Source organism: Kitasatospora sp. NPDC022785 (assembly GCF_055561295.1).
The window spans coordinates 1-57,261 of sequence record NZ_JBVHHB010000021.1; the positions used below are offsets into that span (position 1 = coordinate 1).

45 protein-coding genes, 1 tRNA gene, 1 pseudogene and 1 riboswitch (1 of these 48 only partly in view) are annotated in these 57,261 nt (G+C 73.7%); of the genes and pseudogenes, 12 read left to right on the top strand and 35 right to left on the bottom strand.

Features of this window, described 5'->3' with window-relative positions; translation table 11 throughout:
- Positions 1-90 precede the first annotated feature (90 nt).
- Positions 91-2,649, top strand: coding sequence for an ABC transporter permease (locus ACZ3YO_RS27770; protein ID WP_465574336.1), 2,559 nt, complete (start codon positions 91-93; stop codon positions 2,647-2,649).
- Between the two features lie 243 nt (positions 2,650-2,892).
- Here the strand turns inward: ACZ3YO_RS27770 and ACZ3YO_RS27775 are convergent, their stop codons facing one another.
- From ACZ3YO_RS27775 to ACZ3YO_RS27805, 7 genes are all read right to left on the bottom strand, one after another.
- A complete protein-coding gene (locus ACZ3YO_RS27775; RefSeq protein ID WP_396325324.1) occupies positions 2,893-4,263 on the bottom strand; it encodes an NAD(P)/FAD-dependent oxidoreductase in 1,371 nt (456 codons plus the stop codon).
- Between the two features lie 428 nt (positions 4,264-4,691).
- Positions 4,692-5,633, bottom strand: coding sequence for a Ppx/GppA phosphatase family protein (locus ACZ3YO_RS27780; protein WP_465574340.1), 942 nt, complete (start codon positions 5,631-5,633; stop codon positions 4,692-4,694).
- The gene (locus ACZ3YO_RS27785) at positions 5,630-6,280 is read right to left on the bottom strand and encodes a DUF501 domain-containing protein (RefSeq protein ID WP_396325326.1); all 651 of its coding nucleotides are present in this window, start codon (positions 6,278-6,280) and stop codon (positions 5,630-5,632) included. The genes ACZ3YO_RS27780 and ACZ3YO_RS27785 overlap by 4 nt, the downstream gene beginning before the upstream one ends.
- On the bottom strand, positions 6,270-6,755 hold the full coding sequence (locus ACZ3YO_RS27790; RefSeq protein WP_465574345.1) for an FtsB family cell division protein: 486 nt from the start codon (positions 6,753-6,755) through the stop codon (positions 6,270-6,272). The genes ACZ3YO_RS27785 and ACZ3YO_RS27790 overlap by 11 nt, the downstream gene beginning before the upstream one ends.
- Before the next feature lie 143 nt (positions 6,756-6,898).
- A complete protein-coding gene (eno, locus tag ACZ3YO_RS27795) occupies positions 6,899-8,185 on the bottom strand; it encodes a phosphopyruvate hydratase (RefSeq protein ID WP_396325328.1) in 1,287 nt (428 codons plus the stop codon).
- Positions 8,186-8,432: 247 nt separating this feature from the next.
- Positions 8,433-9,338 (bottom strand): LysM peptidoglycan-binding domain-containing protein, encoded by a 906-nt coding sequence (locus ACZ3YO_RS27800; RefSeq protein WP_465574349.1) that lies wholly within the window; start codon positions 9,336-9,338, stop codon positions 8,433-8,435.
- Between the two features lie 5 nt (positions 9,339-9,343).
- A riboswitch (cyclic di-AMP (ydaO/yuaA leader) is annotated at positions 9,344-9,511 on the bottom strand.
- A gap of 274 nt (positions 9,512-9,785) precedes the next feature.
- Complete coding sequence (locus ACZ3YO_RS27805; protein WP_465574394.1) at positions 9,786-11,063, bottom strand: cytochrome P450 family protein; 1,278 nt, start codon at positions 11,061-11,063, stop codon at positions 9,786-9,788.
- 294 nt (positions 11,064-11,357) lie between these two features.
- Here ACZ3YO_RS27805 and ACZ3YO_RS27810 point away from each other — a divergent pair, with 294 nt between their 5' ends.
- Positions 11,358-11,783 carry an SDR family NAD(P)-dependent oxidoreductase gene (locus ACZ3YO_RS27810; protein ID WP_465548081.1) on the top strand — a complete coding sequence of 142 codons (426 nt, stop codon included), beginning with the start codon at positions 11,358-11,360 and terminating at the stop codon, positions 11,781-11,783.
- 104 nt (positions 11,784-11,887) lie between these two features.
- On the opposite strand, the gene ACZ3YO_RS27815 is transcribed toward ACZ3YO_RS27810, so the two are convergent.
- The 3 genes from ACZ3YO_RS27815 to ACZ3YO_RS27825 all read right to left on the bottom strand — a co-directional run bounded on the left by ACZ3YO_RS27815 (position 11,888) and on the right by ACZ3YO_RS27825 (position 14,488).
- Positions 11,888-12,922: a nucleoside triphosphate pyrophosphohydrolase gene (locus tag ACZ3YO_RS27815; protein WP_465574404.1), complete on the bottom strand. Its 1,035-nt coding sequence runs from the start codon at positions 12,920-12,922 to the stop codon at positions 11,888-11,890.
- Positions 12,923-13,181: 259 nt separating this feature from the next.
- Entirely contained in the window at positions 13,182-13,778 is a 597-nt protein-coding gene (locus ACZ3YO_RS27820) for a SurA N-terminal domain-containing protein (RefSeq protein WP_465574407.1), read from the bottom strand.
- Positions 13,779-14,161: 383 nt separating this feature from the next.
- Positions 14,162-14,488 (bottom strand): hypothetical protein, encoded by a 327-nt coding sequence (locus tag ACZ3YO_RS27825; protein ID WP_465574764.1) that lies wholly within the window; start codon positions 14,486-14,488, stop codon positions 14,162-14,164.
- On the opposite strand from ACZ3YO_RS27825, the pseudogene ACZ3YO_RS27830 reads away from it, so the two are divergent.
- Positions 14,379-14,612 (top strand): annotated as a pseudogene (locus tag ACZ3YO_RS27830) (phosphatase PAP2 family protein); the annotation flags it as partial. The gene ACZ3YO_RS27825 and the pseudogene ACZ3YO_RS27830 sit on opposite strands and share 110 nt — an antisense overlap.
- 159 nt (positions 14,613-14,771) lie before the next feature.
- Here the strand turns inward: ACZ3YO_RS27830 and ACZ3YO_RS27835 are convergent.
- The 5 genes from ACZ3YO_RS27835 to ACZ3YO_RS27855 all read right to left on the bottom strand — a co-directional run bounded on the left by ACZ3YO_RS27835 (position 14,772) and on the right by ACZ3YO_RS27855 (position 22,011).
- Complete coding sequence (locus ACZ3YO_RS27835) at positions 14,772-15,497, bottom strand: response regulator (RefSeq protein WP_465574409.1); 726 nt, start codon at positions 15,495-15,497, stop codon at positions 14,772-14,774.
- Positions 15,498-15,504: 7 nt separating this feature from the next.
- A complete protein-coding gene (locus tag ACZ3YO_RS27840) occupies positions 15,505-16,935 on the bottom strand; it encodes a sensor histidine kinase (RefSeq protein ID WP_465574412.1) in 1,431 nt (476 codons plus the stop codon).
- A 100-nt stretch (positions 16,936-17,035) separates the two neighbouring features.
- A complete protein-coding gene (locus ACZ3YO_RS27845; RefSeq protein ID WP_465574415.1) occupies positions 17,036-18,721 on the bottom strand; it encodes a protein kinase domain-containing protein in 1,686 nt (561 codons plus the stop codon).
- Entirely contained in the window at positions 18,718-19,575 is an 858-nt protein-coding gene (locus ACZ3YO_RS27850; RefSeq protein WP_465574418.1) for a hypothetical protein, read from the bottom strand. Before ACZ3YO_RS27850 ends, ACZ3YO_RS27845 begins: the two co-directional genes overlap by 4 nt.
- Before the next feature lie 147 nt (positions 19,576-19,722).
- On the bottom strand, positions 19,723-22,011 hold the full coding sequence (locus tag ACZ3YO_RS27855; protein ID WP_465574421.1) for an N-6 DNA methylase: 2,289 nt from the start codon (positions 22,009-22,011) through the stop codon (positions 19,723-19,725).
- A 224-nt stretch (positions 22,012-22,235) separates the two neighbouring features.
- Here ACZ3YO_RS27855 and ACZ3YO_RS27860 point away from each other — a divergent pair, with 224 nt between their 5' ends.
- Positions 22,236-22,877 carry a DUF4352 domain-containing protein gene (locus tag ACZ3YO_RS27860; RefSeq protein ID WP_465574424.1) on the top strand — a complete coding sequence of 214 codons (642 nt, stop codon included), beginning with the start codon at positions 22,236-22,238 and terminating at the stop codon, positions 22,875-22,877.
- Positions 22,878-22,998: 121 nt separating this feature from the next.
- On the opposite strand, the gene mfd is transcribed toward ACZ3YO_RS27860, so the two are convergent.
- Positions 22,999-26,631: a transcription-repair coupling factor gene (gene mfd / locus ACZ3YO_RS27865; protein ID WP_465574427.1), complete on the bottom strand. Its 3,633-nt coding sequence runs from the start codon at positions 26,629-26,631 to the stop codon at positions 22,999-23,001.
- 707 nt (positions 26,632-27,338) lie between these two features.
- Here mfd and ACZ3YO_RS27870 point away from each other — a divergent pair.
- Complete coding sequence (locus tag ACZ3YO_RS27870) at positions 27,339-28,652, top strand: nucleotide sugar dehydrogenase (RefSeq protein WP_465574430.1); 1,314 nt, start codon at positions 27,339-27,341, stop codon at positions 28,650-28,652.
- A 79-nt stretch (positions 28,653-28,731) separates the two neighbouring features.
- Here ACZ3YO_RS27870 and ACZ3YO_RS27875 read toward each other — a convergent pair whose 3' ends face one another.
- Complete coding sequence (locus tag ACZ3YO_RS27875) at positions 28,732-29,133, bottom strand: beta/gamma crystallin domain-containing protein (protein WP_465574433.1); 402 nt, start codon at positions 29,131-29,133, stop codon at positions 28,732-28,734.
- 387 nt (positions 29,134-29,520) lie between these two features.
- Here ACZ3YO_RS27875 and ACZ3YO_RS27880 point away from each other — a divergent pair, with 387 nt between their 5' ends.
- Positions 29,521-30,189, top strand: a complete 669-nt coding sequence (locus ACZ3YO_RS27880) for a hypothetical protein (RefSeq protein WP_465574436.1) — start codon at positions 29,521-29,523, stop codon at positions 30,187-30,189.
- Positions 30,190-30,254: 65 nt separating this feature from the next.
- Here ACZ3YO_RS27880 and ACZ3YO_RS27885 read toward each other — a convergent pair whose 3' ends face one another.
- From ACZ3YO_RS27885 to ACZ3YO_RS27915, 7 genes are all read right to left on the bottom strand, one after another.
- A complete protein-coding gene (locus tag ACZ3YO_RS27885) occupies positions 30,255-31,688 on the bottom strand; it encodes a hypothetical protein (protein ID WP_465574439.1) in 1,434 nt (477 codons plus the stop codon).
- Between the two features lie 265 nt (positions 31,689-31,953).
- Positions 31,954-34,629 (bottom strand): SUKH-4 family immunity protein, encoded by a 2,676-nt coding sequence (locus tag ACZ3YO_RS27890; RefSeq protein ID WP_465574445.1) that lies wholly within the window; start codon positions 34,627-34,629, stop codon positions 31,954-31,956.
- A gap of 105 nt (positions 34,630-34,734) precedes the next feature.
- Positions 34,735-35,736, bottom strand: a complete 1,002-nt coding sequence (locus tag ACZ3YO_RS27895; RefSeq protein WP_465574450.1) for an HNH endonuclease — start codon at positions 35,734-35,736, stop codon at positions 34,735-34,737.
- A gap of 185 nt (positions 35,737-35,921) precedes the next feature.
- On the bottom strand, positions 35,922-37,037 hold the full coding sequence (locus ACZ3YO_RS27900; RefSeq protein ID WP_465574452.1) for a DegT/DnrJ/EryC1/StrS family aminotransferase: 1,116 nt from the start codon (positions 37,035-37,037) through the stop codon (positions 35,922-35,924).
- A 57-nt stretch (positions 37,038-37,094) separates the two neighbouring features.
- Positions 37,095-38,246 (bottom strand): DegT/DnrJ/EryC1/StrS family aminotransferase, encoded by a 1,152-nt coding sequence (locus ACZ3YO_RS27905; RefSeq protein WP_465574455.1) that lies wholly within the window; start codon positions 38,244-38,246, stop codon positions 37,095-37,097.
- 91 nt (positions 38,247-38,337) lie between these two features.
- Positions 38,338-39,318, bottom strand: a complete 981-nt coding sequence (locus ACZ3YO_RS27910) for an NAD-dependent epimerase/dehydratase family protein (RefSeq protein WP_465574458.1) — start codon at positions 39,316-39,318, stop codon at positions 38,338-38,340.
- Positions 39,315-40,505 carry a Gfo/Idh/MocA family protein gene (locus tag ACZ3YO_RS27915; protein WP_465574461.1) on the bottom strand — a complete coding sequence of 397 codons (1,191 nt, stop codon included), beginning with the start codon at positions 40,503-40,505 and terminating at the stop codon, positions 39,315-39,317. Before ACZ3YO_RS27915 ends, ACZ3YO_RS27910 begins: the two co-directional genes overlap by 4 nt.
- Positions 40,506-40,866: 361 nt before the next feature.
- Between ACZ3YO_RS27915 and ACZ3YO_RS27920 the strand changes: the two genes are divergently transcribed.
- Both ACZ3YO_RS27920 and ACZ3YO_RS27925 read left to right on the top strand, forming a co-directional pair.
- Positions 40,867-41,322 carry a YwqJ-related putative deaminase gene (locus ACZ3YO_RS27920; protein ID WP_465574464.1) on the top strand — a complete coding sequence of 152 codons (456 nt, stop codon included), beginning with the start codon at positions 40,867-40,869 and terminating at the stop codon, positions 41,320-41,322.
- Positions 41,323-41,386: 64 nt separating this feature from the next.
- The gene (locus ACZ3YO_RS27925; protein ID WP_465574739.1) at positions 41,387-41,932 is read left to right on the top strand and encodes an SUKH-3 domain-containing protein; all 546 of its coding nucleotides are present in this window, start codon (positions 41,387-41,389) and stop codon (positions 41,930-41,932) included.
- Between the two features lie 88 nt (positions 41,933-42,020).
- Here ACZ3YO_RS27925 and ACZ3YO_RS27930 read toward each other — a convergent pair whose 3' ends face one another.
- The gene (locus tag ACZ3YO_RS27930; RefSeq protein WP_465574466.1) at positions 42,021-43,289 is read right to left on the bottom strand and encodes a sensor histidine kinase; all 1,269 of its coding nucleotides are present in this window, start codon (positions 43,287-43,289) and stop codon (positions 42,021-42,023) included.
- Positions 43,290-43,548: 259 nt separating this feature from the next.
- Between ACZ3YO_RS27930 and ppc the strand changes: the two genes are divergently transcribed.
- Positions 43,549-46,413 (top strand): phosphoenolpyruvate carboxylase, encoded by a 2,865-nt coding sequence (ppc, locus tag ACZ3YO_RS27935; protein ID WP_465574468.1) that lies wholly within the window; start codon positions 43,549-43,551, stop codon positions 46,411-46,413.
- Positions 46,414-46,599: 186 nt separating this feature from the next.
- On the opposite strand, the gene ACZ3YO_RS27940 is transcribed toward ppc, so the two are convergent.
- From ACZ3YO_RS27940 to ACZ3YO_RS27970, 7 genes are all read right to left on the bottom strand, one after another.
- Positions 46,600-46,926: a hypothetical protein gene (locus ACZ3YO_RS27940; RefSeq protein WP_465548109.1), complete on the bottom strand. Its 327-nt coding sequence runs from the start codon at positions 46,924-46,926 to the stop codon at positions 46,600-46,602.
- A gap of 144 nt (positions 46,927-47,070) precedes the next feature.
- On the bottom strand, positions 47,071-47,652 hold the full coding sequence (gene pth / locus ACZ3YO_RS27945) for an aminoacyl-tRNA hydrolase (protein WP_465574471.1): 582 nt from the start codon (positions 47,650-47,652) through the stop codon (positions 47,071-47,073).
- A gap of 108 nt (positions 47,653-47,760) precedes the next feature.
- On the bottom strand, positions 47,761-48,360 hold the full coding sequence (locus ACZ3YO_RS27950) for a 50S ribosomal protein L25/general stress protein Ctc (RefSeq protein WP_465574474.1): 600 nt from the start codon (positions 48,358-48,360) through the stop codon (positions 47,761-47,763).
- Between the two features lie 283 nt (positions 48,361-48,643).
- Positions 48,644-49,621: a ribose-phosphate diphosphokinase gene (locus ACZ3YO_RS27955; RefSeq protein WP_396325358.1), complete on the bottom strand. Its 978-nt coding sequence runs from the start codon at positions 49,619-49,621 to the stop codon at positions 48,644-48,646.
- A 202-nt stretch (positions 49,622-49,823) separates the two neighbouring features.
- Positions 49,824-51,281 carry a bifunctional UDP-N-acetylglucosamine diphosphorylase/glucosamine-1-phosphate N-acetyltransferase GlmU gene (glmU, locus tag ACZ3YO_RS27960; protein WP_396325360.1) on the bottom strand — a complete coding sequence of 486 codons (1,458 nt, stop codon included), beginning with the start codon at positions 51,279-51,281 and terminating at the stop codon, positions 49,824-49,826.
- 145 nt (positions 51,282-51,426) lie between these two features.
- Positions 51,427-51,499: transfer RNA gene (locus tag ACZ3YO_RS27965), tRNA-Gln, on the bottom strand.
- Positions 51,500-51,506: 7 nt separating this feature from the next.
- Positions 51,507-52,196: a hypothetical protein gene (locus ACZ3YO_RS27970; protein ID WP_465574478.1), complete on the bottom strand. Its 690-nt coding sequence runs from the start codon at positions 52,194-52,196 to the stop codon at positions 51,507-51,509.
- A 174-nt stretch (positions 52,197-52,370) separates the two neighbouring features.
- Between ACZ3YO_RS27970 and ACZ3YO_RS27975 the strand changes: the two genes are divergently transcribed.
- Both ACZ3YO_RS27975 and ACZ3YO_RS27980 read left to right on the top strand, forming a co-directional pair.
- A complete protein-coding gene (locus ACZ3YO_RS27975; RefSeq protein WP_396325363.1) occupies positions 52,371-53,342 on the top strand; it encodes an acyl-CoA desaturase in 972 nt (323 codons plus the stop codon).
- A gap of 26 nt (positions 53,343-53,368) precedes the next feature.
- Entirely contained in the window at positions 53,369-54,118 is a 750-nt protein-coding gene (locus tag ACZ3YO_RS27980; protein WP_465574481.1) for a TetR/AcrR family transcriptional regulator, read from the top strand.
- Here ACZ3YO_RS27980 and ACZ3YO_RS27985 read toward each other — a convergent pair.
- On the bottom strand, positions 54,115-54,906 hold the full coding sequence (locus tag ACZ3YO_RS27985; protein ID WP_465574484.1) for a trans-aconitate 2-methyltransferase: 792 nt from the start codon (positions 54,904-54,906) through the stop codon (positions 54,115-54,117). The genes ACZ3YO_RS27980 and ACZ3YO_RS27985 overlap by 4 nt on opposite strands.
- A gap of 111 nt (positions 54,907-55,017) precedes the next feature.
- On the opposite strand from ACZ3YO_RS27985, the gene ACZ3YO_RS27990 reads away from it, so the two are divergent.
- Positions 55,018-55,515, top strand: coding sequence for a MarR family winged helix-turn-helix transcriptional regulator (locus ACZ3YO_RS27990; protein ID WP_209417545.1), 498 nt, complete (start codon positions 55,018-55,020; stop codon positions 55,513-55,515).
- Between the two features lie 22 nt (positions 55,516-55,537).
- Here the strand turns inward: ACZ3YO_RS27990 and ACZ3YO_RS27995 are convergent, their stop codons facing one another.
- Both ACZ3YO_RS27995 and ACZ3YO_RS28000 read right to left on the bottom strand, forming a co-directional pair.
- On the bottom strand, positions 55,538-57,091 hold the full coding sequence (locus ACZ3YO_RS27995) for a polysaccharide biosynthesis protein (RefSeq protein WP_465574487.1): 1,554 nt from the start codon (positions 57,089-57,091) through the stop codon (positions 55,538-55,540).
- Positions 57,092-57,152: 61 nt separating this feature from the next.
- On the bottom strand, positions 57,153-57,261 hold the final stretch of the coding sequence (locus ACZ3YO_RS28000) for a LuxR C-terminal-related transcriptional regulator (protein WP_465574490.1). The gene runs 842 nt beyond the window's last position; the window shows 109 of its 951 coding nt (coding positions 843-951); its start codon lies off the right edge, out of view — the gene reads right to left on this strand; it ends in the stop codon at positions 57,153-57,155.

The window sequence follows — 57,261 nt, forward strand, 5'->3', positions numbered from 1 at the left end:
GGACCGCATGCGCCGCTTCGACGCCAAGGGCCGCACCAGCTGACGCCCCACCGCCAGCACCCCGCCCCTCCGCAGACCCCAGGACACCCCATGTATCGCACCGCACTGCGCAACGTGCTGGCCCACAAGGGCCGACTGCTGATGACGGCACTGGCCGTCATGCTGGGCACCGCCTTCGTCGCCGGCACCATGGTCTTCTCCGACACGTTCGGCAAGGCCATGCGGGACAGCAACTCCAAGAGCTACTCCGACGTGTCGGTCCAGATCGTCGACCGGGCGGCCGGCTCCGGCGCCTCCGCCCGCGAGAAGAGCGAGAAGAGCGCGGCCACCCTGACCGACGCCACCGTCCAGCAGCTCGGCGCACTCCCCGGCGCCGCCCACGCCCGCGGCGTGGTCAGCGGCTTCACCGGCGTCGCCGACAAGAGCGGCAACCTGGTCGGCCAGGCCTGGTCCGCCAAGGGCGCCAACTTCGCGCCCGGGCCGGACGGCAAGGACAGCCGCTACCCGATAGCCGAGGGCCAGGGCCCGAAGAGCGCCCAGGAGATCGCGCTCGACCGCAAGACCGCCGACAAGGCCGGCTACAAGGTCGGCGACACCGTCCGGCTGGCCTCCAACGGCCCGGTGCTGGAGGCGAAGCTCACCGGCATCTTCACCACCGACGACCCGGTGGTGAACTCCGGCGGCACGCTCACCCTGTTCGACCGCGCCACCGCCCAGCAGCTGCTGCTGGAGCCGGGCCGCTACAGCAGCATCGTGCTCACCGCCAAGCCCGGCACCACCGAGAGCGCCCTGCTCGCCGAGGCCGGGGCGAAGCTCCCGGCCGGCCAGCAGATCCACTCCGAGACCGGCACGGAGCTCAAGGACGACGAGCAGAAGATGATCGAGAGCGGCACGTCGAGCATGCGCACCATGCTGCTCGCCTTCGCCGGGATCTCGCTCTTTGTCGGCATCTTCATCATCGCCAACACCTTCACCATGCTGGTCGCCCAGCGCACCAAGGAGCTCGCCCTGCTGCGGGCGATCGGTGCCAGCCGCAAGCAGGTCACCCGGTCGGTGCTGATCGAGGCGCTGGCCATCGGCACCATCTCGGCCGTCGCCGGTCTGGTGGCCGGCATCGGGATCGGCGCCGGACTGCAGTCCCTGATCCACTCGCTGGACGACGGCATGCCCACCGGCTCGCTGGTGATCAAGCCGATGACCGTGGCGGTCACCCTGGTGGTCGGCATCCTGGTGACGGTCCTCTCCGCCCTGCTGCCCGCCATGCGCGCCTCCCGGATCGCCCCGGTGGCCGCGATGAGCAGCGGCGACCAGCCGAGCAGCCAGAAGAGCCTGGTGGTGCGCAACACCATCGGCTCGGTGCTGGCCGCCGGCGGCGGCGCGCTGATCGCCTACGGCGCCTCCACCGGCGACAGCGGCGGCCGGGTGCCGGTCGCGTTCGGCGCCCTGCTGGCCCTGATCGGCATCTTCATCCTGCTGCCGCTGCTCTCCCGTCCGGTGATCGCCCTGGTCGGCCCGGTGCTCGGCAAGCTGTTCGGCACGCCCGGCAAGCTCGCCCGGCAGAACGCCGTGCGCAACCCGCGCCGCACCGCCGCCACCGCGGCGGCGCTGACCATCGGTCTGACCCTGGTCAGCGGCCTGACGGTGCTCGGCGCCTCGATCGGCGGTGCGATCGACAAGGCCGTCACCAGCACGATGAAGGCCGACTACGTGGTCTCGGCCGCGAACGGCATGAGCCTCTCCGAGAAGGTCCCGGCCGAGATCTCCAAGACCCCCGGGGTGACGGCCGCCTCGGCGATGACCACCGTGTACTGGGAGCTGAACGGCAGCACCCGGGCCATCACCGGCCTGGACCAGAACACCTTCGACAAGCTCGTCTCGGTCGACGTGACCAGCGGCTCCGCCACCGCACTGGGCCAGGGCAAGATCATGGTCGACGAGGACGTCGCCAAGAAGAACGGCGTCACCGCCGGTTCGACCATGACGGTCACCTACCCCGACGAGTCCACCGGCCAGGTCACCGTCGGCGGCGTCTACAAGGCGGGCGGCATGCTCGGCCCGGTCCTGCTGGCCAACAGCGAGATCGTCAAGCACGAGCCCGAGCCCTACCTCAGCGACGTCCTGGTCAAGGGCGCCGACGGCGCCACCGACAAGCTCAAGCAGGCGCTCAAGGACGCCACCGGCGCCAACCCGGTGATCGAGGTCAAGTCCAAGCAGGACGTCCGCGACGATTTCAGCCAGATCATCACCTTCGCGCTGAACATGATGTACGGGCTGCTCGCGATGTCCGTGATCGTCGCGATCCTCGGGGTGATCAACACGCTGGCCATGTCGGTCTTCGAGCGCAAGCGCGAGATCGGGATGCTCCGGGCGATCGGCCTGGACCGCGGCGGCATCAAGCGGATGGTCCGGCTGGAGTCCGTCGTGATCTCGGTCTTCGGCGCCGGCATCGGCCTGCTGCTCGGCTGCTTCATGGCCTGGGCGATCAACGGCACCCTGAAGTCCAGCATGGCGGGCCTGACCACCGTCCTGCCCTTCGGCCAGCTGCTGCTCTTCCTCGCCCTGGCCGGCGTGGTCGGCCTGGTGGCGGCGATCTGGCCGGCCCGCCGGGCGTCCAAGCTGGACATCCTGGCGAGCATCAAGACCGACTGACGGACCGACCGCCGGCCCGCCGGCCCCGGGCACCACGCCCGGGGCCACCGTCCTGGGACGACCACGCACACCGACCACGAGAAGGCCCCCGCCGGAGGGTTCGGCAGGGGCCTTCTCGTACTTCTGTACTCCGCCCGGTCGCACTGGCCGGCTGAGCACCACGGAGGTCGTGGTCCGGCGACGCTGCCGGGCGGAGGGCCTCCGACTCATACCCCGGTGCTCCCACACCGGGGTCGCAGTCGCTTACTTGCTGGCGAGCTCCTTGTCGGCGGCCGGCTTGGCGGCCTCGACGGGCTTGGGCGCGGGCGCCGCAGCCTCCTGGAACGCCTCGAACGGCTTCTCCATCTGGGCCAGACCCACGGTCTCGCGCTTCAGGAACATCGCCAGCGTCCAGTCGGTGAACACGCGGACCTTGCGGTTCACGGTCGGGACCATGGCGCCGTGGTAGGCGCGGTGGAACCACCAGGCCAGGCGGCCCTTCAGCTTGACCTTGCCGAAGAGGATCGCCACGCCCTTGTGCAGGCCGAGACCGGCCACCGCACCGAGGTTCTTGTGCTTGTACTCCTTCTGCGGGAAGCCGCGCATACCGGAGATCACGTTGTCGCCGAGGACGACGGCCTGACGGCAGGCGTGCTGCGCGTTCGGCGGGCACCAGGCGCCCTCGCCGGAGGCGAGGTCCGGCACCTGGGCGTTGTCGCCGGCGGACCAGACGTAGTCGAAGCCCTGGACCTGGAGGGTCGCGGCGGTGTCGACGTGGCCGCGCGGGCCGAGCGGCAGGCCGAAGTTGGCCAGCACCGGGTTCGGCTTCACGCCGGCCGTCCACACGATGGTGGAGGCGTCGACCTCGACGCCGTTCTTCAGCACGACGTGCTGGTCGACACAGGAGTCCATCGAGGTCTCGATGAAGACCTCGATGTTGCGCTCTTCGAGCTTCTCCTTGGTCCACAGACCAAGGTCCGGGCCCACCTCGGGGAGGATGCGGTTGGCCGCCTCCACCATGATGAAGCGCATGTCGTCGCGGCTGACGGTCCGGTAGATCTTGGCGGCGTCGCGCGCCATGTCCTCGATCTCGGCGATCGTCTCGACACCGGCGAAGCCACCACCGATGACGACGAAGGTCAGGGCCTTGCGGCGGATCGCCTCGTCCGTGGTGGACTCGGCCTTGTCCAGCTGCGCCATGACGTGGTTGCGGAGGCTGATGGCCTCCTCGACCGTCTTCATGCCGATGCCGTGCTCCGCCAGACCCGGGATCGGGAAGGTGCGGGAGACCGAGCCGGTCGCGACGACCAGGTACTCGAAGGGCAGCTCGTACGAGTCGCCGGCCGCGGGCTGGATGGTCGCGACCTTGCGGGCGTGGTCCACACCGGTGACAGCACCGGTGAGCACCTCCGCCTTCTTCAGGGCGCTGCGCAGCGGCGCGACGAGGTTGCGGGGCGCGACGTTGCCGCCGGCCGCCTCGGGAAGGAAGGGCAGGTACGTCATGTACGACCGCGGGTCGACGACCGTGACGGTCGCTTCGCCGTAGCGCATCTTCTTGAGGATGCGCATCGCGGCATACAGGCCGACGTAACCACCGCCGACAATGAGGATGCGAGGACGCTCCGTGGTGCTCATATCCGAAAGTATCCAGCACCGTCCGGAGCAGCGTTCGTGAGCCCGCTCACAAGCTTCTGGACACCCCGTGCTACACTTCGCGGCCCTTTTCGCCGCCCCGGGGCGTCACCTCACGCCCCCCAGGACCCCCCGGTGAGCACGGGCGTCCGAACGGCCCGGCTGAGCTGCAACGATCCGTACTACGCCTGGGTTCCCGCTTGTGATTTCGATTTTCAAACCCGCGCGGGCGCCCCGCCTGCGATCCAGCGGGCGCCACGCCGGCCGCGCCTTCAGTCCCACATTTCGGACGTTGCGGGCACGCAGGCGCGACGAATGGACGGATCGCCATGTGAAGAAATTCACGAACTTTTCCGCCCGACCCCGGGCGCGCCCCGGCCCCGGGCCCCGTCAGGGGGCTCCGGGGCCGGTCGGGTAAGGCCTGCAAGGGCTCAGGAGGCCATACTCCAGGCGATGCCGTCCAGGATGTCGTGCTCGCTGACGACCACCTCGGCGGCGCCGGTCCGCGCCATGATCTCCAACAGCTCCAGCGCGCCGGCCGCGATCACGTCCACCCGGCCCGGGTGCATCGACGGGATGGCCGCCCGCTGGTCGTGGGTGGCGGCGAGCAGCTCGTCGGCGATCCGGGCCACCTGCTCGCGGCTGATCCGCGAATGGTGGATCGCCTCGGAGTCGTACGCCGGCAGGTCCTGGGCGATCGCGGAGACGGTGGTGACCGTCCCGGCCAGGCCCACCAGGGTGGCCGCGCCGGTCAGCGGGACGGCCTCCTCGGCCTTGTCCAGCTCGGCCCGGACGTGCGCCCGGGCCTCGGCGATCTGCTCCGCCGAGGGCAGCTCGGCGCCGCCGAAGTGGCGCTCGGTCAGCCGGACGCAGCCGATGTCCACCGAGCGGGCCGCCTGGACGTCCGCCCCGCCCAGCACGAACTCGGTGGAGCCACCGCCGAGGTCGAAGACGAGGTACGGCGCCGGGAACTGACCGCCGGTGAGCTCCTTGGTGGCGCCGACGAAGGAGAGGTGCGCCTCCTCCTCGCCGCTGACGACCTCGGGCGAGACACCCAGGATGTCGCGCACGCCCTTGGTGTACTCGTCGCTGTTCTCGGCGTCCCGGGAGGCGCTGGTGGCGACGAAGCGGATCCGGTCGGGGCCGACGCCGAAGCCGGAGATGATCTCCGCGTACTCGCGGCAGGCCGCGAAGGTGCGGGCCAGCGCGTCCGGGTGCAGCCGGCCGGTCCGGTCCACGCCCTGGCCCAGCCGGTTGATGACCATCCGGCGGTCGAGGTCGGTGATCACCCCGGTCTGCGGGTCGAGGTCGGCGACCAGCAGGCGGATCGAGTTGGTGCCGCAGTCGATCGCCGCGACCCGGGTGGTGGTCATGCGCCGGCCTCCTCGGTGCCCTCGGCCGCGGCCTGCTTCTTGGCGGCGCGCTCGGCGGCCTTCTGCTGCTTGGCGGCGATCACCGCCGCGTGGTCCTGCTCCTTGGCCCGGTTGCGCGCGACCCGCTCACCCGCGGCCTCGACCTCGGCGGCGGAGACGCACGGGCCCTTGGCCCACCAGTCCTCCAGCATGCCGATCGCCTCGTCGCCGAGCGGGTTGACGCCCTCGCCGGCCGCCAGCGAGTGGCCGACCAGCACGTGCAGGCACTTCACCCGGTCCGGCATCCCGCCGGCACTCGGGAAGCCCTCCAACACCTCGATGGCGTCACGGCGGGCGATGTAGTCCTCGTGGGCCTTCTGGTAGGCGGCGGCCAGCTCCGGATCCTCGGCGAGCCGGGCGGTCTGGTCCTTCATCACGCCGTCCGCCTCCAGGGTGCCGATCAGCGAGGCGGCCTTGGGGCAGGTCAGGTAGTAGAGGGTCGGGAACGGCGTGCCGTCCGCGAGCCGGGGGGCCGTCTCCACGACGTCCGGGTTGCCGCAGGGGCAGCGGTGTGCCACGCCGCGCAGACCGCGCGGGACGCGGCCGAGCTGGGCGGCGATGGCCGCGACGTCGGCGTCGGAGACGGAGGGGTGGTTCTCAGTGGTCATGAGGGGAGCTGACTCCAGCGGGGGGCAGGGGTGTCTGCGGAGGGAGGGGAGAGGGCGGGGCGAGGGCGGCGGTGTCGGCGGCGTCCACCGAGTCCCAGACGCTGGCGTACCAGGGCTTGACGGCCTTCGCGGGAGCGGCGGCCTCACCGTCGGACGGGGCGGGTGAGGACACGGAGGACTTGGCGGCGCCCTGACCGGCCGGGTCCACCGCGATGTACGGGGTCTCCCCCGGCATCGCGTAGTGCAGCCGCGAACGGGCCTGCGCCTTGACGTACTCCGGGTCCTGCCAGCGGGCCTTCTCCCGGCGCAGCTGCTCGACCTGCTGCCGGGCGTGCTCGGCCTTCGCCCGTTGGGCGGAGATCTCGGAGCGCTGGGAGATGAACTGCCGGGTCGGGTAGGCCAGGATCGCCACCAGCGAGCAGAGAACCAGGACGAGGACGGTCGCCCGGCTCGTGAAGCGAGGCCGGGCCGCCAAGCCCGGGATCCTCCAGCCTGCCATCTCCCGTATCCCCTCCTGGTCGCGCCGGTGCCCCGCCGTCCACCCTACGGGGTGAACGGCGGGGCACCGGTCAGGCTTGCACGGGCGGGCGCGGTCGGCCCTCGTGCCTACCGCGTCGATTACTCCGCGGAGCGGAAGCGCGGGAAGGCGCCGCGGCCGGCGTACTCGGCGGCGTCGTCGAGGATCTCCTCGATGCGCAGCAGCTGGTTGTACTTGGCGACGCGCTCGGAGCGGGCCGGGGCACCGGTCTTGATCTGGCCGCAGTTGGTGGCGACGGCCAGGTCGGCGATGGTGACGTCCTCGGTCTCGCCGGAACGGTGCGACATCATGCAGCGGTAGCCGTTGCGCTGGGCCAGCTCGACGGCGTCCAGGGTCTCGGTCAGCGAACCGATCTGGTTCACCTTGACCAGCAGCGCGTTGGCGGTGCCGGTCTCGATGCCCTTGGCCAGGCGGGCCGGGTTGGTGACGAACAGGTCGTCGCCGACCAGCTGGACCTTGTCGCCCAGCTTGACGGTCATGGCCTTCCAGCCGTCCCAGTCCGACTCGTCCAGCGGGTCCTCGATGGAGACCAGCGGGTACGAGGCGACCAGCTCGGCGTAGTACTCGATGAGCTCGGCGGAGGTGAGCGCCTTGCCCTCGAACTGGTAGGCGCCGTCCTCGTAGAACTCGGAGGCGGCGACGTCCAGCGCCAGCGCGATGTCGCGGCCGGGCACGTAGCCCGCCTTCTGGATGGCCTCGGTGATGAGGTCCAGGGCCTCGCGGTTGCTGTCCAGGTTCGGCGCGAAGCCGCCCTCGTCGCCGAGGCCGGTGGAGAGGCCGCGCTCCTTCAGGACGCCCTTGAGGGTGTGGTAGACCTCGACGCCCCAGCGGACGGCCTCGGAGAAGGACTCCGCGCCGATCGGGGCGATCATGAACTCCTGGATGTCGACGTTGGAGTCCGCGTGCGAGCCGCCGTTGAGGATGTTCATCATCGGGACCGGCAGGACGTGCGCGTTCGGGCCGCCCAGGTAGCGGAACAGCGGCAGGTCGCTGGCCTCGGAGGCGGCGTGCGCGACGGCCAGCGAGACGCCCAGGATGGCGTTGGCGCCGAGCGAGGACTTGTCCGGGGTGGCGTCCAGGTCGAGCATGGCCTGGTCGATCAGGCGCTGCTCGGTGGCGTCGTAGCCGACCAGCTCCGGGCCGATCTGCTCGATGACGGCCAGGACGGCCTTCTCGACGCCCTTGCCGAAGTAGCGGTTCTTGTCACCGTCGCGCAGCTCCAGGGCCTCGAAGGCACCGGTGGAGGCACCGGACGGGACAGCGGCACGACCGGTGCTGCCGTCGTCGAGGCCGACCTCGACCTCGACCGTGGGGTTGCCACGCGAGTCGAGAATCTCACGGGCTACGACGACATCGATGGACGGCACGAGGCATCTCCTAGCGGAAGCAGGTCCGCCCGACGATGGGTGCTGTCGGGCGAACGATTGCGGAGTCGTTACGACCAGAGCCTAACCGCACGGGCTCTCGGGGCCACGCTGACCTCGGTCCCGTCTCAGCGTGTGGCCCTGCTACCCCCCGGTAGTTCACCTGGTTGCCCCACGGAAGGCGACCAGATGCGGACGAAGGGGGTCGAATCCGGCCCCCTTCGTCGAATCACCGTGAAGACGGGGCCGCTCAGCCGAGGTTGAGCACCTGGCCGGGCAGGATCAGGTTCGGGTCGGAGCCGACGGTGCCGCGGTTGCCGTCGTACAGCGACTCCCAGCCGCCGGAGACGCCCTGGGTAGCGGCGATGCCGGCCAGCGTGTCGCCGGACTGGACGGTGTAGCCGTGGCCGGCGTACTGCTGGGCGGCCGGGGCACTAGGCGCGACCGGGGCGCTCTGGGCGACCGGCGTGCTCTGGGCGGCACGGGTGTCCTGGCTCGCGGCCTGACCGGCGTACTGCTGGTAGACGCTCGGGTGGCTGGTCCAGTACCAGCCGCCGTTGTTCTGGTACCAGTACACCTTCGCCTCGGCGTCCCAGCCGGCCTGGCCGGAGAAGCCCGGGGCCTGGGTCTCCTGCTGCGCGTACGGCTGGGTCTGCTGCTGGGCGTGCGACTGGGCGGCGGGCTTCTGGGCGGGCTTCGGCTGCGCGGGCTTCGACTGGGCCGGCTTCGGAGCGGCGGGCGCGGCATCGGTGGAGGTGTCGACCGAGGCCGGTGCACCGCCCTTGCTCAGGCCGGCCTTCTGCGAGCAGACCGGCCAGGCACCCGGGCCCTGCGAGGCGAGCACCTTCTCGGCGACCGAGATCTGCTGGGCCTTGCTGGCCTGGTGGGCCTGCGGCGCGTACGAGGTGCCGCCGTACGCCTTCCACGTGCTGGAGGTGAACTGCAGACCGCCGTAGAAGCCGTTGCCCGTGTTGATGCTCCAGTTGCCGCCGCTCTCGCACTGGGCCACGGAGTCCCAGGTCGAGGCGGGGGCAGCCGCGGCGCCGGTGGCGGTGAGGATCGGCATCGCGAGTCCGACGCCGGCCACACCTGCGACGGCGATGGCCTTCTCGGCCTGGGTACGACGACGGTGACGGCCAGTTCCAACGAACAGCATGAAGAGGTCCCTCTCCGCACGCCTGCGAGGTGAGCTGTCGGGTTCGGACCGGGAGGTGGCCCGGCCGCGTCGCACGGACTTTCTGCCCGCGCGAGCGGCTTCACCCCAAGCCGTGGAGGACGGCAACAAACCTGGTTCCCCCGCCCCTGCCCAGGGTCTGGTCGGTTTCCCGTGACACGGCGGGCAGGATTCGGCGTCCCGCGCACGAGGTCCGCAGCTGCGAACTCCACGGAGGGTAGACAGATCCTCTTACCAATCACAAGCTCATATCGCCGATATCACACAGAAATTACGGTGCGTGATCGATCGTCCACCAACGGAGGCGATATGTCCGGGTTGATGATGGTTCAACCCCCCTGTCGCGGCGTGTCGGAGACGTCTCGTCAGAGTGTCGGATCCTCAGGCCGTGACACTCACGGACCTGACGGCAGGTCCGCGGAGGGTTTGTCAGCTTGCGACGGGCTTCTTCTCCGGACTGAATTCGACCGGAAGCTCACGGAGGCCACGCATGATCAGGCCGCCCCGCCAGCGCAGATTCTCCGGGCTTTCGGCCAGCCGCAGATCGGGCAATCGGGTGAGCAGGGTGGCCAGCGCCGCCCGGCCCTCCAGCCGGGCCAGCGGGGCCCCGATGCAGTAGTGGATGCCGTGCCCGAAGCCCAGGTGCGGGTTGTCCGTCCGGGCCAGGTCGAGGGTGTTCTCGTCGGCGAACCGCGCCGGGTCGCGGTCCGCCGCCGCGAGCACCACCAGCACCGGGTCGCCGACCGGGATCTCCACCCCGCCGATGGTCAGCGGGCTGGTCGCGAACCGCCAGGTGGCCAGCTCCACCGGCCCGTCGTAGCGCAGGAGTTCCTCGATCCCGGTCTCCAGCAGGGCGCTCTCGCCGCGGGCGACGGAGTCCTGCAACAGCGCCCGCTGCTCCGGGTTGCGCAGCAGCGCGTAGGTGCCGTTGCCGATCAGGTTGACGGTGGTCTCGAAGCCGGCGAAGAGGAGGATGAAGGCCATTGCCGCGGCCTCGTTCTCGGTGAGGTGCTCGCCGTGGTCGCTGGCCCTGATCAGACCCGAGATCAGGTCGTCGCCGAGGTCGGCCCGCTTGCGGTGGATCAGCTCCGCCAGGTACGCGCGAATCCGCTTGACCGCCCGCCCCACACCGCCGCGCTGGCCCCCTCCCTGGCCCGGCCTGGTGTGGCGCACCATCATGCCCGCCCAGTCCCGGAAGTCGTCCTGGTCCTCGGCCGGCACCCCGAGCAGGTCGCAGATCGCGTAGATGGGGAGGGGGAAGGCGAACTCGTGGATCAGGTCGGCGCTGCCGCGCTCCGCGAAACCGTCGATCAGCCGGTCGGTGAGCTGCTGCACCCGGGGCTCGAACTCGGCCACCCGGCGGGGCGTGAAGGCCTTCGAGACCAGGCGCCGCAGCCGGGTGTGGTCCGGCGGGTCGATGTTCAGCAGGTGGGTCATCAGGTCGGCCTGGCGTTCGCCCGGGATGCCGACCCTGCCGGTGCGGTGGGCCTGCTCGCTGTGGTGGACCGGGTTCTTGGAGAGCCGGCTGTCGGCGAGCGCCTGCCGGGCGTCCGCGTACCTGGTCACCAGCCAGGCCTCCACCCCGCTCGGCAGGGTGGTGCGGTGCACCGGCTCGTGCTCCCGCAGCCACGCGTACGCCGGGTACGGGTCGGCGGCGAAGTCCCAGGTGAAGAGCGGCGGGCGGGCGGAATCGGGCTGAACTGGCATGCGTCGACGGTATCCGGTGGGGATCGGCGCGGTTCCCTGCCGGGCCGGTCGGCCGGCGGGGCCGCCCCCCTGCAGGGGACGTGTCGGCCGGTGGGCCCGACAGGGGACGTGTCGGCCGTCGGGCGCGGCGGGTCGGTCCCCGGCCCGCGCTCGGCGGGTTCTCGGGCGCGGCAGGCGTGAGCCTGGTCACCTGAGGGGTAATCCCTGTTGCGGAGGGTCAGGACAAGCCTACGATCCTCCGCAAAGCAACACGTGGGCGCCGGTGCGGAGCCGCCCACCAGGGAGGAGCGCACCATGCGGGTCACCGGGGCAGTCGTGGTCATCGCCGTACTCGACGGCGGGTCGGGTGCCGACCTCGCACGCCGCTTCACCGCCGCCGGCGCCGTCGGCGTGCTCGTCGCCGACCAGCGGGAGGGCATCGCCGAGGACCTCGCCGCCGAGCTCGACCGGCCGGGCTGCCCGGTCGTCGGCGTCTGCGGCGACATCCGCCGGCCCAGCGACGTCGCCGCCCTGGTCGACACCGCCGAGAAGCACCTCGGACCGATCGACCTGTTCTGCGTCGCCGGGCCGGACGGCGAGCGGATCGTCTCCCTCGACGAGCTGCCCGACCACCTCGACCTGGAGCGGCTCGCCGAGCTGCTCGCACTGGTCGGCGAGGCCATCGGCGAGGTCGTGGTCCCGCAGCAGCGCCGGCCGGTGGAGGACGTCGCGACGGTCTGACCCGACCGTCCCGGGGGTCGGCCCGTGGTCGGTGCGGGGGCGGCCCCGAGCCGGTACAGGGGCGGCCCGAGCTGGTGCGGGGGCCGCCTCGCCCGGTGCGGGCCTCAGTCCTTCGGCTTGAGCCCCTCGGCGGCGCGGACGGCGTCCCGGTACTCGCGCGCGGCCGCCCGCAGCGCGGCGTCCACGTCCACCCCCGCGTCGTGCGCCCGCTGCGCCACGGCGAGCACCAGCCTGCCCGCCGACTCGGCGGTGAGCTCCGCCGGCAGCTCGTACGGCGCGTCCGGCACGCCCGCCACCCCGGACCGGCGCACCCGCGACACCAGCTTCGCCGCGTACGCCAGCGACGGCAGCCCGGCCGGCACACCGTCCAGCACCGACTCGCGATCCGACTTCTCGGCCGCCTTCAGCGTCTCCCAGTTCGCCTCAACCTCGGCGGCGCCCCCGGCCTCGGTGTCCCCGAACACGTGCGGGTGGCGGTACATCAGCTTCTCTACGATGTCCCCCGCCACGTCGTCGATCGAGAACGCGTCGGTGGGGTGCTCCTCGGCGATCCGCGAGTGGAAGAAGACCTGGAGCAGGACGTCGCCCAGCTCCTCGCGGAGCGTCCCGCGGTCCCCCTCCTCGATCGCCTCGACCAGCTCGAAGGCCTCCTCGACCAGGTACTTCACCAGGCTGGCGTGGGTCTGCTCGGCGTCCCAGGGACAGCCGCCGGGCGAGCGAAGGCGGTCCATCACCGAGACCAGGTCCAGCAGGCGCGCACCCGGCAGGTCGTACGAGCCCGGCAGCACCTCGATCTCGGGCACCTCACCCGCGTGCTCCACCGCGAGGCGCGCCAGCGCGTCGGTCAGCCCGGGGTCGCCGTCCGGGCTGCCCAGCCAGACCGTCGGGCCCGTCCCGGTCGGCTGCTCCGCCGGCAGCCCGGTCAGCAGGCGCGCCAGCGCCGGCGCCGAACCGGGCGGCACGACCTCCACCTCGACCCCGGCCTGCCGCACCGCCGCCAGCTGCGGATTCCCGGCGTCCCCCGCCAGCACCCGCCCCGCCGACCGCAGCGCCTCCCAGGCCGGCCACGCCAGCAGACCGGGGGCCACCCGGTGGGTGGTGGTGAGCAGGATCAGCTTCGCGCCCGGAGAATTCGTCACACCCCGAACCTACCCGCCCCCGACCACGGCCCGCTTCCGCGCTTCCCCGGGGGCGTCCCGGCGATCAGGCCGGGCACCGCGGCCCACGTTCCCCGGGGGCGTCCCGGCGGTCAGGCCGGGCACCGCGGCCCACGTTCCCCGGGGGCGTCCCGGCGATCAGGCCGGGCACCGCGGCCCACGTTCCCCGGCGCCGGACCCCACCCGCGCACCAAAGTCGGCCCGGCCGACTTCCTGTGCACAGTGCCCCCCGCGGGCCGGCTCAGGGGGCCAGCCAGGGTGGGGTGTCGGGGAGGAGGGCGACCTGGGCCGGGTCCCAGGTGCCGTAGCGGGGGTTGACGTGCAGGTGGAGGGCGTTGGCGGCGGCGGCCAGGGCGCGGCGGACGATGGCGTCGCCCGCCGGGGTGCCGGCGTTCCGTCCGGCTGCGGCGGCGAGGCGGGTGATGCCCAGCCGGCGGCGGTAGTAGTCGTCGATCCCGCTGCCCGGTACGCCCCTGGCGGCCAGGACCCGGGCGAGCGGGCCGGCCCCGCCGTACCTGTCCTCGTCGGCCGCGCGGGCCGCCGCCACCTCGGCGCTGTCCACCCCCGGCCCGCGGTCGGCCACCGCGCGGGCGACCACCACGTCGAGCACCAGGTCGGAGACGGCCCGCCGGGCCGGCCCGTCCGACTGCTGACGGGCGTCCGCCGAGGCGCCGCCGGCCGCGTGCCGCAGCTCCGCGACCCGGGCCTCGACCGCGCCGACCGGGATCCGCCGGCCGTCCATGAGCGCCGCCGTGCCCGGCGTGAGCCCGTCGCGCCCGCACGCGGCCAGCGCCGAGGCGGCGAGCAGGGCGCCCGCGACGGCGGTCCGACGGTGCATGGCTGGTCTCCGGGGTGACGGCGGCGCGCGGCGGGGTGTTCCGGTCGGAGGCCGGGCGTTGTCCCGAGGGTAGGGCGGCCACGGCCCGGTCGCGCGGACCGTGGCCCGAACGGGTCACCCGCACCCAGCACACCGGCCGTCAACCCTGACGATCGTCCAGGTCGCCCCCTTACTTTCGGGTCGGGCGGCCACCCGCCCGCCGCTCCTACTGTCCTGGCCATGAGGCACATGGTCAGGAGAAATGCGGTCAGAACGACGGGCACCCGGGTGGCCGTCGCCGTGGTGCTGCTGGCGGCGGGCACCGGCGTGGTGGGGTGGCTGGCCCCGGCGCGCGGCAGCGAGGGCGCTCCGGTCCGGGTGGTCGACGGCCCCTCCGCCACCGGCTACCGGCGGGTGGCGGACGCCGTCGCCGACGCCCCGCACTGGCCGGCCTCGCTGCTGGAGCCCGCCACCGAGGCCGGCCTGCTGGTCCTGGGCCTGCTGCTGGCGCTCTGCTGGTGGACGGCGCGCGGCCGGCGGGCCACCGACCTGGTCGCGGGGGCCGTGCTCACCGGTCTCGGCACGGTGCTCGCGTACGGGGCGAGTGAGGTGCTGAAGGTGGTGATCGACGAGGAGCGCCCCTGCCGGGCGCTGCTCGGCACAGCGACGGCGTCGGCACGGTCGGCGGTCGCCGAATGCCCGCCGCCGGGCGACTGGTCGTTCCCGAGCAACCACGCGACGCTGGCCGTCGCCCTCGCGACCGGCCTGGTGCTGTTGCGCCCGCGGTGGGGCCTGCTGGTCGTCCCGGTCGGCGGCCTGACGGCCGCGCTGCGGGTGGCCGCGGGCGTGCACTACCCGCACGACGTGGTCGCCGGCGCCGTCCTGGGCGCAGCCGTCACGGGCGCCGTCGTCGTCGCCCTGCTGCCGCTCGCGACGACCGCGGTGGCGGCGCTGGCCGGCGTGCGCGTCCTGGGGCCCCTGCTGGTGGGGCCCCAGCCGGCCATACCCTCCGTGTCAGGCGCGCGGACCGCCCGCGCACTCCGCGCCGAGGGTCAGGCCGGCCTCGTGCGCGAGGACGGCGGCGGCCGCCCGGTTGGGCACCCCGAGCCGCAACAGGACGGAGCTCACATGGGCTTTCACGGTCCCCTCCACCACCCCGATCCGGCGGGCGATCTGGCCGTTCGAGAGCCCGGCGGCGATCAGCGTCAGCACGTCCCGCTCCCGGCCGGTCAGCGCGGCCACCTGTTCCCGGGCGGAGGCGCGCCGGTCGGCCGGCCCGCCGGCCCCGGCGGAGGCCAGGTGGGCGACCACCCGCGCGGCCACCTTGGGTGAGAGGTAGGCGGCGCCGTCCGCGACCGCCCGGACGCCCGCGATCAGCTCCTCGGGCGCGCCGGACTTGACCAGGAACCCGTTGGCGCCACCGCCGAGGGCCCGCAGGATGTAGTCGTCCTCCCCGAAGGTCGTCAGGATGACGATCCCGGTGGCGGCGCCGGTCCGGCGGATCTCGGCGGCGGCGGTGATGCCGTCCGCACCGGGCATCCGGATGTCCAGCACGGCGACGTCCGGCCGGTGCCGCCGGACCAGCTCGACGGCGTCCCGGCCGTCCCCGGTCTCGGCGACGATCTCGATGCCCGGGTCGGTGGCGAGCACCGCTCGGACACCGGCGCGCACCATCGGTTCGTCGTCGGCGATCAGCACGCGGATCGGTGCGGCGGTCGTGCCCCGCTCCCCGCCGCTCATCCGGCGCTCACGAGACCAGGGCGTCCAGGGAGATCAACACGTCCCCCTGGAAGCAGAGCCGGTAGGCGTCTCCGGAGCGGTCGTTGTTGAACGGCTGGGCCGTGATGGCGTAGTACTCGCACGTCACACCTTCTCCCCGGGGTGGCGGGTTCCCTGCCGACGGATGGTACGGAAACTGACGGTCCGGCAGAAATCGCTGCACCGTGGCGCGATCCTGGCCGACCCGGAGCAGCGCGTAGTCCGCCGGGTCCAGCACGGCGCGGCCGGCGGTGTAGATCGTCCATCCTCGCAGGACGGTGGTCAGCACCAACACGGTGGCCAGCGGCACCAGGACGACCGCCGCCATCATCCGGCCCACCCGGCGGCGGGCGTGCCGCAACTCGCGGGCCGGTGACACGGGGGCAGGCCCGGTGGCCACAGCAGCGGGGCCGCCGGAGCGCGGGAGGTGGGCGGAGACCTCGAAACCGCCGCCGTCGGCCCTGGGCCCGTGAGCGAAGGTGCCGCCCGCCAGTCTGACCCGCTCGGCCAGGCCGATCAGGCCCCGGCCGCCGGGGGTCGGAACGCCCTCCGGGCCGACCACCGGTGACGGACCGTTCACCACCTGGACGCGGGCGCCGTCCGGCGCGTAGGCCACCCGTACCGTGACCGGCGCCTGCGGGGCGTGCTTGGCCGCGTTGGTCAGCGCCTCCTGGACCACCCGGTACGCGGCGTGCTCGGCCGCGCGCGGCAGACCGTCCGCCTCACCGGTGACGGCCAGCCCGACGTCCAGGCCGGCCGCGGCCGCCTCCTCGACCAGCTGGGCGACGCCGGCGTCGGCCGGCCCCCGGGCGGACGCCCCGTCCGCATCGTCCCGCAGGATCCCGATCACCTCGGCCAGGCGTTCCACGGCCGCGCCGGCGCCCGCCCGGATCTCCCGGGCCGCCTCCCGGTGCGGAGGGGCCAGGTCGGGTGCCAGCTTCAGAGCGCCGGCCCGCAGGGCGATCAGGCTCAGGTCGTGGCCGAGCGCGTCGTGCATGTCCTGCGCGATCCGGGCCCGCTCCCGCAGCCGGGCCTGCTCGGCCACCAGCTGCTGCTCGCGCTCCAGCCGCTCCGCCCGGTCCCAGCCGGCCCGCACCAGCTCCTGCGACTGCCGCCAGAACCGGCCCACCATCCAGGGCCCCATACCGGCGCAGACCACCAGGGACAGGAACGACGTCCCCGGCACCATCCACGCCGGCACCAGCAACGCCGCCGGCACCGCGACGGCGACCACGACGGCCAGCACCACCACCGCCGGCCGCACCCGCTCCATCCGCCGCCCGGCCAGGAACGCCGCACCGATCGCCGGCACGGCCCACCAGATGCTCACCGTGCTCAGCCCGATCGCCACCACCGCCCCCACCAGCAGCCCACCGTCGAACCACCCGCACCACCCGCGCCACCGCTGTCCACTCCGCACGGGCACGACCCTACGGAGGCCGGGTGCGGCACCGAATCTGCCGAAAGTCATACGGCCGAGGACTGGCGGGAGGGCGGGGTGCCCGGGCTCCGAGTGTGTGTCAGTGCCAGGGGGTGGTGCGGGGGTCGGGGTTGCCGGTGGTGCGGTGGGGCTGGAGGGTGTCGAGGGTCTGGCGGAGGCGGCGGACGGCCGGGTGGTGCGGGCCGTCGCGGCGTTCGCGGTCGAAGAGGAGTCGGAGCAGCCACTGCCAGGCCGCCTCGACGTCGCCGGCCGCCGTGAGCAGGGCGCCGATCCGCTCGCGGATGTCGAAGGCCCGGTCCGGGTCGGGGCCCGGTCCGGTGGTGAGCAGCGCCCGGTACTCGGCGAGCGCCTCCGGGCCCTGGCCGAGCCGGTCCAGGCACTCGGCGGCCCGGAAGCGGTGTTCCAGGGCCTGCGGGCCGTACGGGCCGCCGTCCGCGGTCGCGGCGAGCACCCGGTACTCGGGGAGCGCCTGCCGGTAACGGTGCTCCTGGTGGAGGGTGCGGGCGTAGATGGTCCGGATGGTGCGGACGAGCGGTGCGCCGTCGCCCAGTTCGGCCTGGGCGCGGGGCAGCAGGGTCGCGGCGAGGTCGAGTACTTCGGCGCGCCGGCCGGCGTCGACCAGGTCGGAGAGGCGGGCGCAGGCGGCGGCCAGGTCCGGTTCGCTCACCGAGGATGGAGGAGCTGCCGGTGGTGCGGCGGGCGTGGGCACCGCTGCCATCAGGAACGGGTGCGGCTCCCTGCGCGCAGCCGGCGGTACGGCGGCCGGCGCCGGCGCCACTGCCGTCTCCTCCGTCCGGGGCTGCGGCTGGTGGGGGTGGCGGTACGGGCGGGTGGGATCGGGCAGCGGCCCGTACCGGGGCTGCGGGGCGGGTACGGCCGCGGGGAGCAGCGGGAGCAGCCGCGCGTAGACCTGCTGGGCGTGGGCGGGACGGTCGGCGGGCTGCTTGGCGAGGAGGTCGAGGACCAGCCGTTCGAGCGGTTCCGGGACGTCGGGCCGGAGGTCCCGCAGCGGTACGGGCGGCTCGTCGACGTGCTGCCGCAGCACGCCGAGCGCGCTGGGTGCGCGGAACGGCTCCTCGCCGGTGAGCATCGCGTGCAGCAGGCAGCCGAGCGCGTACAGGTCGCTGCGCGGGTCGATGGTGGCGGCGAGTGCCTGCTCGGGGGCCATGTAGGAGGGGCTGCCGATCGGGACGCCGGTGAGGGTGAGGCGGGTGGCCTCGGTGTCGAGCGCGGTGGCGATGCCGAGGTCGAGCAGGACGGTCCGGCCGTCGTCCCGGACCATCACGTTGCTGGGCTTGAGGTCGCGATGGACGACCGGCACGGCGTGGACGGCGGCCAGCGCCGCGCAGAGCTGGGCGGCGACGGCGGCGGCGCGCTCGACCGGGAACGGCGAGTCCTCGGCGATCAGGTCGGCCAGGCTGACGCCCGGGACTCGCTGCATCACGAGGTACAGCTCGCCGTCGTCCTCGCCCGCGTCGAAGACGGTGACCAGGCCGGGGTGGTCGAGGGCGGCGGTGATCCGGCATTCGCGCAGGAAGCGGCGTCGGAGTTCGTCGCCGTGGCGGCGGCGTTCGGTGTCACCACGGCCGCCGCCACTGCTGCCGCCGGACGGGTCGGCGGCAAGGAGCTGGTCGGTGCGGAGCAGCTTGACGGCGACCGGGCGGTCCAGCCGCTCGTCGTAACCGCCCCAGACCTGGCCCATCCCGCCGTGGCCGATCTTCTCGGCCAGCCGGTAGCGGCCGCCGATCACCCGGGCGGTGGTCACGGCCGACCGCCCTCACGGGCCTGACGGCGCAGCAGTTCACCCAGCTCGCGCAGCTCGTCGCCGGTCGCGGGGGCCGCTCCGGGAGGGGGCGGCCCGGGAAGGGGCCCGGATCCGGGGGCGGGCGCAGAGGCAGGGGTCGCGTACCCGGGCGCAGGGGCCTGGCCGTACGGCGCGTACGGCGCGGCGGGCATGCCCGACGCGGCGGTGGGCGGCATGCCCGCGGCGGTGGGCGGCGCGGCCGGCGCGGCGGTCGGCGCGTAGTAGGCCGCCGGGGCGGGCGGCTTGGGGCGGCCGGCGTTCCAGATCACCTGCAGGTCCATCACCAGGAAGTGCAGCGGCGTGCCCAGCCACATCAGCACCATCGCCACCATGCCGATGGTGTCCGCGGTGGGTGCCTTGGTGCCGCCGGCGACGCCCGCGCAGACCAGGTAGGTGAGGAACACCCCGATGAAGGCCACCGCGCCGATGATGTCGTACGCCCGCCGCCTGCGGATCGCCAGCAGCAGTGAGGGGATCACGCCCAGCAGACCGATGGTCACCAGCGGGACGAGGGACCACAGCACGCGACCGAGCACGCCGAACGGACCGGCGGCCATCCCCGGGCGCAGCGCCGGACCGGCCTGGGTCGGCGGGACGGGGTAGGGCTGGGCGGAGTAGGGCTGGGCGGAGTAGGGCTGGGCGGAGTACGGCTGGGTCGGATACTCCTGAGCGGGGTACGGCTGGGCCGGGTACTGCCGGCCGGAGTGGGGCGGGGCGCCGTACGGAGCCCCGCCGGGTATGCCGTTGTGGGGCGCGCCACCGGGGAACGCGCCGCCGGGCGGTGGTCCGTACTGCCCGGGGTACTGCCCTGACATGTGCGCTCCTGAGCGGGTGAGGACGGCGGTCGGCCGCGGTACGGACGAACCCCGCACACCGTACCGCCCGCGGCCTGCGCGCCGGAGGGCTTCCCGGCCCTCGGACCGGCGAGGCCGACGGCCGGCCCTGACCGTGACGACGGGAGGTCAGGGATGCTCCGGTGGCCGGGCGGTGCCGGTCGCGAGGGCGTCGGTGAGGGCCTGGGTGAGGGTGCGGGCGAGGGCGGCGGCCTGCTGGAGGCTGGCGTCGAAGGTGGCGAGGCGGGCGAAGGCCGCGCCGAGCGCGCGCTGTTCGGTGAGCGGGAGGCGGGGGAGCTCGACCCGGCGGATGTCGAGGCGGGCGGTGGTGGAGGCGTGGCTGGCGGCCCGGCGGGTGGATGCCGTGGAGCGCAGGTGGCCGGCCAGGAAGTCGGGGTCGAGCGCGGCCGGGTCGGGGCGCAGCAGGTGGAGTTGGCGGCCGAGCGCGGCGCCCGCGAGCGGGCTGCCCGGCTCCACGGCCCGGGCGACGCCGCCGCCGAGGGCGGGGACGAGGACGTCCCCGGGGCGGATCCGGACGTCCCCGGCGGCACCGGCGGCACCGGCCGACCCGACCGAACCGACCGGGCCCGCCGGATCGAGGACGGCGCTGGGCGGGCTGCCCGCGAGGAGGTCCTGATCCGTCAGCACCGGGGTACCTGACGGGCCGGCGCCCGCCGGGCGCGCCGGCGCGCCGGCCCCGGAGGAGTACACCTCCAGCACCCCGCCGCGCACCAGCTCCCCCACCGTCACCACCGGGGAGACCTGGGGCACCTGAAACACCGCGGCGCCCGCACCGTACGCACCCGTGCCGGACGCGCCCGCCCCGGCTCCGGCCGGCGCCGGCAGCAGCGAGCCCGGGTCCGCGAGAGCGCCCAGCAGCTCGCTCAACCGTCCGCTCAGGTGGGAGAGTTCGGCGGCGCTTCCGACCGGTGAGGCGGGCGGGACGTGCCGGGTGGGCGAGAGGTCTGTCTCGTCGTCGAGCAGGTCGATCGCGGCCATCGTCCGGTGGACGCCCGGCCGGTCCTGCGGCAGCGGCAGGCCTTCGCGGGCGGCGAGGTCGAAGGCCCGCCAGGCGTCCACGACCGTCCGGCGCAGCTCGGCCCACCGGACCTTGTCGCGCCCGCCCTCCCCCGGCTCCGCGCCCGACGGCGAAACGGCGGACAACGAAGCGGCGGACAGCGAGGCGACCGACGACGAAACGGCGGACGACGCAGCGGCGGACGGCACCGACGACGCGTCGAGCATCAGCACCTGCCGGAAGTCGTCGCCCGGGCGGGGCGCACGCAGCACCCACAGGTGGAGCGGCACCCCGTACGGCGGGGCGGCGCCGGCCGGCAGGGCGACCACGGCCCGCAGGGCGCCGGAGCGCAGCAGTTCGGCGCGGACGCGGCGCCCGGACCGGCGGGTGGCGACGGTCGGCGGCAGCAGCAGCGCGGCGAGGCCGCCGGGACGGGTGTGGGCGAGGCAGTGCAGCACCCAGGCGAGTTCGGACTCGCCGCGCGGTGGGACGAGCCCGCCCGGCCAGCGGGTGTCGAACTGCAACTCGTCGTGGCCCCAGTCCCGTTCGTTGTAGGGCGGCTGGCAGAGCACGGCCTCGAAGGTGTCGCCGGGGTAGCCGTCGGCGCGCAGGGCGTCGCCGGGGCGGACCTCGACCGGGAGCGGACCGGGGTCGGCGGCGGGCGTGCGCAGGGCGAGCCGCAGGCGGGCGAGCGCGGCGGTGACCTCGTCGGCGTCCTGGCCGTAGCGGCCGGTGGTGGGCGGGAGGGCGAGCAGCAGGGCGCCGAGGCCGGCGGCCGGGTCGAGCACCGTGGCGGGGACGCCGGCGACGGCCGCGAGCAGCTCGGCGGCCTCGGGCGGGGTGGGGCTGAGCTGGCGGGTGTTGGCCTCGGCGTACCGGGTGAGCAGTTGCTCGTACGCGCCCGGGGCGCCGGCGGCGGAGGCGAGTTCGCCGAGCAGGCGGGCGAGGTCCAGCTGGGTGGAGCCGAACAGGCCGGGGAGGTGCGGGTCTGCGGCGCCGTCGCCGAAGGTCCGGACGGCGGCGTCGACGAGCGCGCGGGGCAGGGCGGTGGCGAGCCGGGTGTCGGGCTCGGCGGCGAGGGCGGGCCAGCGGCCGGGCTCGCGGTGCAGCAGCAGGAGGATGCTGCCGGCCTGGAGGAGCGGCGCCGCGGGGTGGCCGGCGGGGTCGCGGAGGGTTTCCAGCAGCTGCCAGACGCGTTCCAGCAGCGGCAGTTCGGCGATCTTGCCCTGGTCGCGGAGCCAGTCGGCCACCTCGTCGAGCGAGAAGGTCGGGCTGCTGTCGGTGCCGCCGACCGGGCGGGGGAAGTCGGCGTGGCGGCGGCGCCAGTTGCTGACGGCGGCTCGTCCGACCCCGGCCAGCCGGGCGATCTCGACGGCGGTCACCTCAGGACGGTCCGGCATGGGGGGCTCCTTCGGCGCACGCGGTCTGGGGTGTGACCACACCCGCACACGAGGCCCGGGGTGTGACCACACAGCATAGCCAGCACCCTCCACCTCGGAGTTCACACGTGAACAGAGAGGTTCTACGAACCCGTGTTGACATCGTTCACAGTGAATGGTGTGATCTCTCTGTCGGCACCGCAGAGGGCGCCGACACCACACCACCGAGAACCGGGAGACACCCCATGTCGGTCACCACCCGCGCCACCCGCGCCACCCGCACCACCCGCCGCAACGCCGCCCTGCTGCTCGGCGCCGCGCTCGTCGCCCTCACCGCGACGGCCTGCAACTCCACCGGCGGGTCCACCGTCTCCACCGAGCCGAAGCAGACCTCCGCCGCGGCCGCCACCACCGGCGCCGGCGACGCCGCCAAGCCCGCCGAGTCCAAGCCAGCCGACGCCCCCAAGGCCGCGGCCAAGCCGGGCGACACCATCGCGCTCAAGGGCAACGACCCGGCCGACACCGCCGACGTCACCCTGGTGAAGGTGGTGGACAACGCCGAGGGCGAGGACGAGTTCACCCACCCGGCCGACGGCAAGCGCTTCGTCTCGGTCCAGTTCCGGATCAAGGCGAGCGGCAAGAAGGCCTACAGCGACGTTCCCGGCAACGGCGCCAAGCTGCTGGACGCCCAGGGCCAGGCCTTCGGCTCGACGGTCGCCGACACCAAGGCGGGCCCGAGCTTCCAGGTCCCCGCCAACATCGCCCCCGGGGAGAGCGCCCTCGGCTTCGTCACCTTCGAGGTGCCGAAGGACGTCAAGCTCGACAAGGCCCAGTTCGGCCTCGACAGCGGCTTCGCCCCGCAGACCGGCCAGTGGAAGCTCGGCTGACCAGGAGCCGCCCTCCCCGAACGCGCGACGGCGGCCTCAGGCACCATGGCCCGAGACCGCCGCAAGGCCCGCCGAAGCGGGCGGGCTCACCCGCCGAAGCGGCCGGTGAACCTCCCCACCGCTACTTCTTCGCCCCCGCCAGGTCGTCGAACATCGCCGACAGGAACTCCCGGCACCACCCCAGCAGTTCACGCCCGACCAGCGGCTTGCCGCCGATCCGGCCGGTGGACGGCCGGGGCACCAGCAACTGCTGGGCGGCCGCCTTCACCTGGCTGCGCGGGTAGAGCCGGTTCAGCCGCAGCTGCTGCGACTCCCGCAACTCGACCGGCCCGAACCGGACGTTGGCGCCCTGCAACGTGATGTCCGCGATCCCGCAGCGCCGCGCGTACAGCCGCAGCGCCGCCACCAGCAGCAGGTTCTCCACCGGCTCGGGCAGCTTGCCGTACCGGTCCACCAGTTCGTCGCGGACCTGCTTGATGTCGTCCTCGGAGTTGACCGCCGCGATCGAGCGGTACGCCTGGAGCCGCAGCCGCTCGCCCGGGGCGTAGTCGTGCGGCACGTGGGCGTCGACCGGCAGCTCGATCTTGACCTCCAGCGGCTCCTCCTCCGGCTCTCCGCCGCCACCCGCCAGCGACTCCCGGAACTCGGCCACCGCCTCGCCGACCATCCGCATGTAGAGGTCGAAGCCGACGCCCGCGATGTGCCCGGACTGCTCACCGCCGAGCAGGTTGCCGGCGCCGCGGATCTCCAGGTCCTTCATCGCCACGTACATACCGGCGCCCATCTCGGTGTGCTGGGCGATGGTGGCCAGCCGCTCGTGCGCCGTCTCGGTCAGCGGCTTCTCCGGCGGGTACAGCATGTACGCGTACCCGCGCTCGCGGCCACGGCCGACCCGGCCTCGCAGCTGGTGCAGCTGGGAGAGGCCGAAGGTGTCGCCGCGCTCGACGATCAGGGTGTTGGCGTTGGAGATGTCGATGCCCGACTCCACGATCGTGGTGGAGACCAGGACGTCGAACTCCTTCTCCCAGAAGTCGACGACGACCTTCTCCAGCGCCGTCTCCCCCATCTGTCCGTGGGCGGTGGCGACCCGTGCCTCGGGGACGAGGTCCTTCAGCCGGGCCGCCGCCTTGTCGATCGACTCGACCCGGTTGTGGATGTAGAACACCTGGCCCTCGCGCAGGAGTTCACGCCGGATGGCGGCCGAGATCTGCTTCTCGTCGTACGGGCCGACGAAGGTCAGCACCGGGTGCCGCTCCTCCGGCGGGGTGGTGATGGTGGACATCTCGCGGATGCCGGTGACCGCCATCTCCAGGGTGCGCGGGATCGGGGTGGCGGACATGGTCAGCACGTCCACGTTGGCCCGCAGCTTCTTCAGCTGCTCCTTGTGCTCGACGCCGAACCGCTGCTCCTCGTCCACGATGACCAGCCCGAGGTCCTTGAACCTGGTCTCGGAGGAGAAGAGCCGGTGGGTGCCGATGACGACGTCCACCGAGCCCTCGAACAGCCCCTCCAGGACGGCCTTCGCCTCGCTGTCGGTCTGGAAGCGCGACAGCGCCTTCACCGTCACCGGGAAGTTGGCGTACCGCTCGGCGAACGTCGAGAAGTGCTGCTGCACCAGCAGCGTGGTCGGCACCAGCACCGCCACCTGCTTGCCGTCCTGCACCGCCTTGAAGGCCGCCCTGACGGCGATCTCGGTCTTGCCGTAGCCGACGTCGCCGCAGATCAGCCGGTCCATCGGGACGGACTTCTCCATGTCGGACTTGACCTCGGCGATGGTCGTCAGCTGGTCGGGCGTCTCCGCGTAGGGGAAGGCGTCCTCCAGCTCGCGCTGCCACGGGGTGTCCGGGCCGAAGGTGTGGCCGGGGGCGGCCATCCGGGCGGAGTACAGCTTGATCAGGTCGGCGGCGATCTCCTTGACCGCCTTCTTCGCCCGCTGCTTGGTCTTCGCCCAGTCCGCGCCGCCGAGGCGGTGCAGCGTGGGGGCCTCGCCGCCGACGTACTTGGTGACCTGGTCCAGCTGGTCGGTCGGCACGAAGAGCCGGTCGCCGGGGTGGCCCCGCTTGGCCGGCGCGTACTCCAGCACCAGGTACTCGCGGGTGGCGCCCTGGACCGTGCGCTGCACCATCTCGACGTAGCGGCCGACGCCGTGCGCCTCGTGGACGACGTAGTCGCCCGCCACCAGCGCCAGCGGGTCGATCGCGTTGCGGCGCCGGGACGGCATCCGCCGCATGTCCTTGGTGGAGGACTTCTGGCCGGAGAGGTCGGTCTCGGTGATGACGGTCAGCTTGAGCGCCTCGTCGACGAAGCCGTGCTCGATCGAACCGCAGGACACGTAGACGACGTCCCGGGTCGGCGCCTCGCCGAGGTCGGCGACCAGCCGGGCCGGGATGCCCTCGTTGCCGAGCACCTCGGCCAGCCGGGAGGCCGGGCCGTGGCCCTCCGTCACCATGACGACCCGCCAGTCGGCGGCCAGCCGCTCCTTGGCGTCGGCGATCGCGCGGGCGGTGTCCCCCCGGTACGCCTCGACCGCGTGCATGCCCAGCGTCAGGGTGTTGACGTCGAACTCCAGGACCGTGCCGACCGAGGCGTCGCTGGTCGCGAACGGGCTGACCGACCACCAGGGAAGGCCGATCTCGGCCGCGTGCTCGCGCACCTCGGCGAGCGATCGCAGCGAGGCGGCGGAGACGTCGATCGCCTCCAGGTCGATCGGCCGGTCGCCGCCGGCCGCGGCCGCCACCCAGGAGGCGTGCAGGAACTCCTGGCTGGTCGCCACCAGGTCGGCGGCCCGGGTGCGGACCCGCTCGGGGTCGCAGACCACGGTGACCGAGCCGAGCGGCAGCACGTCGAGCAGCAGCTCCATGTCGTCCACCAGGACGGGCGCCAGCGACTCCATGCCCTCGACGGCGATGCCCTCGGCGATCTTGTCGAGGATCTCCGCCAGCCCCGGGTGCTCGACGGCGAGTTCGGCGGCCCGCGCCCGCACCTCGTCGGTCAGCAGCAGCTCACGACAGGGCGGCGCCCAGAGGCCGTGCTCGGCGATCTCCAGCGAGCGCTGGTCGGCGACCTTGAAGTACCGGATCTCCTCGACGTCGTCGCCCCAGAACTCCACCCGGAGCGGGTGCTCCTCGGTCGGTGGGAAGACGTCCAGGATGCCGCCGCGAACGGCGAACTCGCCTCGCTTCTCGACCAGTTCGACCCGGGCGTAGGCGGCCGCGGAGAGCCGCCGGGCGATCTCCTGCAGATCGTGCGACTCGCCCCGCCGGACGGCCACCGGCTCCAGCTCGGCCAGCCCCTTCACCTGCGGCTGCAGCACCGAGCGGACGGGGGCCACGATCACCTGCACCGGGCCGGCCGCCGGGTCGTCCGCCCGCGGGTGCACGATCCGGCGCAGCACGGCCAGCCGGCGGCCGACCGTGTCCGAGCGCGGCGAGAGCCGCTCGTGCGGCAGCGTCTCCCAGGCCGGATACTCGGCGACCGCGTCCGGCGGAAGCAGCGAACGGAGCGAGGCGGCGAGGTCCTCGGCCTCCCGGCCGGTCGCCGTGACGGCCAGCACCGGGCGGCCGCGCTCCCCCGCCGCCTGCCCGGCCATCGCGCGGGCCAGCGCGGCGATGGCGAACGGCCTGGCGGCGGGGGGACCGACCAGGTCCAGGTGGTGGCGGCCGCCCGCCGCGGCACCGGTGGCGGTCGCGGCCTCGATCGCCTCGGCGAGCGCCGCGTCCCGCGCGACGACATCGAGCAGTCCGGTCAGGCTCATCTGGAGTCTCTTCTTCGTCCCGTGGCTGGTGCTGCCCGGGGCGGCAGAGGCCCGCCGGGGCAACGCGAACGGCCCGGCACGCCGAGCGGCCGGGGGTCTCCAGACTACGCCGCAGCACCGACACGCACGTGGCGCACGGCCGGGGCACGCCCGCGCGGACGGCCGCGGCCGCACCGGGACGAGGACGAAGCACCGGGCGCCGACTGCGACTGCGCCTCCGCGATCTGCCACGAACTGGACATACTCCTGTCACTGCCCGTCCATGGAGATCGCGCACCATGGTGAATGTGCCCGCCGCACCCAACCGTGGGGGATGGCTGCGGAGGGGCACAGTCGCACACCCGATGGGGGTCGGGGGTGCGAGGCCGGGCGACCCTGGGTGGGGGCGCCCGCCCAAGCGCCGGGAACCGTGGCGCCCTTTCCTGGAGGGCGCCACGGGTCTCGGCCCCTTTCGTCAGCGGCGCCCGTTCAGCGGCGTCCCGACCCGCCCCCGCGCGCAGCCTCCCCTCGCGGCCTCCCCTCACAGCTTCCCCTCACGGCCCCGTTCGCAGCCTCCTTCGCGCCCGTTCACGGCGCCGCGCACATCCGCACCCTGCATTTGCGCGAACGCTCACCCGGGCCGGTCCGCCCTCCCTACCCTGTGGTGAAGACCGTGTGGAGACGCCCGGAGGGGCCAGGGGGCGTCGCGATGGAGGGGGTTCTTCGTCATGCGCGTTGTCATCGCAGGCCAGGGGTACGTGGGGCTGCCGCTGGCGGTCCGGGCGGCCGAGGTGGGGCACCGGGTGGTCGGCTACGACGTGGACGAGCGCCGGATCAAACGGCTGGCGGTCGGCGAGTCCTACGTCGAGGACATCCCGGCCGAGCGGCTGCGGCCGCTGCTGGAGAACGGAACGTACCTGCCGTCGGCCGAGCCGGCCGACGTGGCGGGCTTCGACATCGCGGTGATCACCGTGCCGACCCCGCTGCGCGACGGCGTGCCCGACCTGTCGTACATCGAGGCCTCGGCCGCGCTGCTCTCCCAGCACCTGCGGCCGGGGGCGACCGTCGTCCTGGAGTCCACCACCTACCCGGGCACCACCGAGGAGCTGCTCGCGCCGCTGCTGGAGGAGGGGTCCGGGCTGACCGCGGGCCGGGACTTCCACCTCGGCTACAGCCCCGAGCGGATCGACCCGGGCAACCCGACCTGGCGGCTGGAGAACACCCCGAAGGTGGTCTCCGGCATCGACCCGGCGGCGCTGGCGGCGGTCGACGGCTTCTACGGACAGCTGGTGGAGCGGACGGTGCCGGTCTCCTCCTGCAAGGAGGCCGAGCTGACCAAGCTGCTGGAGAACACCTTCCGGCACGTGAACATCGCGCTGGTCAACGAGCTGGCGATGTTCGCCCACGACCTCGGCATCGACGTCTGGGAGGCGATCGACGCCGCCTCCACCAAGCCGTTCGGCTACCTCCGCTTCACCCCGGGGCCCGGTGTCGGCGGGCACTGCCTGCCGATCGACCCGTCCTACCTGTCCTGGCGGGTGGAGCGGGCGCTCGGCCAGTCGTTCCGCTTCGTCGAGCTGGCCAACGACGTCAACAGCCACATGCCCGACTACGTGGTGCGCCGGCTCGGCGAGGCGCTGAACGAGCGGCAGCGCTCGGTGAAGGGCTCCCGGGTGCTGCTGCTCGGGCTGGCGTACAAGAAGAACACCGGCGACGCCCGGGAGACCCCGGCGGCCCGGATCGCCGAGCTGCTGGGCCGGATGGGCGCCGAGGTCCGCGCGGCCGACCCGCACGTGGTGGTCGGGGTGCACGTCCCGGAGCCGGTCATCCCCGGGCAGCGGGCGGCCGAGCAGGACCGCCACGGCGACCCGTTCGCCGCCGTCCGCCGGGTCGAGGCGACGCCGGAGGAGCTGGCGGCGGCGGACGCGGTGGTGCTGCTCGCCGACCACGACGAGTTCGACTACGACGCGGTGACCGCGCACGCCCGGTACGTGCTGGACTGCCGCCGCCGGCTCTCCGGCGCGTCGGTCGAGGTGCTCTGACCGCGCTCCCGCCCCGGACGGCAGAACGCGGTGCCGGGCGTCCGCACCCGCCCGGCACCGCACAAGGGACGTGATCCGGCTACCAGCGGGACAGGTTGATGTCGTACATCATCACCTGGTGGCCCTGGTGGCCGTTGAAGTCGTACTGCTCCCAGTTGAAGACGGTCCAGGAGCCCATGCCGCCCCCGAGATAGGTGACGACCCGGTTGTTGCCCGCGTCGATCCGGTCGACGTTGTAGATGCGGACCGCCATCCAGCCGTCGTTCGCAAAGCAGAGCTGCCCGCTGTAGCCGTAGTTGTAGACCTTCGCGTAATCGTTGCGGTCACCGCAATCGACCCGGTTCACCGCGTGCGCACCGGCGACCGGCAGCAGTGCGGCCGCGGCGGCGGTGAGGACGGCGAGCGCGCCGGCCCGGCGGGCCCGGCCTTTTCCGGTGCGACGTTCCTTGCGAGGATTTGCGGGATTTGTGCGGTGAATCATGAAACCCCTCCATCGACGGCGGTTGCGACTCCAGAGATTTACATGGGACCCCGCCGCCGAACAGTTGATTTCCGGCCAAGCCGAGCCCCGCGAGCAGTCCCCGGAACGGGCCGAAAGGGAATGCGCTAGGGTCCGAACAAGCTTGCAGCGCTTGAGGATCGGAGCAGAAGGTTGGCACGTCCACCACATTTCGGACGATTCGCCGCCGTCACCCTGGCGGCCGCTTTATCGGCCTTTTCCGCGGGCTGTACCAGTTCATCCGGCAGCGGTCCGGCGGAATCCCCGCCGACCCCGCCGGAGATCAGCGCACCGAAACCTCCGGAATCAGGGCGCGCCGGAATGACCGGACTTCCGCTCTCCGCTTATCAGGCCAATGACCAGGTGGCCGTGAAAGAGATTCAGGCGAGGAATGCGCTGATCGTCTCCTGTATGCGCAAGGCGGGGTACGCGGCGTTCGACGGCGACGGGCTCCAGGCCGCGCAGGCCCCCGACAACGCGACCGCCCTGCCGGCCGGTGCCTGGGGGTACCTCGGGACGGCGGTCGCGGGCGTCCAGGGCTTCCACCCGCCGAAGCGGTCCCTCCCCCGGCCGGCCGGACCGGCGGCCGGGTCCGGCGAGGCGTACGACAGCGCCCGGGTGGACTGCGACCGGCAGGCGGCGGAGCGGATCGGCTCGCCGTCCGGGCCGGGGACGGAGCTGGTCGGCCGTCTCTTCGACGAGTCGATCGCGGCGACCGGCCGCGACACCCGGGTGGCCGCGGCGACCAAGGAGTGGTCGGCCTGCATGGCCACCGCCGGCTTCCGGACCGACGATCCGGCGGTGCTGCCGGACCGCTTCCGGGCCGCCCCGGAGGCCACCCCCACCGAACTCGCGACGGCCCGTGCCGACGCGGACTGCACGGGCCGGACCAACCTGGCCGGGATCTGGTTCGCCGTCCTGGCCGGCTACCAGCAGCAGCAGATCGACCGCAACGCAGAGGCCCTGACCGCCCAGAAGGATGCGGTCAGGGCCCAGGACGCGAAACTCGCGCAGCTGCTGGCAGGCGACGGCTCGTGACCGCCGCCGGCCGCCGGTCGGGCGCCAGGCCTCGGGCCTCAGCCGCCAGGCCGCGGACGCCGCCGTCAGCGCCGGTTGTAGCCGACCGTGTTCGGCGTGGCGTACTCGCCGCCATCGTCGACGATCACGATCTTCGGGATGATCCGGGTCTCCTCCTCCGGCCTCCCCGGCCCCTCCGGGGCACCGGAGAGGGCACTGCCGGAGGCGGACGACCCGTTCGGCGGCGAGGACGGCCGCGGCGGCGCCCCGGCCGGAGCGACGGCCGGAGAAGCGGCGGGAGAGGCGGCCGGAACGGCGGGCTGGGACGCCGCCAGGGGCGCTGGCGCCACCGGCCCCGGCGTGACCCGGCCCGGGGTGACCGACGGCACCGTGGTGGCCGCCTCTGCCGGCCGGCCGGCGCCCACGGCGACGTCCTTGCGCAGGTCGGCCACCGCGATCTCCCCGGTGTCCGCCTCCGAATCCACCGCCGGCGCGCCCGCCCCGGACACCCCGGACACCTCGAACGCCTCGGACGAATCCGCAGCGTCCGTCACGGCCACACCCTGAACAGCCGCGCCCTGAACAGCCGGGGCCTGCACTGCCGGGGCCTGCGCTGCCGCAGCCTCCTCGGCGGGCTCGATCGCGCCCACCGCCGCGCCGGTGAGCGAGGCGAGGGTGGCCTTGATGTGGTCCAGGTGCTGCTGCACCGTCTCGTGCCGGACCGCGAACTCGCGCTGCTCGCGCTCGCTCGCCGCGTTGATCTGCTCGGCCTCGCGGCGGGCCTGCTCGACCAGCTGGTCCGCCCGGGCCTGCGCCTCGGCGTCCGACTGCTTGATCTGCCCGAGCACGGTCTCCCGGTGCTGCTCGGCCTCCTTGAGCCGGCGCTCGGCGGTCGCCGAGACCTCCGCGTCCTCGGCGTCGGCCCTGGCCTCGGCCGCGGCGAACGTCTCGTCGGCCTTGCGGCGCAGCTCGGCCAGCTTGGCCTCGGCCTGCTCGGAGGCCTCGGCGGCCGCGACCCGCACCTTGGCGGCGTGGGCGGTGGCGGAGTCCCGCAGCGTCCGGATCTCGCGGTCGGTCTCGGCCCGGATCGTCTCGGCCTCGGCCCTGGTCCGCTCGTCGGTGCGGCGGGCGGCCTGGTCGGACTCGGAGCGGGTGGTGGCGGCGTACTCCTTGGCGGCCTGGCCGAGGGCCTGGCCGGCCTCGTACACCTCGTCGCGCAGGTCCTCGGCGAACCGCTCGGCGGCCTCCCGGACGGCGCGGGCCTCGTTCTCGGCCATCCGGGCCAGGCCGGCGGCCTGCTCGCTGAGGACCTGGTAGTCGGGTTCCGGGGCGTCGGCGGCGGCCTGTTGGATGTCGGCCAGGCGGCGCTCCATCTCCCGGATTCCGGCGCCGAGCACACTCAACCGTTCCCACGCCTCGTCGCGCTGGACGGTGAGAGCGGCCAGCGCTCGGTCGACCTGCTCGGGCGCGTAACCACGCCGGGCAGCGGTGAAGCCGTACTGGGGGACGGCGTCGCTCATGGGCTCTTCCCCTCGGGTCGCGGGCTGCGGAGCCCATGATCGGACGGATCGGACGGATCGGGAACCCGATCGAGGACCGGGTCTCACTATCGACGCGGTACTGATCGGAACGTGTTGAGGACCGGACGAGTAGACCCATCCTCTTGACCTATTTTGCGCAGATCAGGGCGAAACCCCAACGAGGCAGAGCCGCAGCGGCATGCCGAAGGGGTCGTTCCGGACACCGGAACGACCCCCTCCACCTGCGCGGATCCGGAGCGACCTGCTACAACAGGCCGTCCCAGAACTGCTCCAGCAGGACGGCCCACCAGGTGTCCGCCGACTGCAGGGCCGCCGGGTCGATCGCGGCGAGCTGAGCCTGGAAGTCGGTCGTCCAGCGACCGGCCTGGTCCGGCGTCAGCCCGTACCGCAGCCGCCACATCCGGCCCAGCAGGGCCAGGGCGCGGACGAACTCCGGTACACCGCTGTTGACGAACCGAGGCGGCTCTCCGGTTCCGTCGATGTCCACCGCGACCACGTGCGCTGTGCCGTACTGCACACAGAGCTGACGGCCGTAGTCGTTGCCGAGCACCAGGTAGCCGCCGAAGTCCGGGCCGCCGGCCAGGCCGCGCTCGGCGGCCAGCTCGGCGAGCGTCGGGATCGGGCGGCCCTCCTGGGCCTGGGCCCAGAAGAACGGGCCGAACTCGCGCGGCAGGCCCGCCCACATCAGGGTCTGCGCCACCGGCTCGGGGACGCCCTGGCGGGAGACGGCGCGCTGCTCGAAGCGGAACACGTTCGGGCCGAAGGCCTGGCCGAGCTCCTGGGCGAGCTCCTGCGGTGCGATCGGCGGCAGCGGCGGCACCGTCCCCGGCGCGGGCAGCGGCACCCGGAACGGGCGGACCCGCTGGGCGCCGGAGGCCAGCTGGTGCAGCTCGTCCAGGTGGTCGAGCAACTGGGCCATGCCGGCCTGCCGGGAGTGGTGGTCGCGGCCGTAGTCGGCGGTGTGGGTGAGCCGGACGTTCGGCCAGGAGGCGGCGATCATGCGGTTGCAGTAGCCGCCCGGGAGGTCGCAGGACTCCAGCTCGGTGTAGAGCTCCAGCACCTGCTCCGGCGGGACGTTCAGCCGCCGCAGGTCCTGAAGGATCTTCCACTCCGGGTGCGGGGTGCCGGGCTCGCTGCGGTGCAGCAGCTTCTGCTCGGAGCCGTCCGGGCCCCGGTAGCTGAGCGCGGCGAAGTAGCCCGGGCCGACGGCGGGCACGCCGGGCGGCACCGGGGAGCCCTGCGGCGGGCCGGGGACGGGCGCCGGCGGGACGGCCGCCGGGGCGGGCGCCGGTGCCGGGGCGGCGGGCGAGGCCGCGCCGGGGTAGCCGTAGCCGGCCACGGGCGCGCCGGGGCCCGGGCCGCCGGGCGGCGGCGGGACGGCCGGGCCGCCGGACGGCGGGGTCCCCGGGTCGACGGGCGCTGCCGGGCCGGCGCCGAGCAGCGCCGGGTCGATCGCGCCGGCCAGCTGGGTGCGCTCGTACGCCACCCCGGCGCCGGGCGTGGCGCCGACGGCCGGCGCCGCGGGCGGCCCGGCCGGGGCGTCCGCTCCGCGCAGGCCCCCCGGGGGCGGGGGCGGCGGGGCACCGGCCGCGTTGCGGCCGCCCGGGCTCGCCACGGGGGTGCCGGAGCCGGGCGTCTGGCGCAGCTCACCCGGCGGGGGCGGCGGCGGGGCCGAGCCCGAGTTGCGGCCGAGCGAGACGGGGGCGCCGGGCTGGCCGGACGCGCCGCCGCGCAGCGCTGCCGGCGGGGGCGGCGGCGGGGCGCCGCCCGGGTTGCGGCCGAGCCCGCCCTGCGGCGCGTCGGCGGCGGGCGGGGCGGCGGGCGCACCGGGGCCGGGGGCACCCGGAAGGCCGGCCAGCCCCGGCAGACCGTCCGGCGAGGCCAGCATGGTCGCCGCGTACTCGACGGGGGCACCGGGGCCGGGCGTCGGCGCACCGGGGCCGGGGGCACCCGGAAGACCGGCCAGCCCCGGCAGACCGTCCGGCGGCGCCAGCAGGGTGGGCGCGGGCGCGGCGGACGGGCCCGCGGGCGGGGCCGGGGGCATGCCGTAGTCGCTCACGGGCAGCAGTTCGGTGGCCGCCTCGGCGCCGGGCCGGGGCTCGCCGGGCAGGCCCGCGCCGTTGGTCCGCAGCCCGTCGGGCAGCAGCACGGTCGCCGCCTCGACACCCGCGGAGCCGGCCGACGGCGCGGGCACGGCCGGCGCGACGGGTTCGACGGGCGCGGGCTGCGGGGCGGGGAACGCCGGCTCGTCGTGGCCGGGCGGCGGCGCGAGCATGGTCGGCGCGTCCCCGGCGGGCCGCTCGGAGATCGGCGGCGTGGTCAGCACGGCGGGCGCCGGAGCCGGCGCCGGAACGGGCGCGGGCTCGGGCTCCGGCGCTGCAGCCGGCACCGGAGCAGCGGCAGCCACGGGAGCCGGGGCGGGAGCCGCAGCAGCCTGAGCAGGCGCCGGCGCTCCCAGCCGCTCGGCCTCGGCCGCGATCGCCGCGGCGCCCGCCTCCTGGAGCCACTGCGGCGGGCTGAGCAGGAAGGACGTCGCCTCGACCGGGCCGGGCGCGGGCCGCGCCGCCCCGGCCGGGTTGGCCGCCACCGGCCGTCCGTAGACCTCCTCGTACTGCCGGACCACCTCGTTGACGGGCAGCGCGGGCCAGAGCGTGCTGGCGCCGGAGTCCCGGGCGATCACCAGCCGCGCCTCGCCTGCCGAGCCGCCCGAACCTGCCGAGCCGCCCGCGCCACCGGCCGCGTCCGGCCCGGAACCCTCGCCGGCACCGCCCGTCTCACCCGGGCCGTCGGCGGGCTGGACCGCCCAGCAGACGAAGCCCAGGTCGAACTCCCGGACCCGTACCTCGCGCTGCTGCGAACGCGGCACCCCGCCGTTGATCCACTCGTCGGCGAGCTCCTGCGCCTGCGCGTACGTCACCACGCCCGGTTCACCCCTGTCCCCTTCATCCCCGCTTGCTGCTTCGCCCCGGCCTGCCGCTTCGTCCCAGCAGGCCGGACACCCTTGACCACCGCCACCGGGGCCACGTCAGCCCACCGGCACGGCGCGGGCGAACCCGCCGTCCACCATCAGTTCCGCCACCGTCTCCAGCTCCGGCGGGCTGCCGGCCAGCCGGAGCAGGAACGCGTCGAAGTCCTCGCCGCAGGGCAGCAGGAGCCGGGCGACGCGGTCCTCGGGCGCCTCGGGCGCACCCGTGTCGCGGGCGTCGTCGTAGAGGCAGAACCAGACCGAGCCGATCCGGTCACCGCGCACCTTGAGCGCCACGATGCCGCCCTGGGCGTAGGCGATGCCCAGGTAGTCCTTGGTGAGGTGGTCGCGCAGGCACTTGTTGGCGTAGACGACGTCCTCGGTGCCGTACTCCTCACTCAGGGTCAGGAACGGCTGGTCGAGCAGCAGCCCGAGCTCGGGGTCGAGCGCCACGCCGACGGGGGCGCGGCCGCCGCCGAGCTTGAGGAAGGTCCGGTAGGCGCCGGGCAGCCGGTAGCCGAGGCGCTCCTCGGCGCGCTGCACGAGGTCCTCGGGGACGCCGATCGGGTCGGTGCCGTCCTTGGCGAGCGAGAAGTGCACCGGCCGGCGCTCCTGCAGCGGGCGGGTGCCGCGGCGGCCGTGGTCGGCGCTGGAGGTGGCCAGGCCGCCGTGGTGCCGCAGCAGCGCCTTGACCTCGACCGGGACCAGCTCCATCCGGCGCCAGCCGGGCGCGGCCCGGCCGACCGCGTGGTGCCAGGTCCAGCCGGGCGGGGTGGCGACGGCGGTCTCCAGGTCGGCCCAGAGCGGGTGGCCCTGGGTGAACTGCGCGGCGTTGGCCGAGACGTAGTCGGTCAGGCGCAGCTCGTCGACGCCGAAGCCCTCCGGCGGGTCGGCGACCTCGGCCGCGGCAGCGGCGTAGGGGCCGAAGTCCGGGAACCCGTACTCGTCCACCCGGATCCCGGCCGGGTGCCGCTCCGCACGGACCGGGTCCGGGAACTGCACCACCTGACCTGCGTACGCCGCGTTCGGTGCGGCGGTGACGCCGGGCCGACCTGTCGTCATCTGGGAGCCCCCACTGGCTGCTGCAAATACTTCGGTGCGCTTGCTGGCTACCAGCGTAGGGGGTCGGCCCTGGCCCCGGACCCCCGCCCGGGGGACGGAGCGGGATCGGCCCTCGGGGCGTGTCCGGCAACTCCCGCCGGGCGCGAATCGCCGGCGCGTCCCCGGACAGGACCAGCCGGACAGGACTAGTCCGAGAGTGCCTTCGCCAGCGCCTCGGCCACGCGCTCCTGCTGGCCCTCGGTGATCTGGGGGTAGAGCGGCAGCGTGAGCAGTTCCCGGGCGGCCCGCTCGGCGACCGGGAACGCGCCCTCCCCGTGGCCGAGGTGACGGAACGCGGGCTGGAGGTGGACCGGCACGGGGTAGTGGATGCCCGCGCCGATGCCGGCCGCCTTCAAGGCGTTCAGCACGGCGTCCCGGTCCCGGCCGGGGCCGATCCGTACGGCGTACAGGTGCCAGACGTGCTCGTTGCCGGGAGCCGTCCGCGGCAGGGTGACGCCGTCGAGCCCGGCCAGCAGCCGGTGGTAGCGGGCGGCGGCGGCCCGGCGGGCCTCGTTCCAGGCGGGCAGCCGGCGCAGCTTGGCCCGCAGGACGACGGCCTGGAGGGCGTCCAGCCGGGAGTTGAAGCCGAACCGCTCGTGCTCGTACTTGCGGCCGGAGCCGTGGTCGCCGATCAGCCGGACGGCGGCGGCCAGGCCGTCGTCGTCGGTGACGACGGCGCCCGCGTCGCCGTACGCGCCGAGGTTCTTGCCGGGGTAGAAGCTGGTGGCCGAGATCCGGCCGTGGAGGGCGCGGCCGTCCTGCCGGGCGCCCTGGGACTGCGCGGCGTCCTCCACCACGGGCCGGTCGCCGGCCAGCTCAAGCAGCGGCACCATCGGGGCGAGCTGCCCGTTGAGGTGGACGGGCAGCAGCGCCACCGCGCCCGGCAGTGCGTCGGCGACCCGCACCGGGTCGATCAGCAGGTGCTCGGGGTCGGCGTCGACCAGGACCGGGCGCAGTCCGGCCCTGACCACGGCCTCGGCGGTGGCGACGAAGGTGTTGGCGGGCAGCACCACACCGCCGCCGGGGGGCAGGTCGAGGGCGCGCAGGGCCAGTTCGAGGGCGTCGGTGCCGTTGGCGGCGCCGACGCAGTGCCGGGTGCCGGAGAAGGCGGCGTACTCCGCCTCGAAGCCGTCCGCCTCGGGGCCCCTGATGTAGCCGCCGGTGGCGAGCACCCGGTCGAACCCTGCCCGGACCTCGGCCTCGACCTCGGCGTGCGCGGCCTTCAGGTCGACGAGCGGGACGGGCGGCTGGTCGGTGGTCATCCTGGTCTCCCCCTGGGGCGTCTCGGCGGGTCTGGGCGGGACGGGCACGCGGGCAGGTCAGCCGAGCGCGGCGCGCAGCGCGGCGGCCACCCGGTCCTGCTGCTCCTCGGTGAGCGCGTGGTGGAGCGGCAGGATCAGCGAGCGGCGGGTGAGCAGCTCGGTGGCGGGCAGCGGCACCCGGGCGGTCCCCTTGTACGGGGCCTCCAGGTGGGCGGCCATGATGCCGCGCCGGGCGGAGACGCCGGCTCCGGCGAGCCGGGCGAGCAGCTCGGCCCGGTCGGGGGCGCCGTCGGGCGGCAGCACCCAGCAGGACTGGTAGTTGGTGGTGCCGTGCGCCGGGTCGGCGACCAGCCGGGCGCCGGTGCCGGCGAGCAGCTCCCGGTACCGCGCGGCGAGTTCGCGCCGCCGGGCGACCATGGCCGGCAGCTTGCGCAGCTGCACCAGGCCGATGGCGGCCTGGATGTCGGTCATCCGGTAGTTGAAGCCGATCTCGTCGTAGGTCTCCAGCAGGCTCGCGCCGCCGGCCGCGGCGTGCCGGTCGGCGGCCGAGACGCTCATCCCGTGCTCGCGCAGCCGCCGCAGCCGGGCGGCGAGTTCGCCGTCCTGGCAGGTGACCATGCCGCCCTCGCCCGTGGTGAGGAGCTTGCGCGGGTGGAAGGAGTAGGCGGCGATCGTGGCGGTGCTGCCGGCCGGGCGGCCGCGGAGGACCGAGCCGGCCCCGCAGGCGGCGTCCTCGACCACGGTGATCCCGCGGGGCTCGACGGCGGCCCGGATCGCGTCCAGGTCGACCGGGACGCCGCCCTGGTCGACGGCGATGACGGCCCTGGTCCGCTCGGTGAGCAGCGGTTCGACGGTGGCCGCGGTGAGGTTGCCGGTGACCGGGTCGACGTCGGCGAAGACCGGAACGGCTCCGACGTAGGTGACGGCGTTGGCGGTGGCCACGAACGAGAGCGAGGGGACGACGACCTCGTCCCCGGGCCCGATGCCGGCACCGATCAGCGCCAGGTGCAGGGCGGTGGTGCAGGAGGAGACGGCGACGGCGTGCGGGGCGCCGAGGTGCCCGGCGAAGGCGCGCTCGAACGCGGCGACCCGGGGGCCCTGGGCCACCCAGCCGGAGCGGACGGCCTCGGCGGCGGCCTCGGCCTCCTCCTCGCCGAGCCACGGCACCATCACCGGGATGTTGGGCATGACGGGGTTGTTCTCGGACACAGCTGCACTCCGAACTGCCATGACTGCCGTGACTGCCGTATGTCGCTGCCGTGACTGCCGTGACTGCCGTATGTCGTACGGACGAGGGGGACTACTGCTCGCGCCACCAGGCGACCAGCCTGCGCAGGCCGTCGTCGAGGCCCAGGCCGGGCTTCCAGCCGAGGTCGCGCTCGGCGGCGGTGATGTCCGCGAGCCGCCGGACCACGCCCCCGGCGGTGCCCCGGGCGGGCCCGTGCTCGACGTCCAGGTCGGGGCGGTCCATCGCGCGGAGCAGTGCGTCGGCCAGCCCGCGCAGCGAGACCTCGGTGGAGCTGGCGATGTTGTAGACCCGGTCGGTGACGGGCGCGGCGGCGGCCAGCAGGTTGGCCCGGGCGATGTCCTCGGTGTAGACGAAGTCCATGGTCTGCGCGCCGTCGCCGAAGATCAGCGGCGGCTGCCCGGCGGCGATCCGCTCCATCCAGCGGATGAACACCTCGGTGTACTTGCCGTGCACGTCCATCCGGGGCCCGTACACGTTGAAGTAGCGCAGGGCGACGTAGTCCAGCCCGGACATCGCGTGGAAGGAGCGCAGCAGGCCCTCGTTGAAGACCTTGGCGGCCCCGTACAGGGTGTCGTTGTTGTAGGGGTGCTGGGTCTCGGGCGTGGGGAAGGTGTCGGCGAGGCCGTAGACGGAGGCGGTGGAGGAGGCGACCACCTTGCCGACGCCCACCTCGGCGGCGGCCTCGACCACGTCGAAGGTGCCGTCCACCATGATCTCCAGGGCCAGCCGGGGCTCGGTGGCGCACTGGGTGATCCGGATCGCGGCCAGGTGGAAGAGCAGGTCGGTGCCCGGGTCCAGCAGTTCGCGCAGCAGCGCACGGTCGCGGATGTCACCGTCCACCACCCGCAGCTGCCCGGGGGCGGCCATCTCCCGGGCGTGCGCCAGGTTGGCCGTCCGGCCGCGGACGAAGTTGTCGAGCACGACCACCTCGCGGGCGCCCGCCTCGATCAGCTGGTCGACCACGGTGGAGCCGATGGTGCCGGCCCCGCCCGTGACCAGGCAGCGGGAGCCCTCGATCTGTACAGCGTTCACCGCGCGGCGGACCTTTCCTGAGCGACTTCCCGGGCATCGGACAGTCGGTCGATCGTCACTGCGTCATCCAGTCCGGCGCCCACCGGGACGGTGGCGCCGCCGAGTTCGAGGCTGAGCGAGGCCGCCTCCAGCAGCTGCAGCACGCGCAGACCGGCCCGTCCGTCGGTGAGCGGCGCCCGGCCCTCGGTGATGGCGGCGGCGAACTCGGCCATCACGTTGCGCAGCGCCTCCTGCTCGACCAGGGCGGGCGCGACCATCTCGCCGACCCGGTAGGAGATCAGCGCCTGGTGGCGGATCGCGTCGGTCAGTTCGTCGGGCGGGGTGAGGTCCACGCCCCGGTCGTGCACCGCGAGCCGGGCCTGCGGGTTGAGGTCGTCCCAGACCAGGGTGCGCCGGGAGCCGCCGATCAGCGTGGTGCGGACCTTGGTCGGGGAGAGCCAGTTGACGTGGCAGTGTGCCAGCGCGCCGTTGCTCAGCCGGACGGTCAGGTAGGCGACGCAGGCCCGGCCGGCGCCGAGCGGGTCGGCGCCCTGGGCGGAGACCCCGACCGGCTCGACGCCCGGCGGCAGCACGAAGTCGAGGATGGACAGGTCGTGCGGGGCGAGGTCCCAGAGCACGTCGACGTCCGGCTGGACCAGCCCGAGGTTGATCCGCACCGAGTCGAAGAACTGGACGTCGCCGATCTCCCCGCCGTGCACCAGCTCGCGGATCCGGCGCACCACCGGGGTGTAGCAGAAGGTGTGGTCGCACATCAGCACCAGCCCGCGCTCCTCGGCGAGCGCCACCAGGTCGGCGGCCTCCGCGGCGGAGGTGGTGATCGGCTTCTCCACCAGGACGTGCTTGCCCGCCTCCAGCGCGGCCCGCACCAGCCGGTAGTGCGCCGCGGCGGGCGTGGCCACGGCGACCGCGCCGACCCGCTCATCGGCGAGCACCTGCTCGAAGGAGGTGGTGGACCGGACGGTGCTGTACTCCCCCAGCACCCGGCGGGACCGGCTCTCGTCCAGGTCGCAGAGCCAGTGCAGGCGCAGCGCCGGCGTCTGCTGCGCGTTGCGGACCAGGTTCGGGCCCCAGTAGCCGGCCCCGACCACGGCGATCCCGACCGGGTGCGCGGGCGTGGGCTGCGGTGGCGCACCCGGCGTGGGCACGTGCTCGCCGGGTGCCTCGTTGGCGGTTTCCGTCTCCGTCATCGCAAGACCCCCCTTGCTTGGCCCCGGGGCACCCTTGCCCCGGGGGCCTCAACGGCCAGTGCGGGCAAAGGAGTTGTCATGCCCTGCCGGAAACCCCCCTCCGGCCGGCCGTCCCCTTGGCCCCCTGCTGGAACGCTACCGGCCGCCACCACCGGCCGGGGGCGGATTCGGGAAACCCGGGGACGAGTCGTGACGACGGCGTGCGGATCCGGCCGGGACCACGTGCCCGCCCGGCCCGCCGCCGGGACCGACCGTCCGCCCCCGCACCCCGGTTGTACGAATGTCGGTGACATTTGACAGGCTTGCCCCGGACCGGCCCCTGCCGGCCGTGCCGTCAGCGGGAAGAGGAGGAGGACGACGCATGACCACCGGGGAACCGGCCGGACCGCCCCTGCTGCGCCACCACCGCGACAGCCTGCTGCCCGCCGTCGCCGCCGCCCTGTCGCTGAAGGGCGGCGAGGTGCACACGCTGGCCGGCGACAAGCCCGCCCGGCGTCCGGTGCTGCACCCGCTGGTCGGGGACTTCCTGGACGCGCTGCCGCTGGAGCACCGCGAGCGGTTCACCGGCCGCTGCCCGGAGGCCGTCCTGCTCTCCCAGTACCTGACCACGGTGGACGCCAGACGCTCCAAGCGCGCCTCCCGCAAGCCGATGAGCGTGCAGGACGCCCGCAAGGCGCTCAAGGGCTCCCGGCTGACCACCGTCCGGATCCGCGAGGAGCACGACCCGGCGCACGGCACCCACGCCCCGCCCTGCCGCTCCTGCGTCCCGCTGCTGGAGCACTTCACCGTGCAGAGCGTCGCCGTCGGACCGCGCTGACCACACCGGCCGGCCGGCCCCGCACCCCCGTACGTCCCCCGTCCCCGAGCCACCGGAGCCCGTCCTGAACCCGACCAGCCCGCCCCCGCCCCCGCCGAGCACGCTCGGCGGGCCCGCCCTCCGGACCCGCCCGCGCTTCCCGGCCGACGTCGCCGCCGAGCTGAAGGCGGCCGGCTGGCACCCCGGCCGCTGGGAGATCCGGCAGGCCGAGGAGTGGGCCGACACCCTGATGGGGTACGGCACCCCGGCCGGCGTCCCGCACACGGTGTTCCCGGCGGCGGTGGAGGCCTGGGCCGAGTTCGGCGGCCTCGCCTTCGACCTGGCCGGCCCCGGGCGGCAGCTGGCCCGCACGCCGTTCCTGGTGGACCCGCTCCGCGGGCTGCACCAGCCGCGCACCCTGGCCGACCTCGGCCGCGCGCTGGACACCCGGCTCGCCCCGCTCGGCGAGGAGGCGTACGGGCAGGCGCTGCTCGCAATCGACGAGGAAGGCCGGGTCTACAGCCTCGACCACGCCGGCGAGTGGTTCCTCGGCCACGGCATCGACCAGGCGATCACCGCGCTGGTCCTCGGCACCGCACCCGAGCGGCTGCGCACCGCCGACGAGGCCTAGGGGCCGGACGGGTGCGCACCGCCGACGAGGCCCGGGGGCCTGGCGCGTGCGCACCGCCGACGATCTCCAGGGGCCGGACGGCCGCGCCTCAGGCCAGCCGGTCGGCGCGGACCGCCAGCCGGGACGGCAGCACCGCCTCCACCCGGAACCCGCCGTCCCGCTCGGGACCGGCCGAGAAGGTGCCGCCCAGCGCGACCACCCGCTCGCGCATCCCGACCAGCCCGTTGCCCCCGCTGGGCAGCGCCGCCGCGCCGCGCTCGCCGTCCGGGCAGGCGTTCACCACGCTCACCCGCACGCCGTTGGGCGCGTACGCGAGCAGGACGGAGACCTCCGCGCCGCCGGCGTGCTTGTGCGCATTGGTCAGCCCCTCCTGCACCACCCGGTACGCGGTCTGCTCGGCCTCGGTGGTGAACTCCTGGTGGCTGCCGCTGACGGTCAGGGTGACGGCCATCCCGGCCGCCCGGGACTGGTCGACCAGCCGGGGCAGCCCGGTCAGCGAGTCCGGCTCCGGCGCGGTCTCGTCCGACATCCGCAGCACCCCGAGGATCTCGCGCAGCTCGTTCAACGCCTGCCGGCCGACCTCGCCCATCAGCTTGGCGCTCTGCGCCGCCTTCTGCGGGTCCTTCGCCACGATCCGCTCCAGCGCCCCGGCGTGCACCACCATCAGCGACACCCGGTGCGCCACCACGTCGTGCATCTCCCGGGCGATCCTGGTCCGCTCCTCCAGCCGGGCCCGGCGGGCGCGCTCGCGGGCCTGCTCGGCCAGCAGGTCCAGCTCGGTCTCCAGGCCGTGCGCGCGGTCCTTGAGCGACTCGATCAGCCGCCGCCGCGCGCCCACGTAGAGGCCGGTCACCACCGGCGGCACGGTGAGGCCGACGGCCACCAGCACCGACAGCAGCACCTGGCCCCAGAGCGGCGGCTGTTCCACCGTCGTGTCGGAGGGCGTCAGCATCTGCACCAGCATCACGCCGACCGCCTCGGCGAAGGCCAGCGCCGACAGCGCCACCACCCGCCGGCGCCGGGTCGGCCACTCCCAGGTCTCCGCCAGCGTGTACAGCGACACCACCAGCAGCAGCACGCCGAGCATCCCGGGCATCGCGAGCAGCGCCACCAGCAGCGGCACCGCCGGCCAGCGCCGCCGCAGCACCAGGCTGGCCCCGGCTAGCGCGCCGAACAGCGCGACCCCGACGATCGCGAGCGTCCCCATGTGGACCCGGGGCGCGAGGAAGGCGACCCCACTGGCCGCGCACTCCAGGGCCGCCAGCGCGGCCAGCCCGATGTCCAGGAGAGCGCTGCGACGCCGCTCCCACCACCAGAACGACCGGTCCTGCGCGCGCTCCCCAGGCGACTTGCTCATAGCCCCACAGCCTAAGCGTGAACCCCGTCTCCTCCCCACCCGGTTCCGTTCCGACACCCTTTCGAGGGGCCCAGTGGTCCAGACCACACGGCGAGACCGTGATCTTGTCCGCCATCCGGCCACCTCGCGGACACCACCCCTCCCGACACCTATGCTGGTCGCGTCGGACAGCGCGGTCCGCACGCGTCACACGCGCCACACGCGCGCGGAACTGTGGCGATGAGCCGTTGCCGAACCCCACCACCACAGGGAGCCAGCCGTGACCGCTCCGGTCCCCACCCCGGCGGACAGCCCAAGCCGAGTCGGCGCAGCCGGCGCCGACGCCGACAACACCGCCCTGCGCGCGGACATCCGCCGCCTCGGCGACCTGCTCGGCGAGACGCTGGTCCGCCAGGAGGGCCCCCAGCTGCTGGGCCTGGTCGAACAGGTCCGGCTGCTCAGCCGCACCGACGGCGAGGCCACCGCCGAGCTGCTCTCCGACATCGACCTGGAGACCGCCGCCAAGCTGGTCCGCGCCTTCTCCACCTACTTCCACCTCGCCAACGTCACCGAACAGGTGCACCGCGGCCGCGAGTTCGCCACCCGGCGGGCCCGCGAGGGCTCGCTGCTCGCCCAGACCGCCGACCAGCTCGCCGAGGCCGACCCCAAGCACCTCGCGGACACCCTGGCCCACCTGGCCGTCCGCCCGGTCTTCACGGCCCACCCCACCGAGGCCGCCCGGCGCAGCGTCCTCAACAAGCTCCGCCGGATCGGTGAACTCCTCGACCGGATCCACCGCGAGCAGCTCGCCTCCGGCCTCGCCGAGGCGAACCCGGCCCACACCTCGACCGCCCGTCACCCGGCCACCAGCCCCGACCGGGCCGCTGCACGGCGCACCTCCCTCCAGCGTCAGGCCGACCGCCGGCTCGCCGAGGTCATCGACCTGCTCTGGCAGACCGACGAGCTGCGGATCGCCCGCCCGGAGCCCACCGATGAGGCCCGCAACGCCGTCTACTACCTGGACGAGCTCTACCGCGAGGCCGTCCCGGAGGTCCTGGAGGAGCTGCACGAGGAGCTCGCCCGGGTCGGCCTCACCCTGCCCGACGGCGTCCGCCCGCTCACCTTCGGCACCTGGATCGGCGGCGACCGCGACGGCAACCCCAACGTGACCCCGCAGGTCACCTGGGACGTCCTCAACCTCCAGCACGAGTACGGCATCAAGGACGCCCTCGCCGCCGTCGACGACCTGCGCGGCTCCCTCTCCACCTCCGAGCGCCTGGCCGGAGCCTCGGTCGAGCTGCTCGCCTCGCTCAACACCGACCTGCACGTGCTCCCCGAACTCAGCCCGCGCTACAAGCGGATGAACGCCGAGGAGCCCTACCGCCTCAAGGCCACCTGCGTCCGGCTCAAGCTGGAGAACACCCGCGAGCGGCTCGCCCACGGCACCCCGCACGTCGCGGGCCGCGACTACCTGGGCACCCGCGAGCTCATCACCGACCTCCGGCTCATCCAGGACTCCCTGCGCGCCCACCGCGGCGAGCTGATCGCCGACGGCCGCCTCGCCCGCGCCATCCGCACCATCGAGGCGTTCGGCCTGCAGCTCGCCACCATGGACGTCCGCGAGCACGCCGAGGCCCACCACCACGCGCTCGGCCAGCTCTTCGACCGCCTCGGCGAGGAGGCCTGGCGCTACGCCGACATGCCCCGCGAGTACCGGCAGAAGCTGCTCGCCAAGGAGCTCCGCTCGCGCCGGCCCCTCGCCCCCACCCCGGCCCCGCTGGACGCCGCCGGCACCAAGACCCTCGGCGTCTTCAACACCATCCGCGAGGGCTTCGAGCGGTTCGGCGACGAGATCGTCGAGAGCTACATCATCTCGATGTGCCAGGGCGCCGACGACGTCTTCGCCGCCACCGTCCTCGCCCGCGAGGCCGGCCTGATCGACCTGCACTCCGGCATCGCCAAGATCGGCATCGTGCCGCTGCTGGAGACCACCGACGAACTCCAGGAGGCCGACCGCATCCTGGACGAGATGCTCTCCGACCCCTCCTACCGGCTGCTCGTCTCGCTCCGCGGCGACGTCCAGGAGGTCATGCTCGGCTACTCCGACTCCTCCAAGTTCGGCGGCATCACCACCTCCCAGTGGGAGATCCACCGCGCCCAGCGCCGGCTGCGCGACGTCGCCCACCGCTACGGCATCCGGCTGCGTCTCTTCCACGGCCGCGGCGGCACCGTCGGCCGCGGCGGCGGCCCCTCGCACGAGGCCATCCTGGCCCAGCCCTGGGGCACCCTTGAGGGCGAGATCAAGGTCACCGAGCAGGGCGAGGTCATCTCCGACAAGTACCTGCTGCCCTCGCTGGCCCGGGAGAACCTCGAACTGACCATCTCGGCCACCCTCTCCGCCTCCGCGCTGCACACCGCCCCGCGCCAGGCCCCCGAGGAGCTGGCCCGCTGGGACGCCGCGATGGACCAGGTCTCCGCGGCCGCCCACACCGCGTACCGGGCCCTGGTCGAGCAGGAGGACCTGCCGAAGTACTTCTTCGCCGCCACCCCGGTCGACCAGCTCGCCTCGCTGCACCTGGGCTCCCGCCCGTCCCGGCGCCCCGACTCCGGCGCCGGCCTGGACGGACTGCGGGCCATCCCGTGGGTGTTCGGCTGGACCCAGTCCCGCCAGATCGTCCCCGGCTGGTTCGGCGTCGGCTCCGGCCTGGCCGCCGCCCGCGACGCCGGTCTCGGCGACGTGCTGGACGAGATGTACGGCCAGTGGCACTTCTTCCAGAACTTCCTGTCCAACGTCGCCATGACGCTGGCCAAGACCGACCTGCGGATCGCCCGCCACTACGTCGAGCAGCTGGTGCCGGCCGAGCTGCACCACATCTTCGACCAGATCACCGCCGAGCACGACCGCACCCTGCGCGAGGTGCTCCGGCTCACCGGCGAGAGCGAGCTGCTGGAGCACAACCCGGTGCTCAAGCAGACCTTCACCGTCCGCGACGCCTACCTCGACCCGATCTCCTACCTCCAGGTGGCGCTGCTGCGCCGCCAGCGCGAGGAGGCCGCCACCGGCCGGCACGAGGACCCGCTGCGCGCCCGCGCGCTGCTGCTGACCGTCAACGGCATCGCCGCCGGCCTGCGCAACACCGGCTGACCCCGGCCGCCCCACGGAGAAGGGGCCGGCGGCGGGCACCTCGCCCGCCGCCGGCCCCTTCGGCATCTCCCGGGAACGGACCCCGGCCACCACCGGCCGACGGCAACGGATGACGACTCTTCGGAGAGAAAGGGCGGGGCCGGTGCCCGGACCTCCGGACACCGGCCCCGCCGGGCACCTCTCGCGTCACTCCCCCGGATCGCCCGCGCGCCGGCGCTTCACCCACAGGGCCGCACCGCCCGCCGCCACGACCAGGCCGCCGCCGACGGCCAGCAGGCCCGCGTCACCGCCGACCGAGCCGCCCAGCACCGGGCCGAACTGCGCCGCCGCAGGATCCGAGGACACCACACCCGGATCGGGATCCGCCACCGTCTCCGCGTGCGCCACGCCGCCGCCCGAGAGCAGCACCCCGGCCGCTCCCAGCGCACCGGCCGTACCCACTCGCCGTCCGAGCTGCTTCAGCCGCACCACCCGGACCCGACGAAGGCGCCGGACCGGCCGAAAACTCCGCATCGAGAACTCCCCAGGACCCGTTCGCGTACGGGCCCGACGCTATCGGATCCCGCACGTGATTCTCACGCCCGTTCAGGTTTGGAGGGCCAAGCGTTGTACGACTGTTGCGTACCGCCACCGGACTTCTGACGGTCGGTCACCGGTTCAGGAGTTGTACGTCCCCTGGGCCCGCTCCAGCCCCTCCGTCAGCAGCGCCTCCACCGCGTCCGCCGACCGGTCCACGAACCAGTCCAGCTCCTTGCGCTCGGCACCGGAGAAGTCCTTCAGGACGAAGTCCGCGACCTCCATCCGGCCCGGCGGGCGGCCGATCCCGCAGCGCACCCGGTGGTACTCCGGGCCCAGCGACTTGGTGATCGACTTCAGCCCGTTGTGGCCGTTGTCCCCGCCGCCCAGCTTCAGCCGCAGCGTCGCGTAGTCGATGTCCAGCTCGTCGTGGACCGCCACCACGGCCGAGGCCGGCGCCTTGTAGAAGTCCCGCAGCGCCGTCACCGGGCCGCCGGAGAGGTTCATGAACGACATCGGCTTGGCCAGCACCACCCGCCGGCCCGCCAGCCTGCCCTCGGCGACCTGGGCCCGGCTCTTGTGCGCCTTGAACTTCGCGCCCATCCGCTGCGCCAGCAGGTCCACCACCATGAACCCGATGTTGTGCCGGTTGCGGGCGTACTGCTCACCCGGGTTGCCCAGCCCCACCACCAGCCAGGGCCCCTCGTACACGTCGTCGTTCATCCCACCGCTCCTCGTGGTCATGTTCACCGTCATCATCCCGGACATGCCGCTGCCCCGGCCGCTCCAGCACGGGAGCGACCGGGGCAGCGGTCAGGCTGTGCGAGAGGCTCAGGCCTCGGCGCCGGCCTCGGCGGCCTCGGCAGCCTCGGCGTCCGCGTCGGCCTGCGAGGCCTGGGCGCCGATGACCTGCAGCACGACGGCGTCGGCCTCGACGGCCAGCGTGGTGCCCTTGGGGAGCTCGATGTCACCGGCGGTGATCGAGGCACCGGCCTCCAGGCCCTCGACCGAGACGGTCACGGACTCGGGCAGGTGGGTGGCCTCGGCCTCGATCGGCAGGGCGTTGAGCACGTGCTCCAGCAGGTTGCCGCCGGGGGCCAGCTCGCCCTCGGTGTGCACCGGGATCTCGACGGTGACCTTCTCGCCGCGCTTCACGAGCAGCAGGTCGACGTGCTCGATGGTGCGCTTGATGGCCTCACGCTGGACGGCCTTCGGCAGGACGTACTCGTCCTTGCCCTCGATCGGGACGACCAGGAGGGCGTTCGGGGTCTTGAGGGCCATCATCAGGTCGTGGCTCGGCAGGTTCAGGTGAACCGGGGCGTGGCCGTGGCCGTAGACGACACCGGGGACGAAGCCGGCACGGCGGGCGCGACGGGCGGCACCCTTGCCGAACTCGGTACGGGTCTCAGCGGCAAGGCGGATCTCGGACACGACTGCACTCCTCGTGAAAAATGGCGCGGGGGTGCAGGCAACGCGAAAAACCGCCGGGACCACACCCTCAGTACGTTCGGGGGTCACTCGGCGGCCTACGACCTCTGCCGACAGCCGAAAATCCGGCACCGGCAGCGCGTCGATCACGGAGCGGGCACCCGGCAAGCAGGCACACGGCATCCCTCGCCGAGCAGTTTCACGAGTCTAACCGCACCGGTGGCCTCTCGCGAAATCGGCGGCGGCCCCGGCCCTTTCGGGACCGGGGCCGCCTGCGCGGGCTTCGTCAGTGCACGCCCTCGAACAGGCTGGTGACCGAACCGTCCTCGAACACCTCGCGGATCGCGGCCGCGATCGACGGGGCGATCGACAGCGTGGTGATCTTGTCGAGCTGGAGCTCGGCCGGGGTCGGCAGCGTGTTGGTGAACACGAACTCGCTGACCCGGGAGTTCTTCAGGCGGTCCGCCGCCGGGCCGGAGAGCACACCGTGGGTGGCGGCCACGATGACGTCCGCCGCGCCGTTCTCGAACAGCGCGTCGGCCGCGGCGCAGATGGTGCCCGCGGTGTCGATCATGTCGTCGACCAGGACGCAGACCCGGTCCTTGACGTCACCGACCACCTCGGCGGAGAGGATGGTGTTGGCCTGCGTCATGTCGCGGCGCTTGTGGATGATCGCCAGCGGCGCACCCAGCCGGTCCGACCACTGGTCCGCGACCTTCACCCGGCCGGCGTCCGGCGAGACGATGGTCAGCCGGTCGCGGTCGACCTTCTCGCCCAGGTAGTCCGCCAGCAGCGGCAGCGCGAACAGGTGGTCGACCGGGCCGTCGAAGAAGCCCTGGATCTGCGCGGTGTGCAGGTCCACCGCCATCAGGCGGTCGGCGCCCGCCTGCCGCAGCAGGTCCGCGATCAGGCGGGCCGAGATCGGCTCCCGGCCCAGGTGCTTCTTGTCCTGGCGGGCGTAGCCGTAGAACGGCAGGATCGCCGTGATGCTCCGGGCGGAGGCCCGCTTCAGAGCATCGATCATGATCAGCTGCTCCATGATCCACTGGTTGATGGGAGCCGTGTGGCTCTGCATCACGAAGCAGTCCGCACCGCGCGCCGAATCCAGGAAGCGGACGTAGATCTCGCCGTTGGCGAAGTCCAGGGCCTTGGTCGGGACCAGCTCGGTCCCCAGCGACGCGGCCACCTCCCTCGCCAGCTCCGGGTGGGCACGGCCGGAGAAGAGCTTGAGTTTCTTCTCACCCGACGTCGTGATCCCGCTCACTGCACCGTCTCCTCGCGTTGCTGACGCTGAACCCGTCCGCACCGCAGGCAGGCGCGAGCCCGCTGGCGATAGGGGTCGGGGGAATGTCGGTACGCCTGGACACGGGCGGTAAGCCCAATGGCGCACGTATGTCCCCAAGGTTACGCGCCCGCGCAGAAACCGTCCGCCCCGGGATCGCCCCTCGGACTCCCGCCCCGCCCCGTCAGGCCTCCGCAGCCTCTTCCGAGGCGGCGGCCGCAGCCTGGGCCGACGTGGTCCCGGGGCGCTTGCGCTCCACCCAGCCGGCGATGTTGCGCTGCTGCGCCCGGGCCACGCCCAGTGCGCCGGGCGGCACGTCCGAGGAGATCACCGAGCCGGCCGCGGTGTAGGCACCGTCGCCGACGGTGACCGGAGCGATGAACATGTTGTCGGATCCGGTACGGCAGTGCGCCCCGATCACCGTGCGGTGCTTGTTCACCCCGTCGTAGTTCACCGTGACGGAGGCCGCACCGACGTTGGTGCCCTCGCCGATGGTGGCGTCCCCGATGTAGGAGAGGTGCGGCACCTTGGCGCCCTCGCCCAGCTCCGAGTTCTTCACCTCGACGTAAGTGCCGACCTTCGCCTTGCGGGCCAGCTTCGCCCCCGGCCGCAGGTAGGCGTACGGGCCGGCGGTGGCGAGGTCGCCCACCTCGGCGCCGTCCGCCGTGGTGTTGCTCACACGGGCGCCGGCGCCGATCCGGGTGTCCTTCAGCGTCGAGTTCGGGCCCACCTCGCAGCCCTCGCCCAGGTGGGTGAGGCCCTGCAGCTGGGTGCCCGGCAGCACCACCGCGTCCGGCTCGTACGACACCTGCACGTCGATCCAGGTGGTCGCCGGGTCCACCACGGTGACGCCCGCGCGCATCGCCCGCTCCAGCAGGCGGTCGTTCAGCAGCCGCCGGGCCTGCGCCAGCTGCACCCGGTCGTTGATGCCCAGGATGTCCCGGTAGTCCGCGGCCACCACGGCGCCGACCCGGTGGCCGGCGGTCCGCAGGATCTCCAGGGTGTCGGTGAGGTACTCCTCGCCCTGCACGTTGTCGGTGGTCACCCGGGAGAGCGCCTCGGCCAGCAGCTTGGCGTCGAAGGCGAAGACCCCGGAGTTGATCTCGGCGATCGCCCGCTGGGCGTCCGAGGCGTCCTTCTCCTCGACGATCGCCGCGACCGCGCCGTCCGCCCCGTCCCGCAGGATCCGGCCGTAGCCGAACGGGTCCGGCACCACGGCGGTCAGCACGGTGACGCCGTTGCCCTGCTCGGTGTGGGCACCGGCGAGCGCGGCCAGCGTCGCACCGGTCAGCAGCGGTGCGTCCCCGGTGGTGACGATCACCGTGCCGTCCAGCTCCACCCCGTCCGCGGCCAGCGCCTCCAGCGCCGTCCGCACGGCGTGCCCGGTGCCCTTCTGCTCCTCCTGTACCACGGCGCGCGCCGCCGGGTGGTGCGCCGCCAGGTGCTCCTGCACCTTCTCGCGCATGTGCCCGACCACCACGACCAACTGCTGCGGAGTCAGCTCCTCTGCCGCCGCCACCGCATGACCCACCAGTGACCGCCCGCACACCTCGTGCAGCACCTTGGGCAGGCTGTTCGACTTCATCCGGGTCCCGCCACCGGCGGCAAGTACGACAACGGCGGCAGGCGAATTGGCACTCACGGGTGGAGGCTCCTCAGTCGGTTCACAGAGAGGGCAGTGCAGCCAGAGAGAGGATCCGCACGTCTACGCCCTGGCGCCTAGAGGATAACCGGGGCCGGGAAACGGACAGTTTGGCCTGGATCCAGGGGCCTCGGCCATGGCAATGCTCCGCCGGATGGACTCGAACCATCACTGCAAGGCTCCAAAGGCCTGCGGGCTGCCAATTACCCCACGGCGGATAGTTGCTCAGACCTTACCCGAGTCCGCCGCGCGCTGTGTATCGGCAATCCCCTTCCACCATCCCTCGATCCGGCGATACAGGTCGGCGCCGCCCAGCACGCTGACAACCAGGCAACCGTGATAACCCTCGCCGGTGTTCCTCCGCACCGTCCTCGGGTTGTGCCGCTTCAGCGTCGCACGCTGGAGTCTTTCTCCGGGCACCCCGGCGACGCCTGCCCAGAAGCGCTCCGCCTCGGGCACGTCCGCCGACTCGTGAATCGACACCCTGAGCCGCCATCGGTCCTCCGCCACCCCCAGAAGCCGGAGCCAGGCAAGGTAGACCGACACCACTCCCGGGTCACTGTTGATGAAGGTGACCTTCTCCCGCCGGTCGTAGGGCTTGTCCTTGGAGCCTTCAGCCCAGTACAGCGCGACACCGACGAGGAAGAGATCCCGGTCGCTCATCGGGCCGATCTCCGCAGCGGCAGCCGTCTTCGTGGCCCTGCGTTCCTCCTCCCGCTGTCTGCGGACAGGCCCCCAGCGGGTCTCGGCCGCTCTGCGCATCCGCTCCCGGCTCGGCCGCGGTGCCGGCAGGTCCCGCACCCAGAGGGATATCGAGCTCTTCGACACCCCCAGCTCGGCCCGGATCTCGTCGTACGTCCGGCCCTCGCGGCGGAGGCGGCGGGCGGCTTCCCGCAGCTCGGTCTTGGCTCGCATGCGGCGATTCTGTGTGCGATACGTCCCATGTGGGGCGAATCAGAGCTTCATCCATCCAGTCGGGTGAATTCACTCAAGTGACCCCAGCGGCGTATTCCCCGGACAACCGGGCACAACCTACGATGCCGTAGGTTACGCCAACGTAGCCTCCGCCCCCTCCCCCAAGGGACGCCCATGACCATCCAGGCCGGCGAGGCGCGCGCCGATACCGCGCACTCCATCGATCCCGCCCCGACGCAGTTGTCCGCCACCCGTGGCGGGGAGAAGCAGGGGCTCGCCGAGCGGGTCGCGCTCGGGCTCTTCATCGCCGTACCCTTCGCCGCCCTGCTGGCCGCCGTGCCGGTGGCCTGGGGGTGGGGGCTGGGGTGGACGGACCTCGCGATCGCCACCGCCATGTACTTCCTCACCTGCCACGGCATCACGGTCGGCTACCACCGCTACTTCACCCACGGCGCCTTCAAGGCCAACCGGGCCCTGCGGGTCGCCCTCGCCATCGCCGGGTCGCTGGCGATCGAGGGGCCGCTGGTGCGCTGGGTGGCCGACCACCGCAAGCACCACCGGTACAGCGACAAGGACGGCGACCCGCACTCGCCCTGGCGCTACGGCGAGACCGTCCCGGCCCTGCTCAAGGGCCTCTGGTGGGCGCACATGGGCTGGCTCTTCGACGAGGAGCAGACCCCGCAGCTGAAGTACGCGCCCGACCTGGTGCGCGACCCGGCCATAAGAGTGGTCTCCCGGCTGTTCTGGCTCTGGACGACGCTCTCGATGCTGCTGCCGCCGCTGGTCGGCGGGCTGGTCACGCTCTCCTGGCAGGGCGCGCTCTCCGCGTTCTTCTGGGGCTCGCTGGTCCGGGTGGCACTGCTGCACCACGTCACCTGGTCGATCAACTCGATCTGCCACGCGGTGGGCGCACACCCGTTCCGCTCCCGCGACCGCTCCGGCAACGTCTGGTGGCTGGCCGTGCTCTCCTGCGGCGAGTCCTGGCACAACCTGCACCACGCGGACCCGACCTCGGCCCGCCACGGTGTGCTGCGGGGGCAGGTCGACTCCTCGGCCCGGCTGATCCGCTGGTTCGAGCTGGCCGGCTGGGCCCGGGACGTCCGTTGGCCGGACGCACAGCGGATCGCCGCCCGCCGCGCCGCATGAGGGCGCGCCTGCAGCATGATGTAGGGGTGAACGGGAGCAGCGCAGACAGCACAGGCGGCCACGAGAGCACGCGGACGGAGGCCGCGCTCGATGCGGCGCAGGCCCGTCCGCGTGCGGCCGCCCCGGCGGGTGCGGCTGCGCCGGCGGGCCGCCGCCGGGCCGGCCGGGTGCGGATGACCGGGAAGCAACGGCGGGAGCAGCTGCTGGAGATCGGCCGGTCGGTGTTCGCCGAGCGCGGCTACGACGGCACGTCGGTGGAGGAGATCGCCGAACGGGCCGGGGTCTCCAAGCCGGTGGTGTACGAGCACTTCGGGGGCAAGGAGGGGCTGTACGCGGTGGTGGTGGACCGCGAGATGCAGCTGCTGCTGGACATGGTGACGGGGGCGCTGACCGGCGGGCACTCGCGGGAGCTGCTGGAGCAGGCGGCGTTCGCGCTGATGGACTACATCGACACGTCGACGGACGGTTTCAAGATCCTCGTCCGGGACTCCCCGGTGGCCCAGTCGACCGGCACCTTCGCCTCGCTGATCAGCGACATCGCGACGCAGGTGGAGGACATCCTGGGCCTGGAGTTCAAGGCGCGGGGCTTCGACGCGCGCCTCGCCCCGATGTACTCGCAGATGCTGGTGGGGATGGTCGCGCTGACGGGCCAGTGGTGGCTGGAGGTGCGCAAGCCGCAGAAGGCCGAGGTGGCCGCCCACCTGGTCAACCTGGCCTGGCACGGCCTGGAGGGGATGGAGCGGCACCCGAAGCTGGTCGGCGAGCGGAAGGCCTAACGCCTGGTCCCGACGGCGAAGATCCGCCGGAACGGGAAGACGGTGCCCTGCGGTCCGGCCGGGTAGGCCTCGCGGAGCAGGGCGCCGTACTCGGCGAGGAAGGCCTCGCGGGCGGCGGGGTCGGTGAGCCGGGTGAGGACGGGCCGCAGCGCGGTGCCCTTGACCCACTCCAGTACCGGGTCGGGGCCGGTGAGCAGGGTGCTGTAGGTGGTCTCCCACACGTCGGGGGTGCAGCCGGCGTCGGCGAGGGCCCGGAGGTAGTCGCCCGGCCGGTGGACGCCGGCCCGGGTGGCGTCCCCGCCCAGGGCCTCGCGCCAGCGGGGGCTGCGGCGCAGCTCGGCGAGCACGGTGTGGCTGGGCGAGTCGAAGTTGCCGGGCACCTGGAAGGCGATCACCCCGCCCGGCGCGAGCGCCGCGGCCCAGCGCGGCAGCAGTCCGAGGTGGCCCGGGAGCCACTGCAGGGTCGCGTTCGAGACGATCAGGTCCGGCGCCGCCCCGGCCGGGTCGTAGGTGACCGCGTCGGCGAGCAGGTAGTCGGCGGTGGGCTCGCCGGTGGTGCGGGCGGTGGCGAGCATCTCGGCGGAGTTGTCGATGCCGGTGATCCGGGCCTCGGGCCAGCGTTCGCGCAGGACGGCGGTGGAGTTGCCGGGGCCGCAGCCGATGTCGAGGACGGTGGCGGCGGGCTGGTGCGGGACTTCGGGCACGCGGGCGAGCAGGTCGCGCAGCGGGCGGGTCCGTTCGTCGGCGAAACGCAGGTACTGCTCGGGGTCCCAGACGGGGGTGGTCATGACGGGCCTCACAAGTATCTCGACGTCAAGATATCCAGTGGCAGCTTCCACATTACATTTCTCGACGTCAAGAGACTTCACATCGACACATCCCCCGATACACTGATCGTCATGGAGGACGAGGTCGACCGCCTGGTCGCAGCATGGCGCCGAGAGCGCCCCGACCTCGACGTGGAACCACTTGAGGTGCTCAGCCGGGTCAGCCGTCTCGCACGGCACCTCGACCGCGCCCGCCGGACGGCCTTCGCCGAGCACGGCCTGGAGCCCTGGGAGTTCGACGTCCTGACCGCGCTTCGGCGGGCGGGCTCCCCGTACCAGCTGTCCCCCGGGCAGCTGCTCACCCAGACCCTCGTCACCTCCGGCACGATGACCAACCGGATCGACCGGCTCACCGGCAAGGGCCTGGTCAAGCGCCTGCCCGACCCGGACGACCGGCGCGGCGTACTGGTCCGGCTCACCGAGGACGGCCGCGACCGCGCCGACCAGGCGCTCGCCGGGCTGCTCGCGCACGAGCGCGAGCTGCTCGCCCAGCTCACCGGCGCCCAGCAGGGCGAGCTCGCCGGGCTGCTGCGGCAGCTCGTCGCCCCCTTCGACAACATCCCGGGCTGAGCCGCAGCGCCCCACGGCACCGCTAGAAGCCGTCCGGGTAGGGGGCACTGAGCGCGGGCACCGGTGCCGGCTCCGCCTCCGCCGTCCGGTAGCCCGGCAGCAGCTCCGCCAGGCGGCGCCGCACCTCCTCGTCGCTGTTGCCCACCGCGGCCTCGTACAGGCCGGTCAGCCCGCCCGCGAGGTCCTCCGGGCCCGCGGCGGACTCGGCCACCGTGGCGTAGATCCGGGAGTGCGCGGTGGGCAGCCGTTCCTCGCCCTCCGAGAAGAGCGCCTCGTTCAGCTTCTCCCCGGCCCGCAGGCCGGTGTAGCGGATCTCCACCTCGTCCCGGCCGAGCTGCACCTGCTCGGCGAAGTTGTGCACCAGGTCGACGATCCGCACCGGCTCGCCCATGTCCAGCACGAACACCTCGCCGCCGTGGGCCATCCGGCCGGCTTCCAGCACCAGGCCGACGGCCTCCTCGATGGTCATGAAGAACCGCGTCACGTCCGGGTGGGTGATGGTCACCGGGCCGCCGCTGCGCAGCTGCTCGGCCAGCACCGAGAGCAGCGAGCCGCGCGAGCCCAGCACGTTGCCGAAGCGGACCGCCGAGAACACCCCGGTGCCGAGGTTGCGCGCGTCCCGGGCGTTGGCCTGCACGATCAGCTCGGCCAGCCGCTTGCTGGCACCGAGCACGGACGTCGGGTCGGCCGCCTTGTCGGTGGAGATCAGGACGAACCGCTCGACACCGGTGGCCAGCGCGGCCTCCACCAGGTGGTCGGTGCCCAGCACGTTGGACTTGACCGCCTCGCTGGGGTGACGCTCCAGCAGCGGCAGGTGCTTGTGGGCGGCGGCGTGGAAGACCACCTCGGGCTCGAGGTCGCGGAAGATCTGCTGGATCCGCGGGCGGTCCCGGATGTCGGCGATCACCAGCGAGTCGTCGGTGAGCAGCGCCTCGCCCCAGATCTCCAGCTGGAGCCGGTGCAGGTTGGACTCGTCGTGGTCCAGCATGTAGAGCGCGCTCGGTTTGAACGCGTGGACCTGGCGGCAGAGTTCACTGCCGATCGAGCCGCCGGCGCCGGTCACCAGCACCCGCCGGCCCTCGATCACGTCCCGGACGTCGGCGGAGACCACGTGCACCTCGTGCCGGCCGATCAGCCGGTTGACGTCGAGGCTGCGCATGTCCGAGCCGACCACCTCGCGGCGCAGTGCGGCCAGGAAGGACGGCAGGTAGCGGACGGCTGCACCGGCCGCGGCGGCGGCGGTGGCCAGGGCGCGGACGCGCTGCGGGGCGAGGCCGGGGATGGCCAGCGCGACCACCTGGGCGTGGTGCCGGACGGCGAGTCCGGTGAGCTCCGCGAGGGTGCCGAGGACGGGGACGCCGTCCACGGCCCGGCCGGCCTTGGCCGGGTCGTCGTCGAGCAGGCCGATCGGGGCGAGGCCGAAGTCGGGTGTCCGGCCGAGGTCGCGGACGAGGGCGGTGCCGGCCGCGCCGGCGCCGACCACCAGGGTGCGCAGGCCCGTCGGCGGTGCGCTCCGGCCCGCTCCCGGGCCGTCCTGGGCTGTGTGCGGGCGTGCGGAAGTGCTGTGCGACGACATCTGTCCTCCGGATTTCCCTGACCTGACGGAACTGAGCCGGTACCTGGGTGTTACGGGCGGATCAGCCGGCGCCGGGAGCTGTGGTCGTGGCGACGGACGGCGTGGCTGCGGGCGCGGCCGGTTCGGACGGGCTGATGCCCGCCCGGCGCGCGACCGCGACGGCGGCCAGG

What these genes read in the sequence shown, in the direction of transcription:
- ACZ3YO_RS27770 (WP_465574336.1), top strand. Translation starts at nt 91, where the DNA reads ATGTATCGCACCGCACTGCGCAACGTGCTGGCCCACAAGGGCCGACTG.
- ACZ3YO_RS27775 (WP_396325324.1), bottom strand. Translation starts at nt 4,263, where the DNA reads ATGAGCACCACGGAGCGTCCTCGCATCCTCATTGTCGGCGGTGGTTAC.
- ACZ3YO_RS27780 (WP_465574340.1), bottom strand. Translation starts at nt 5,633, where the DNA reads ATGACCACCACCCGGGTCGCGGCGATCGACTGCGGCACCAACTCGATC.
- ACZ3YO_RS27785 (WP_396325326.1), bottom strand. Translation starts at nt 6,280, where the DNA reads ATGACCACTGAGAACCACCCCTCCGTCTCCGACGCCGACGTCGCGGCC.
- ACZ3YO_RS27800 (WP_465574349.1), bottom strand. Translation starts at nt 9,338, where the DNA reads ATGCTGTTCGTTGGAACTGGCCGTCACCGTCGTCGTACCCAGGCCGAG.
- ACZ3YO_RS27805 (WP_465574394.1), bottom strand. Translation starts at nt 11,063, where the DNA reads ATGCCAGTTCAGCCCGATTCCGCCCGCCCGCCGCTCTTCACCTGGGAC.
- ACZ3YO_RS27810 (WP_465548081.1), top strand. Translation starts at nt 11,358, where the DNA reads ATGCGGGTCACCGGGGCAGTCGTGGTCATCGCCGTACTCGACGGCGGG.
- ACZ3YO_RS27820 (WP_465574407.1), bottom strand. Translation starts at nt 13,778, where the DNA reads ATGCACCGTCGGACCGCCGTCGCGGGCGCCCTGCTCGCCGCCTCGGCG.
- ACZ3YO_RS27835 (WP_465574409.1), bottom strand. Translation starts at nt 15,497, where the DNA reads ATGAGCGGCGGGGAGCGGGGCACGACCGCCGCACCGATCCGCGTGCTG.
- ACZ3YO_RS27850 (WP_465574418.1), bottom strand. Translation starts at nt 19,575, where the DNA reads ATGTCAGGGCAGTACCCCGGGCAGTACGGACCACCGCCCGGCGGCGCG.
- ACZ3YO_RS27855 (WP_465574421.1), bottom strand. Translation starts at nt 22,011, where the DNA reads ATGCCGGACCGTCCTGAGGTGACCGCCGTCGAGATCGCCCGGCTGGCC.
- ACZ3YO_RS27860 (WP_465574424.1), top strand. Translation starts at nt 22,236, where the DNA reads ATGTCGGTCACCACCCGCGCCACCCGCGCCACCCGCACCACCCGCCGC.
- mfd (WP_465574427.1), bottom strand. Translation starts at nt 26,631, where the DNA reads ATGAGCCTGACCGGACTGCTCGATGTCGTCGCGCGGGACGCGGCGCTC.
- ACZ3YO_RS27870 (WP_465574430.1), top strand. Translation starts at nt 27,339, where the DNA reads ATGCGCGTTGTCATCGCAGGCCAGGGGTACGTGGGGCTGCCGCTGGCG.
- ACZ3YO_RS27875 (WP_465574433.1), bottom strand. Translation starts at nt 29,133, where the DNA reads ATGATTCACCGCACAAATCCCGCAAATCCTCGCAAGGAACGTCGCACC.
- ACZ3YO_RS27885 (WP_465574439.1), bottom strand. Translation starts at nt 31,688, where the DNA reads ATGAGCGACGCCGTCCCCCAGTACGGCTTCACCGCTGCCCGGCGTGGT.
- ACZ3YO_RS27895 (WP_465574450.1), bottom strand. Translation starts at nt 35,736, where the DNA reads ATGACGACAGGTCGGCCCGGCGTCACCGCCGCACCGAACGCGGCGTAC.
- ACZ3YO_RS27900 (WP_465574452.1), bottom strand. Translation starts at nt 37,037, where the DNA reads ATGACCACCGACCAGCCGCCCGTCCCGCTCGTCGACCTGAAGGCCGCG.
- ACZ3YO_RS27915 (WP_465574461.1), bottom strand. Translation starts at nt 40,505, where the DNA reads ATGACGGAGACGGAAACCGCCAACGAGGCACCCGGCGAGCACGTGCCC.
- ACZ3YO_RS27920 (WP_465574464.1), top strand. Translation starts at nt 40,867, where the DNA reads ATGACCACCGGGGAACCGGCCGGACCGCCCCTGCTGCGCCACCACCGC.
- ACZ3YO_RS27930 (WP_465574466.1), bottom strand. Translation starts at nt 43,289, where the DNA reads ATGAGCAAGTCGCCTGGGGAGCGCGCGCAGGACCGGTCGTTCTGGTGG.
- ACZ3YO_RS27940 (WP_465548109.1), bottom strand. Translation starts at nt 46,926, where the DNA reads ATGCGGAGTTTTCGGCCGGTCCGGCGCCTTCGTCGGGTCCGGGTGGTG.
- pth (WP_465574471.1), bottom strand. Translation starts at nt 47,652, where the DNA reads ATGAACGACGACGTGTACGAGGGGCCCTGGCTGGTGGTGGGGCTGGGC.
- ACZ3YO_RS27970 (WP_465574478.1), bottom strand. Translation starts at nt 52,196, where the DNA reads ATGCGAGCCAAGACCGAGCTGCGGGAAGCCGCCCGCCGCCTCCGCCGC.
- ACZ3YO_RS27975 (WP_396325363.1), top strand. Translation starts at nt 52,371, where the DNA reads ATGACCATCCAGGCCGGCGAGGCGCGCGCCGATACCGCGCACTCCATC.
- ACZ3YO_RS27985 (WP_465574484.1), bottom strand. Translation starts at nt 54,906, where the DNA reads ATGACCACCCCCGTCTGGGACCCCGAGCAGTACCTGCGTTTCGCCGAC.
- ACZ3YO_RS27990 (WP_209417545.1), top strand. Translation starts at nt 55,018, where the DNA reads ATGGAGGACGAGGTCGACCGCCTGGTCGCAGCATGGCGCCGAGAGCGC.
- ACZ3YO_RS27995 (WP_465574487.1), bottom strand. Translation starts at nt 57,091, where the DNA reads ATGTCGTCGCACAGCACTTCCGCACGCCCGCACACAGCCCAGGACGGC.